The sequence below is a fragment of the Novosphingobium sp. ZN18A2 genome (assembly GCF_036784765.1).
Taxonomy (GTDB): domain Bacteria; phylum Pseudomonadota; class Alphaproteobacteria; order Sphingomonadales; family Sphingomonadaceae; genus Novosphingobium.
Map to the genome: position 1 here is coordinate 162,758 of NZ_CP136651.1, position 57,163 is coordinate 219,920.

General features: G+C 65.7%; 50 protein-coding genes (1 of these 50 only partly in view). 18 read left to right on the forward strand and 32 right to left on the reverse strand.

What is annotated here, in order from left to right; all coding sequences use genetic code 11:
• Positions 1-81: 81 nt before the first annotated feature.
• Positions 82-366 (reverse strand): 50S ribosomal protein L28, encoded by a 285-nt coding sequence (gene rpmB, locus RXV95_RS00910; RefSeq protein ID WP_338467150.1) that lies wholly within the window; start codon positions 364-366, stop codon positions 82-84.
• A gap of 124 nt (positions 367-490) precedes the next feature.
• Here rpmB and RXV95_RS00915 point away from each other — a divergent pair, with 124 nt between their 5' ends.
• Positions 491-946, forward strand: a complete 456-nt coding sequence (locus RXV95_RS00915; RefSeq protein ID WP_338467151.1) for a nucleoside deaminase — start codon at positions 491-493, stop codon at positions 944-946.
• A gap of 23 nt (positions 947-969) precedes the next feature.
• Here RXV95_RS00915 and msrB read toward each other — a convergent pair whose 3' ends face one another.
• The 4 genes from msrB to RXV95_RS00935 form a co-directional block, all read right to left on the reverse strand.
• Positions 970-1,467 (reverse strand): peptide-methionine (R)-S-oxide reductase MsrB, encoded by a 498-nt coding sequence (gene msrB, locus RXV95_RS00920; protein ID WP_338467152.1) that lies wholly within the window; start codon positions 1,465-1,467, stop codon positions 970-972.
• A 97-nt stretch (positions 1,468-1,564) separates the two neighbouring features.
• The gene (locus RXV95_RS00925) at positions 1,565-2,902 is read right to left on the reverse strand and encodes a cytochrome P450 (protein WP_338467153.1); all 1,338 of its coding nucleotides are present in this window, start codon (positions 2,900-2,902) and stop codon (positions 1,565-1,567) included.
• A 91-nt stretch (positions 2,903-2,993) separates the two neighbouring features.
• Positions 2,994-4,247: an ABC transporter permease gene (locus RXV95_RS00930; protein WP_338467154.1), complete on the reverse strand. Its 1,254-nt coding sequence runs from the start codon at positions 4,245-4,247 to the stop codon at positions 2,994-2,996.
• The gene (locus RXV95_RS00935; protein ID WP_338467155.1) at positions 4,247-5,257 is read right to left on the reverse strand and encodes an ATP-binding cassette domain-containing protein; all 1,011 of its coding nucleotides are present in this window, start codon (positions 5,255-5,257) and stop codon (positions 4,247-4,249) included. The genes RXV95_RS00930 and RXV95_RS00935 overlap by 1 nt, the downstream gene beginning before the upstream one ends.
• Positions 5,258-5,303: 46 nt before the next feature.
• Between RXV95_RS00935 and queG the strand changes: the two genes are divergently transcribed.
• Positions 5,304-6,380: a tRNA epoxyqueuosine(34) reductase QueG gene (gene queG / locus RXV95_RS00940; RefSeq protein ID WP_338467156.1), complete on the forward strand. Its 1,077-nt coding sequence runs from the start codon at positions 5,304-5,306 to the stop codon at positions 6,378-6,380.
• A gap of 46 nt (positions 6,381-6,426) precedes the next feature.
• Here queG and RXV95_RS00945 read toward each other — a convergent pair whose 3' ends face one another.
• The 5 genes from RXV95_RS00945 to RXV95_RS00965 form a co-directional block, all read right to left on the reverse strand.
• Positions 6,427-7,656 carry an FAD-dependent oxidoreductase gene (locus tag RXV95_RS00945; RefSeq protein ID WP_338467157.1) on the reverse strand — a complete coding sequence of 410 codons (1,230 nt, stop codon included), beginning with the start codon at positions 7,654-7,656 and terminating at the stop codon, positions 6,427-6,429.
• 112 nt (positions 7,657-7,768) lie between these two features.
• The gene (locus tag RXV95_RS00950; protein ID WP_338467158.1) at positions 7,769-12,472 is read right to left on the reverse strand and encodes an NAD-glutamate dehydrogenase domain-containing protein; all 4,704 of its coding nucleotides are present in this window, start codon (positions 12,470-12,472) and stop codon (positions 7,769-7,771) included.
• A gap of 176 nt (positions 12,473-12,648) precedes the next feature.
• Entirely contained in the window at positions 12,649-13,632 is a 984-nt protein-coding gene (locus tag RXV95_RS00955) for an LLM class flavin-dependent oxidoreductase (RefSeq protein WP_338467159.1), read from the reverse strand.
• A complete protein-coding gene (locus RXV95_RS00960) occupies positions 13,629-14,549 on the reverse strand; it encodes a hypothetical protein (protein WP_338467160.1) in 921 nt (306 codons plus the stop codon). The genes RXV95_RS00955 and RXV95_RS00960 overlap by 4 nt, the downstream gene beginning before the upstream one ends.
• Complete coding sequence (locus tag RXV95_RS00965) at positions 14,549-15,307, reverse strand: alpha/beta hydrolase (protein ID WP_338467161.1); 759 nt, start codon at positions 15,305-15,307, stop codon at positions 14,549-14,551. The genes RXV95_RS00960 and RXV95_RS00965 overlap by 1 nt, the downstream gene beginning before the upstream one ends.
• Positions 15,308-15,493: 186 nt before the next feature.
• Between RXV95_RS00965 and RXV95_RS00970 the strand changes: the two genes are divergently transcribed.
• On the forward strand, positions 15,494-16,759 hold the full coding sequence (locus tag RXV95_RS00970) for an amidohydrolase (RefSeq protein WP_338467162.1): 1,266 nt from the start codon (positions 15,494-15,496) through the stop codon (positions 16,757-16,759).
• 7 nt (positions 16,760-16,766) lie between these two features.
• Here RXV95_RS00970 and RXV95_RS00975 read toward each other — a convergent pair whose 3' ends face one another.
• From RXV95_RS00975 to RXV95_RS00985, 3 genes are read right to left on the reverse strand one after another with little or no spacing between them, the layout of a single operon-like run.
• The gene (locus RXV95_RS00975) at positions 16,767-16,958 is read right to left on the reverse strand and encodes a helix-turn-helix transcriptional regulator (protein WP_338468600.1); all 192 of its coding nucleotides are present in this window, start codon (positions 16,956-16,958) and stop codon (positions 16,767-16,769) included.
• Positions 16,955-17,365: a hypothetical protein gene (locus RXV95_RS00980; protein WP_338468601.1), complete on the reverse strand. Its 411-nt coding sequence runs from the start codon at positions 17,363-17,365 to the stop codon at positions 16,955-16,957. The genes RXV95_RS00975 and RXV95_RS00980 overlap by 4 nt, the downstream gene beginning before the upstream one ends.
• Before the next feature lie 2 nt (positions 17,366-17,367).
• Positions 17,368-17,562 (reverse strand): hypothetical protein, encoded by a 195-nt coding sequence (locus RXV95_RS00985; RefSeq protein WP_338467163.1) that lies wholly within the window; start codon positions 17,560-17,562, stop codon positions 17,368-17,370.
• Between the two features lie 351 nt (positions 17,563-17,913).
• On the opposite strand from RXV95_RS00985, the gene thrS reads away from it, so the two are divergent.
• Genes thrS through RXV95_RS01000 form a run of 3 tightly spaced genes read left to right on the forward strand, consistent with a single transcriptional unit; the run spans position 17,914 to position 21,056 of the window.
• Positions 17,914-19,917 carry a threonine--tRNA ligase gene (thrS, locus tag RXV95_RS00990; RefSeq protein ID WP_338467164.1) on the forward strand — a complete coding sequence of 668 codons (2,004 nt, stop codon included), beginning with the start codon at positions 17,914-17,916 and terminating at the stop codon, positions 19,915-19,917.
• 13 nt (positions 19,918-19,930) lie between these two features.
• Entirely contained in the window at positions 19,931-20,293 is a 363-nt protein-coding gene (locus RXV95_RS00995; protein ID WP_338467165.1) for a hypothetical protein, read from the forward strand.
• Positions 20,294-20,306: 13 nt separating this feature from the next.
• The gene (locus tag RXV95_RS01000) at positions 20,307-21,056 is read left to right on the forward strand and encodes a sulfite exporter TauE/SafE family protein (RefSeq protein WP_338467166.1); all 750 of its coding nucleotides are present in this window, start codon (positions 20,307-20,309) and stop codon (positions 21,054-21,056) included.
• A gap of 104 nt (positions 21,057-21,160) precedes the next feature.
• Here the strand turns inward: RXV95_RS01000 and RXV95_RS01005 are convergent, their stop codons facing one another.
• The 10 genes from RXV95_RS01005 to RXV95_RS01050 form a co-directional block, all read right to left on the reverse strand.
• Positions 21,161-22,504 (reverse strand): oxygenase MpaB family protein, encoded by a 1,344-nt coding sequence (locus RXV95_RS01005; protein WP_338467167.1) that lies wholly within the window; start codon positions 22,502-22,504, stop codon positions 21,161-21,163.
• A gap of 67 nt (positions 22,505-22,571) precedes the next feature.
• Positions 22,572-22,931 (reverse strand): iron-sulfur cluster assembly accessory protein, encoded by a 360-nt coding sequence (locus RXV95_RS01010; protein WP_338467168.1) that lies wholly within the window; start codon positions 22,929-22,931, stop codon positions 22,572-22,574.
• Between the two features lie 41 nt (positions 22,932-22,972).
• Complete coding sequence (locus RXV95_RS01015; protein WP_338467169.1) at positions 22,973-23,449, reverse strand: SUF system Fe-S cluster assembly protein; 477 nt, start codon at positions 23,447-23,449, stop codon at positions 22,973-22,975.
• Positions 23,446-24,630, reverse strand: a complete 1,185-nt coding sequence (locus RXV95_RS01020) for a cysteine desulfurase (protein WP_338467170.1) — start codon at positions 24,628-24,630, stop codon at positions 23,446-23,448. Before RXV95_RS01020 ends, RXV95_RS01015 begins: the two co-directional genes overlap by 4 nt.
• Before the next feature lie 80 nt (positions 24,631-24,710).
• Complete coding sequence (locus RXV95_RS01025) at positions 24,711-25,463, reverse strand: SufD family Fe-S cluster assembly protein (protein WP_338467171.1); 753 nt, start codon at positions 25,461-25,463, stop codon at positions 24,711-24,713.
• Complete coding sequence (gene sufC, locus RXV95_RS01030) at positions 25,460-26,200, reverse strand: Fe-S cluster assembly ATPase SufC (protein ID WP_338467172.1); 741 nt, start codon at positions 26,198-26,200, stop codon at positions 25,460-25,462. Before sufC ends, RXV95_RS01025 begins: the two co-directional genes overlap by 4 nt.
• A gap of 2 nt (positions 26,201-26,202) precedes the next feature.
• Entirely contained in the window at positions 26,203-26,724 is a 522-nt protein-coding gene (locus tag RXV95_RS01035) for a DUF559 domain-containing protein (RefSeq protein ID WP_338467173.1), read from the reverse strand.
• Complete coding sequence (sufB, locus tag RXV95_RS01040) at positions 26,724-28,217, reverse strand: Fe-S cluster assembly protein SufB (RefSeq protein ID WP_338467174.1); 1,494 nt, start codon at positions 28,215-28,217, stop codon at positions 26,724-26,726. The genes RXV95_RS01035 and sufB overlap by 1 nt, the downstream gene beginning before the upstream one ends.
• A gap of 1 nt (position 28,218) precedes the next feature.
• Positions 28,219-28,662, reverse strand: coding sequence for an SUF system Fe-S cluster assembly regulator (locus tag RXV95_RS01045; protein ID WP_338467175.1), 444 nt, complete (start codon positions 28,660-28,662; stop codon positions 28,219-28,221).
• 102 nt (positions 28,663-28,764) lie between these two features.
• Positions 28,765-29,760 carry an AraC family transcriptional regulator gene (locus RXV95_RS01050; RefSeq protein ID WP_338467176.1) on the reverse strand — a complete coding sequence of 332 codons (996 nt, stop codon included), beginning with the start codon at positions 29,758-29,760 and terminating at the stop codon, positions 28,765-28,767.
• Between the two features lie 350 nt (positions 29,761-30,110).
• Here RXV95_RS01050 and ggt point away from each other — a divergent pair, with 350 nt between their 5' ends.
• Both ggt and RXV95_RS01060 read left to right on the forward strand, forming a co-directional pair.
• Positions 30,111-31,913: a gamma-glutamyltransferase gene (ggt, locus tag RXV95_RS01055; protein WP_338467177.1), complete on the forward strand. Its 1,803-nt coding sequence runs from the start codon at positions 30,111-30,113 to the stop codon at positions 31,911-31,913.
• Positions 31,914-32,084: 171 nt separating this feature from the next.
• Entirely contained in the window at positions 32,085-33,902 is a 1,818-nt protein-coding gene (locus tag RXV95_RS01060; protein ID WP_338467178.1) for an AMP-dependent synthetase/ligase, read from the forward strand.
• Between the two features lie 51 nt (positions 33,903-33,953).
• Here the strand turns inward: RXV95_RS01060 and RXV95_RS01065 are convergent, their stop codons facing one another.
• The 3 genes from RXV95_RS01065 to RXV95_RS01075 all read right to left on the reverse strand — a co-directional run bounded on the left by RXV95_RS01065 (position 33,954) and on the right by RXV95_RS01075 (position 36,925).
• On the reverse strand, positions 33,954-34,481 hold the full coding sequence (locus RXV95_RS01065; RefSeq protein ID WP_338467179.1) for a hypothetical protein: 528 nt from the start codon (positions 34,479-34,481) through the stop codon (positions 33,954-33,956).
• 124 nt (positions 34,482-34,605) lie between these two features.
• Entirely contained in the window at positions 34,606-35,340 is a 735-nt protein-coding gene (locus tag RXV95_RS01070) for a tRNA (guanine(46)-N(7))-methyltransferase TrmB (RefSeq protein ID WP_338467180.1), read from the reverse strand.
• 46 nt (positions 35,341-35,386) lie between these two features.
• Entirely contained in the window at positions 35,387-36,925 is a 1,539-nt protein-coding gene (locus tag RXV95_RS01075; RefSeq protein ID WP_338467181.1) for a glycosyltransferase family 39 protein, read from the reverse strand.
• Between the two features lie 144 nt (positions 36,926-37,069).
• On the opposite strand from RXV95_RS01075, the gene RXV95_RS01080 reads away from it, so the two are divergent.
• Positions 37,070-38,272 carry a mechanosensitive ion channel family protein gene (locus RXV95_RS01080; protein WP_338467182.1) on the forward strand — a complete coding sequence of 401 codons (1,203 nt, stop codon included), beginning with the start codon at positions 37,070-37,072 and terminating at the stop codon, positions 38,270-38,272.
• Between the two features lie 76 nt (positions 38,273-38,348).
• On the opposite strand, the gene RXV95_RS01085 is transcribed toward RXV95_RS01080, so the two are convergent.
• Together RXV95_RS01085 and RXV95_RS01090 are read right to left on the reverse strand one after the other, a co-directional pair.
• Complete coding sequence (locus tag RXV95_RS01085; protein ID WP_338467183.1) at positions 38,349-39,044, reverse strand: response regulator transcription factor; 696 nt, start codon at positions 39,042-39,044, stop codon at positions 38,349-38,351.
• 173 nt (positions 39,045-39,217) lie between these two features.
• Positions 39,218-40,216, reverse strand: coding sequence for a tetratricopeptide repeat protein (locus RXV95_RS01090; protein WP_338467184.1), 999 nt, complete (start codon positions 40,214-40,216; stop codon positions 39,218-39,220).
• Between the two features lie 242 nt (positions 40,217-40,458).
• On the opposite strand from RXV95_RS01090, the gene RXV95_RS01095 reads away from it, so the two are divergent.
• Genes RXV95_RS01095 through RXV95_RS01110 form a run of 4 tightly spaced genes read left to right on the forward strand, consistent with a single transcriptional unit; the run spans position 40,459 to position 46,814 of the window.
• Positions 40,459-43,041 carry a cyclic nucleotide-binding domain-containing protein gene (locus tag RXV95_RS01095; protein WP_338467185.1) on the forward strand — a complete coding sequence of 861 codons (2,583 nt, stop codon included), beginning with the start codon at positions 40,459-40,461 and terminating at the stop codon, positions 43,039-43,041.
• Positions 43,041-44,000, forward strand: a complete 960-nt coding sequence (locus RXV95_RS01100) for a hypothetical protein (RefSeq protein ID WP_338467186.1) — start codon at positions 43,041-43,043, stop codon at positions 43,998-44,000. Before RXV95_RS01095 ends, RXV95_RS01100 begins: the two co-directional genes overlap by 1 nt.
• 10 nt (positions 44,001-44,010) lie before the next feature.
• Positions 44,011-45,912, forward strand: a complete 1,902-nt coding sequence (locus RXV95_RS01105; RefSeq protein WP_338467187.1) for an FHA domain-containing protein — start codon at positions 44,011-44,013, stop codon at positions 45,910-45,912.
• Positions 45,913-45,932: 20 nt separating this feature from the next.
• Positions 45,933-46,814: a phosphodiesterase gene (locus tag RXV95_RS01110; protein WP_338467188.1), complete on the forward strand. Its 882-nt coding sequence runs from the start codon at positions 45,933-45,935 to the stop codon at positions 46,812-46,814.
• A gap of 36 nt (positions 46,815-46,850) precedes the next feature.
• Here the strand turns inward: RXV95_RS01110 and rpoN are convergent, their stop codons facing one another.
• Together rpoN and lptB are read right to left on the reverse strand one after the other, a co-directional pair.
• Positions 46,851-48,362, reverse strand: a complete 1,512-nt coding sequence (gene rpoN / locus RXV95_RS01115; protein WP_338467189.1) for an RNA polymerase factor sigma-54 — start codon at positions 48,360-48,362, stop codon at positions 46,851-46,853.
• A 99-nt stretch (positions 48,363-48,461) separates the two neighbouring features.
• Positions 48,462-49,259, reverse strand: a complete 798-nt coding sequence (lptB, locus tag RXV95_RS01120) for an LPS export ABC transporter ATP-binding protein (protein ID WP_338467190.1) — start codon at positions 49,257-49,259, stop codon at positions 48,462-48,464.
• Positions 49,260-49,530: 271 nt separating this feature from the next.
• Between lptB and RXV95_RS01125 the strand changes: the two genes are divergently transcribed.
• The 3 genes from RXV95_RS01125 (at position 49,531) to RXV95_RS01135 (ending at position 52,895) form a co-directional block, all read left to right on the forward strand.
• A complete protein-coding gene (locus RXV95_RS01125; RefSeq protein WP_338467191.1) occupies positions 49,531-49,938 on the forward strand; it encodes a hypothetical protein in 408 nt (135 codons plus the stop codon).
• A gap of 175 nt (positions 49,939-50,113) precedes the next feature.
• Positions 50,114-51,460 carry a TldD/PmbA family protein gene (locus RXV95_RS01130; RefSeq protein ID WP_338467192.1) on the forward strand — a complete coding sequence of 449 codons (1,347 nt, stop codon included), beginning with the start codon at positions 50,114-50,116 and terminating at the stop codon, positions 51,458-51,460.
• A 73-nt stretch (positions 51,461-51,533) separates the two neighbouring features.
• On the forward strand, positions 51,534-52,895 hold the full coding sequence (locus RXV95_RS01135) for a mechanosensitive ion channel family protein (RefSeq protein ID WP_338467193.1): 1,362 nt from the start codon (positions 51,534-51,536) through the stop codon (positions 52,893-52,895).
• A 37-nt stretch (positions 52,896-52,932) separates the two neighbouring features.
• On the opposite strand, the gene ppa is transcribed toward RXV95_RS01135, so the two are convergent.
• Together ppa and RXV95_RS01145 are read right to left on the reverse strand one after the other, a co-directional pair.
• Positions 52,933-53,472, reverse strand: coding sequence for an inorganic diphosphatase (gene ppa / locus RXV95_RS01140; protein WP_338467194.1), 540 nt, complete (start codon positions 53,470-53,472; stop codon positions 52,933-52,935).
• 117 nt (positions 53,473-53,589) lie between these two features.
• Positions 53,590-55,536, reverse strand: coding sequence for a peptidase M61 (locus tag RXV95_RS01145; RefSeq protein WP_338467195.1), 1,947 nt, complete (start codon positions 55,534-55,536; stop codon positions 53,590-53,592).
• A 98-nt stretch (positions 55,537-55,634) separates the two neighbouring features.
• Between RXV95_RS01145 and hisS the strand changes: the two genes are divergently transcribed.
• Both hisS and prfA read left to right on the forward strand, forming a co-directional pair.
• Positions 55,635-56,879: a histidine--tRNA ligase gene (hisS, locus tag RXV95_RS01150; RefSeq protein WP_338467196.1), complete on the forward strand. Its 1,245-nt coding sequence runs from the start codon at positions 55,635-55,637 to the stop codon at positions 56,877-56,879.
• 127 nt (positions 56,880-57,006) lie between these two features.
• Positions 57,007-57,163: the 5' portion of a peptide chain release factor 1 gene (gene prfA / locus RXV95_RS01155; protein ID WP_338467197.1), read on the forward strand. It continues 914 nt past the right edge of the window; 157 of the gene's 1,071 nt are visible here — the first part of the coding sequence; it begins with the start codon at positions 57,007-57,009; the stop codon falls past the right edge of the window.

Below are 57,163 nucleotides of genomic sequence, written 5' to 3' on the forward strand. Positions count from 1 at the left end.
ACACGCAAAAAGGCCGCACCCCGGCGGGATGCAGCCTTGCGCGAATCGTGCTTCGGAAGGCGTGAGCCTCCCGCAGCCGAATCAGGCGGCGTTGGCCTTCACCAGTTCGCGCTTCACTTTCAGTGCGCGCGGGGACAGCTTGGTGTCCGAGGTCTTCAGCAGCCAGTTGTCGAGGCCGCCGTTGTGCTCGACCGAGCGCAGGCCCTGCGTCGAAACGCGGAACTTGAAGCTGCGGTCCAGCTTTTCGCTCATCAGCGTGACGTTCTGCAGGTTGGGCAGGAAGACGCGCTTGGTCTTGTTGTTGGCGTGGCTCACGTTGTGGCCGATCTGGCGACCCTTGCCGGTCAGTTCGCAGATGCGCGACATGGCTTCAAACTCTCGTAACTGGTGCGATAAAACTATCGGGAAGGCGCGGCCTTTAGCCATTTGAGCGCCCAAGTCAAGGATTCGCGCGTTGCCCTGCGGCATTTGCGGGTATAGCCGGGACGCGATGAGCAGGTGGCCGCTTCCCGAACCGATGGCAATGGCGCTGGAACAGGCGCGCGAAGGCGCGGCACACGGCGAAGTGCCGATCGGCGCGGTGGTGGTGAAGGACGGCAAGGTGATCGCCGCCGCCCACAATGCGCCGCGCGAAACGCACGATCCCACCGCCCATGCCGAAGTGCTGGCGATTCGCGCGGCCGCGCAGGCACTGGGGGACGAGCGGCTGACCGGCTGCGACCTGTGGGTGACGCTGGAACCCTGCGCCATGTGCGCGGGGGCCATCGTCCACGCGCGCATATCCCGGCTCTATTACGCGGCGCCGGACGAGAAAGGCGGCGCGGTGGAACACGGATCGCGCGTGTTCGAACACCCCGGATGCCTGCACCGGCCCGAAGTCTATTCGGGCATGGGCGAGGCCGAAGCGGCGGACCTGTTGCGCACGTTTTTCAGGGAGCGGAGATAACCGGTATTGCGACGGACGAGCCGCTATCCGGCCACGAACTTCATCGCCAGCCCGTTCATGCAATAGCGTTTGTGCGTGGGCGGCGGGCCGTCGTCGAACACGTGGCCCAGATGGCCGCCGCATTTCATGCAATGCACTTCGGTGCGCGGATAGCCGAGCGAGAAATCGCGCGATGTGCCCACCGCGCCGCGGATCGGCGCCCAGAAGCTGGGCCAGCCGGTGCCGCTGTCATACTTGGTGCTCGACTTGTAGAGCGGATTGCCGTCCGCCGCGCAGACGAACGTGCCCTTGCGGTGTTCGTTGAGCAGCGGCGAGGTAAAGGGCTGCTCCGTCCCGGCCTCGCGCAGGATATGGTATTGCGCCGGCGTCAGCAGCTTGCGCCATTCCGCCTTGGTATGGTTGACCGGGAACTTGCCGCGCGCCTCCGCGCGCGAACCGCAGCCGGTGGCAAGCGCCATCGCGGATCCGGCGCCCAGAAGGCCCAGTATCCGGCGGCGCGTGGCGAGTGGCTGGTTGTTCATCGAACGTGCTCCTTCGCCCCCGCCGTCATTCGACCAGAGGGGGCGCAAGGTTGCAAGCCCGCATCAAGCGCCACGGCGCGACGGGCCGAAATGCGCGTCAGAACTTTTCCAGCGTGACTTCCAGCTTGCGGAAGCCGTGGACGAAGTTCGCGCGCACGCGCTTCGATTCGCCCGTCACACGCACGCGCATCCGGCGCTTGTGCATCTCTTCCAGCAGCACGCGAAGTTGCAGTTCGGCAAGCCGCGCGCCCACGCAGCGGTGGATGCCATAGCCGAACGAAAGGTGCCGCCGCGCGTTTTCCCGCGTGACGATCAGCTTGTCCGCGTTTTCGAACACCGTCTCGTCGCGGTTGGCCGAAATGTACCACAGGATCAGCTTGTCGCCCTTTTTGATCTGCTGCCCGAACAGCTCCGTATCCTCGGTCGCGGTGCGGCGCATATGGGCAAGCGGGGTGACATAGCGGATGCATTCCTGCACCGCGTTGGGGATCAGCGACGGATCTCTTTCCAGCAGTTCGCGCTGGTCCGGAAACTGGTCGAGCGCCTGGACGATGCCCGACATCGTGTTGCGCGTGGTATCGTTGCCGCCCACGATCAGCAGGATCAGGTTGCCCATGAATTCCTGCGGGCTCATGTGGTTCATCGCTTCGGAATGGATCATCATCGAGATGAGATCGCCGGTCGGTTCGGCATTCATCCGTTCCATCCACAGCTTCTGGAAATAGGCGGCCATCTCGCCCAGGATCTCGAACCGCAGGTCGCCCAGGTCTTGCGCCAGCGTCAGTTCCACGTCGCCCGCCCAGTCTGACCAGAAGGTGAGCATACGGCGGTCGTCCCACGGGAAGCCGAACAGGATGGCAAGCATCCCCGTGGTCAGCTCTATCGAGACCTTGTCCACCCAGTCGAACTGTTCGCCGAAGGGCAGGCTGTCGAGCACGCCTGCGGTGCGGGCGCGGATTTCCCTTTCGAAATCATCCATCTTGCCCGGCGTGAAGGCGGGCGCCACGGTGCGGCGCTGGCCGGTATGTTCGGGCCGGTCCATCGCGATGAACATCGGCAGCTGGCGTTCGGCCAGAACGGCGGGGTCCATGTCCTCGGGCGGATCGCCGATGGTGATCCCGCCATATTCCCATGACGAGGAGAACAGCTCCGGCAGGGCTTCCACGTGGGTGATCGCCTTGGCGGTCGTCACGTTCCAATAGTCGCCATAGGGTGTGCCGGTAACCTTGTTGACCGGAGCCTTGGCGCGCATTTCCGCGAAGATCGGCTGCCAGCGATCCTCTACATAGATGTCGGACCGGCTGACGTCCCACGGATCGGTATGGTGGGGCAGCGCCTGCGGATTTTCCTTCAGCCACTTCGCAAACGCCTCGCTGGCGGTGGGCGAAGTGCGGCACGTCATCCGCGACTGTTCGGGTGCAAGCTGGGTGGCCATGGGCATATCCTCCGCGGTCCCTTGCATGGGACTCGTTCGGATAGGACTATCATTTGAAACCTACACTCGTGTCAACAAGCAGCTGACAAGGTCAGGCTTCCTTTGGCTTGCCCCGCCTGAAAAGCGCGGCGAACAGAGCCGCCAGCCCGCGCCGTCGCGGCTTTCCGCGCGCCGGGCCGGACTTCATCACGGTGCGGCGGAACAGGCGCGCCCCGGCGTTGACGATCAGCATCACCCAGGCGCCCTGCCATGCCAGCGCCAGCAGGTGTGGCCAGATCTGCGGGTCCATCGCCGCCCGTGCGATCATCGCGAAGGGAGAGGACAGGGGGAAGGCGATTGCCGCCCATTCCAGCGGCCCGCCATGCTGGGTAAGCGCGAACGAGGCGAAGAAGAACACCAGCAACTGCATCATCGTGACCGGCATCGAAAGCGTCTGCACTTCGCGCACCGTCGTTGCCATGCCGCCGATGGCCAGGAACAGCGAACCAAGCAGCAAATAGGCCATCGCGAAATAGGAAAAGCCCAGCACGAAGAACGCCGGCCAGCCCACGGCGGGCACCGCGAGCGCCGCAAGGCTCTTGCCCGTCGCCAATGCGAAAGTGGTTCCGACCGCGCCCCACACCGCGATGCCGACGAAGCTGACTCCCAGCATCGCGAAAAGCTTGCCCATGAACAGCGCGTCCATGGGGATGGCGGCCGCCAGCACTTCGATGATCTTGTTGGCCTTTTCCTCCACAAGGTTGGAAAGGACCATGCCCGCCAGAAGCATCGTCAACAGGAACAGCAGCGTCTGCCCGGCCTGCGCGGTCGTTACCTGCGCGGACCGCGCCTGTGCGGTGCTGGTCCTGACGATTTCGGCTTTCACGCCGGGAAAGCCTTCGGGCGAGGCGGTGCGCGCGCGGGCTGCGATGGCCGATACCATGCCCTGCCATTCGCGCGCGCGGCTGCTGGTGGTGGTCAGCACCGGTTCGGCAAGCGTGCCGCTGACCACCGCTGCCAGGTGCCGGTCCTTGCCGGTTATCGCTTGCTGGGGGTCGAAATCGGGGCCGGCATCGGGAATTGCGCTGAATTCGGGGACATAGCCCGCCATGCGCCCCGCCAGCGCGTTGCGCGCGGCAATCATGCGTGCGGCGTCCTGCGCGGGCATGGCCACGCCGATTTCGGGCCGCTCCATATCCTGCGCGGCCTTGCCGATCCCGCCCGCCATCGCGCCGACGATCACCGGGAACAATGGGCCGATCAGGAAAAAGAAGAACGTCTTGGAAAAGATCACCGCGATGAAATCGCGGCGGGCGACGACCAGCGCCGCACGGAGTTTCCATGCTGCAATCGGCGGCATCGACATCAGCGGCGCTCCTCTTCTTCCTTGCCTTCTTCCAGCGCCTTTGCCGCCGCCTCTCCGGCGATGGCGACGAAGGCATCGTGAAGGCCGGGCCGCTCTATCGAAAGGCTCAGCACCCCCGCTTCGCCTTCCACCAGCGCGCGCAACAGTGGTTCGACGCCGGTCTGCGGCAGTTCGAAGAACCAGAAGGCGCCGCCGTCGGTCTTGCCGTCGCGGCGGGCGTCGGCGGGTATGGCTGCGCGCCACGGCCCGTCACCCGCGCGCGTTTCCAGCCGGACCTGCGGGCGCAACCGGTCGCGCGCGACGTCAACCGGTCCGGCAAACGGCACCTTGCCCCCGGCGATGATCGCCACCTGGTCGCAAAGCCGCTCCGCATGGTTGATGACATGAGTCGAGAAAATTACCGTCGTGCCCCTGTCGGCAAGGCCGCGAATCATCTTTTCCAGCTTGCCCTGGTTCAGCGCGTCGAGGCCCGAAAACGGCTCGTCGAACACCACAAGATCGGGATCGTGAACCAGCGTGCCCAGCAATTGCACCTGCTGCGCCATGCCCTTGGAAAGCTGGCGGATCTGGCGGTCGGCGGCATAGCCAAGGCCGTGTTCTTCCAGCAGCGCACGCGCGCGCGCGCGGCCTTCGGCCAGCGGCAAGCCGCGCAGCGCGCCAAGGAAGGCGATCGCTTCGGTCGCCTTCATCGCGGGGTACAGCCCGCGCTCTTCGGGCAGGTAGCCGACGCGACCCGCCACTTCGGTGGGGCGTTCGTGCCCAAGCAGGCGGCGCAGACCCGAATCGGGATCGATGATGCCCAGCAGCATCCGCAGCGTGGTGGTCTTGCCCGCGCCATTGGGGCCAAGGATGCCGTAGATCGCGCCCCTGGGCACGGCGATGTCGATCCCGTCCACAGCGGTGAAACCGTCGAAACGCTTCACCAGCCCGCGGGCCTCGATCGCCAGTTCCTGCCCTATGGGCGACTCCTCGTTGCCCCCCACGGGCCAATCCCCTAGCTCAATGCGCATGATGTCGGCGGCTATAGCTTACGCATGAACGAACCGGGCGGCAAACGTGGTTAACGCAGGCGCAACCAATCTTGTTGACCGCCTGAAGGCGGAGGCGGCCCGGCTGGGCTTTGCCGCCTGCGGGATCGCGCCCGCCGCTGACGACCCGCTGCGCGCGCGCCGCCTGCACGAATGGCTGGGCGAAGGCCGGCACGGTCAGATGGAATGGATGGAAACGCGCGCGCACCAGCGACAGGGGCCGCAATCGCTCTGGCCCGAAGCACGCAGCGTTATCGCCCTGGGCATGAGCTACACCCCCTCTGCCGATCCGATGGCGCTTGCGGCAGAACCGGAACGCGGACGCATTTCAGTCTATGCGCAGGGCGCGGACTATCACGATACGGTGAAAAAGGCGCTGAAGGCGCTGGCGCGATGGATAGTGGCCGAAGCGGCGAAGCAGGGCGCGGAAGCGGGCGTTAAGGTCTTCGTCGATACCGCGCCGGTGATGGAAAAGCCGCTGGGCGAAGCGGCCGGCATCGGCTGGCAGGGCAAGCACACCAACCTTGTCAGCCGCGCGCACGGATCGTGGCTGTTCCTTGGCGCGATCTACACCACGCTGGACCTTGAGCCCGACGCGCCGGGCCGCGACCGCTGCGGTACGTGCCGCGCCTGCCAGGATGCCTGCCCGACAGACGCGTTCCCCGCGCCCTATCGGCTCGACGCCCGGCGCTGCATTTCCTACCTGACGATAGAGCACAAGGGGCCGGTGCCCGAGGAACTGCGCGCGGCGCTGGGTAATCGCATCTATGGTTGCGACGATTGCCTTGCGGTCTGCCCGTGGAATAAGTTCGCGCAGGCGGGACAGGCCAACCGCGCTTTCCTTCCCCGCGCCGAGCTTGCCGCTCCCCGTCTTGCGGACCTGCTTTCGCTGGACGACGCGACATTCCGCAAGGTCTTCGCCGGATCGCCGATAAAGCGCATCGGGCGCGATCGCATGGTGCGGAACTGCCTCTATGCGGCGGGTAACAGCGCGGACGCGGCGCTGGCCGGACCGGTGCGCGCCCTGCTGGACGATCCCGATCCGGCGGTGGCCGACGCGGCCCGTTGGGCGCTGGCGCGGCTGGGGCTAAGCGCGGCGCGATAGGCGCTTCACCCCGCGCGCAGGGTGAAATGCGGCCGGACGGCTCAGGTCAGTCCACCAGTTCCTTCAGCGGCACGTCGGCGTCGGCCAGCCGGTCAAGGTCTGGCTTGACCCGACCTTCCACCATCTTGCGGCCCTGCACATAGTCCTTGATCATGTTCACGCAATCGAGCGCGATCACCCGCCCGTCCTTCAGGTAGACGACAGAGAAGCTGCGGCTGGCCGGATCGCCGCGCAGCACCGTGCGGTCGTGGCCGATCGAAAGGCCCGCCGTTTGCAGCTTGATGTCGTACTGGTTCGACCAGAACCACGGAATCGCATTGTAGGGCTGGGCCTCTCCGCAGATCGACAGCGCGACCGTCTTGGCCATGTCGTTGGCGTTCTGCACCGATTCGAGCCGGACGACCGCGCCATCGGCAAAGGCGTTGGCGTGCGCCGCGCAATCGCCGATCGCATAGACGCCGGGCAAGGAGGTGCGGCAATATTCGTCCACGTCCACCCCGTTCGCCCCGGCGGCACCCGCGGCGATCAGCGGCCCGATGGCGGGGACGATGCCGATGCCCACGATCACGATCTCTGCCGGGATCACTTCGCCATCGGCCAGCTTCACACCCGTTGCCTTGCCGTCGCTGCCTTCGATGCTGTCCACCATCACCCCGGTGCGCAGGTCAACGCCGTGGGCGCGGTGCTCGGCCTCGAAGAAGGTGGAGATATCCTCGCCCGCAACGCGCGCCAGAACGCGCGGCAAGGCTTCCAGCAATGTCACGTCGCAGCCCAGCTTGCGCAGCACGGCCGCCGCTTCAAGACCGATATAGCCGCCACCGATCACCGCCACCTTGCGCGCGCCGCCGTCCAGCTCGGCCATCAGCCGGTCGACATCGGCGCGCGTGCGCACCGCGTGGACCCCGGCATAGTCCGCGCCTTCGCATGAAAGACGGCGCGGGTCGCCGCCCGCGGCCCAGACCAGCGTGCCGTATCCGATGGTTTCGCCGGACGATAGGGTGACGGTCTTGGCTTTCGCGTCGACCGCCGTCGCCTCTGTGCCCAGCACAAGGCGCACGTCCTTTTCGTCCCAGAATTTGGGCGGCCGGATGTAGAGCCGCTCGAACGTCTTGTCGCGCGCCAGGTATTCCTTGGAAAGCGGCGGACGTTCGTAAGGCGGTTCGCTTTCGCGCCCGATCATCGCGATCGAACCTTCGAACCCGTGCTGGCGCAGCGCAAGCGCAAGCTGCGCCCCGCCGTGCCCGGCCCCCACGATAACAACATCCGCCTTGTCCATCCCTGCACCCTCGTCTCTTGCGAATGTGCCGGTTCAAGCAATTGATCGCCGCCGTCAAGCCGCGACCGGGCCAAATCCCGCCGGAACGGGCCGCCTGCAAGCGCGACAGATGTCAGCGTGACAGAAGACTGCGCGCCTGGCTGGCGATCTGCGCAAGCATCGCCGGCGCAACCGGACTTGCCGCCTGCGCTCGCGATACCAGCGCACGGAACTGGCGAACCGGCTGGTCGTGCGCGGCGATCCAGCCGTCGACGAATTCGCCGACGTCCTGCTTCCTGGCGCGGGCGAGGAATTCAAGCCGCATCTGCTGAAAATCGCGCGCCAGCCCGGCGACCAGCAAGCGCTCCCACGGGTCGGACGGGCTCATCCGGCTGGCCACCTGCTGCGCCCAGTCAAGTCCCAGCCGCGCGCCAAGGCCGGTGAAGGCGTGGGTCAGTTCGGCCGCATCGGACCTGGTGCTGGCGGCAAGGTGCGCAAGGCCGATGGCCCCGTCCATGTCGAACAGCGTCACCACCCGCGCCACCGCTTCGCGCGGGGCGCCCGCATCGGCAAGGTCGCCGGAAAGGCGCGCCGCCTGCGCACGGGCTTCGTCCTTCAGAAGTTCGTCCACGTGCGCGGACAACAGGCCCACGCCCTTGGACAGCGCCGCAACCAGCTTGCCTGGCCGCTGCTCCCCGCGTCCGGCGCGCAGGATATCGGCAACGTGGCTGCGCACCGCGGCCGCCGCGCGCGAGAACAACAGCAGCCGCGCGTCTTCCGGCATGGCCGCCGTTTCGATGAGCTGCCATGTCTCATCGAGGCCAAGCAGGCGCTCCGCGGCGACGAATGCCGCCGCCACCTGCGCCAGCGATGCACCTTCCTCTTCCACCAGTTCGAACGGGTGGATCACGCCTATGCGGTTGACGATGCGGTTGGCCAGCCTGGTGGCGATAATCTCGCGCCGCAGCCGGTGGCCCAGGATGTCCTTGCGATAGCGGCTGCGCATCGGCGCCGGAAAGGCATCGAGCAGTTCGTCCGCCAGTCCCGGATCGTCGGGCACTTCGCTTCCCTCAAGCTCGCGCTGGAGCACCAGTTTCGCGCTGGACAGCAGCACCGCCAGTTCGGGCCGCGTCAGCCCGCGCCCGTCGACCGCGCGGCGTGACAGCGCATCCGCTTCGGCCAGGCCTTCGGTACGCCGGTCAAGGTCTCCGCCCTCTTCCAGAAGGTCGATCAGGCGCGAGAAACTGGCCGTGCCCGGTGCGCCCTCACGCTCGGCAATAGACAGCGCGAGCGCCTGCAGCCGGTTGTCCTCCAGCACCAGCGCGGCGACCTCGTCGGTCATGTCGACCAGCAGTTTCACGCGCGCCTTTTCGGTCAGCCGCGCGTCGCGCCGGGCGGTGGCCAGCGCGATCTTGATGTTGACCTCGTTGTCGGAGCAATCGACGCCCGCCGAATTGTCGATGAAGTCTGTATTGATGCGCCCGCCGTGCAGGCCGAACTCTATCCGGCCGGCCTGCGTGATGCCCAGGTTCGCGCCTTCGCCGATCACTTTCGCGCGCATCTCGTCGGCCGAAACGCGTACCGGATCGTTCGCCGGATCGCCCACCTGGATGTTGTTTTCGCCGCTGGACTTCACATAGGTGCCGATGCCGCCGAACCAGAGGAGGTCCACCGGCGCCTTCAGGATCGCGCTGATCAGGCTTTCCGGGTCCATCGCTTCCGCATCGACGGCCAGCAATTCGCGCACTTCGGGGCTTAGCGGAATGGACTTGAGGCTGCGCGGAAACACGCCGCCGCCCTTGCTGACCAGCTTTTCGTCATAATCCGCCCAGCTCGACCGCGGCAGGCCGAACATGCGCTTGCGCTCTGTCCACGATTTCGCGGGATCGGGATCGGGATCGAGGAAGATGTGACGGTGGTCGAACGCGGCGACCAGCTTGATCGCCTTCGACAGCAGCATCCCGTTGCCGAAGACATCGCCCGACATATCGCCGCAGCCGGCAACGCGCACAGGATCTTCCTGCACGTCAACGCCCATCTCGCAGAAGTGGCGCTGCACCGAAATCCACGCGCCACGGGCGGTTATGCCCATCGCCTTGTGGTCGTATCCCTTCGATCCGCCGCTGGCGAAAGCATCGTCCAGCCAGAAATCGCGTTCCGCCGCAATGGCGTTGGCGACGTCCGAAAATGTGGCCGTGCCCTTGTCCGCCGCAACCACGAAATAGGGATCGTCGCCGTCGTGGATCACCACGCCGTCGGGGTGGACCACCTTGCCGTTCTCGATGTTGTCGGTGACGGAAAGCAGCGTGCGGATGAAGCACTGGTAACTGCCCTTGCCCTCGGCCAGCCACCCGTCGCGGTCCTTCACCGAATCGGGCAGGTGCTTGGGATAGAAGCCGCCCTTGGCGCCGGTGGGCACGATCACCGCGTTCTTCACGCGCTGCGCCTTCATCAGGCCCAGGATCTCCGTGCGGAAATCGTCGCGCCGGTCAGACCAGCGCAGGCCGCCGCGCGCCACCGGCCCGGCGCGCAGGTGGATGCCTTCCACGCGCGGCGAATAGACGAATATCTCGCGCCAGGGCAGCGGCTTGGGAAGGCCGGGCACTTTTGCCGATTCGAGCTTGAAGGCCAGCGCCTCTTTCCCGGCATCGGCAAAGGCATTGGTGCGCAGGATCGCGCCAACGGTGCCGTGAATCGCGCGCAGCAGCCGATCGTCGTTGATCGCCGCGACATTGGCCAGCCCCGCGCGAATGCGCTCAAGCGCCTCGGCCGTCGCCTTTTCGCGGTCCCCCTTGAACGCCGGATCGTGGCGGACCACGAATGTATCGACCAGCGCGCGGGTTACCGCCGGCGCGTTTTTCAGCGCATCGACGACGGTGGCGATGCCATAGCCGATCCCCACCTGGCGCAAGTAACGGAACCAGGCGCGCAGCCAGTTGGCTTCGCTGGCGGTAAGGCCGGTGGCGACGATCAGGCGGTTGAACGCATCGTCCTCCGCCTCGCCGTTGAGCACCGCCGCAAGCGAATGCTCAATCGCCTCGCTGCGTTCCAGCAGGTCTTCGGCTGTGCAGTCGTCGGGCAGTCCGATCAGGAAATCGTGGATATAGCCCATCGCCCCGCGATCGAGCGGGGTCGGAACCTCCTCGAGCACGCGGAAACCGAAGTTTTCTAGCACGGGCACCGCGTCCGACAGCACGATCGCGCCTTCACGCTGGTAAAGCTTGAGGCGCAGCGCATCGTCTTCGGGCCGGCGGTGAAGCCGGGCGGAGCGGCGCACGCCCTCGGTGCCCAGCGCGCGCAGGGCCAGGATGTCGGCCGCCGCCTCGGCCGGGCCGTTGGCGGCACGGTAATCGAGCGGGAAGGCATCGGCATAGCGCCCGGCAAGCGCGGCGGCGCGGGCCGCGTCCTCATGCGCGACAAGTGCGCTTTCCACGGCCTGCGGCCAGCCGCGCACCATCGCCTGGAGCCGGATATCGAGATCGGCCTCCTGCGGATCGGTATCGCCTTCGCGCGTGTCGAGCACGAAGCGCAGCAGCGCAAGGTTGCCGCCTTCCACCGAAAGGCTCCAGTCGAGCACGCTGGCGCTTGCCGCCTGCTCCAGCATTTCGATGATCTGCAGGCGAAGCGCGGTGGCGATCGCGTCGCGCGGCAGCCACACGAATGCGAACAGGTGCCGCGCCAGCGGTGCGCGCACCAGCGCAAGGCGCGGACGCGGACGATCGACCAGGCTCATCATCGTCGTCGCGATGCGTTCCAGGTCTTCATCCGAAAAACTTGCCAGCAGGTCGTGCGGCAGCGTGGTCAGCGCGTGGACCAGCGCCTTTCCGGCGTGGCCAGACGGATCGAAGCCGAACTTGTCCATCAACCCGGCGAGCTGCGCGCGCAGGCGCGGAATGCGGTCGGGCGATGCGCCAAGCGCGGCGCTGGTCCATACGCCGGCATGGACCGAAAGCGCCTCTACCTTGCCGCCCGAAAGCTGCGGCACGATGAACAGGTCGAGCGGGACGTGCCGGTGCACGTTCGAAATCCGGTTGGCCTTGATGACCAGCGGCGCACGGCCGCGATTGCCTTCGGCCGCCGGGGCATCCCCGTCGAACCACGCGAACGCGCGATCGAGCGAGGCGGGCGCCAGCACTTCGCGCGCGCTCTTGCGGCAGATGCCAAGGAGGTTCTGTTTCGATCCGTCGCGCTTCACCGTCTGGTGGCCAAGCTGGGTCAGCATGCCTTCGGCCAGCCAGCGCAGCAGCGCCGCGCCTTCCGAATCGGGCACGGCAACCGCGTCTTCCAGCATCAGGCCCTGCATCTTCGGCCAGTCCGCCACCGCCGCGCGCACATCGCCCAGCGTGGCCGACAATGCGGCGTGAAGCGTGCGGCGCAGGCGCGCATCGGCGCGGTCTGTTTCGATATAGACCACCGATTCGCGCATTTCGCCTTCGGCATCGCCTTCGGGCATGTCGGTCAGCTTGCCGTCCGCATCGCGCCGCACCGCCACAACCGGGTGCAACAGGCGGTCTATCGCAAGGCCGTGCGCGGCAATCGTCCCGGCGATGGAATCGACCAGGAAGGGCATGTCGTGATTGACGATGGCGATGCGCAGATAGCGTTCATCGCCGCCCAGCACGCTGTCTATGCCGATCGCGGCTTCGCCCGTCTCGCGCCGGAGCGCGGCGCGGACCACGAATTCGGCCGCTTCGCGCAGGCGGCCATCGGGATAATCCGCCGCTTCGCCGGGAAGCAGCGAACCCTCGAAACGCGCGGCCAGCGCGTCGACAAGGGCAGCGGGAGCACTGGCTGACCGCTTGCTGGCGGTCTTGCGGGAAGCGGTCTTGGTAGGCATCGGTGTCTTCCAGCCTTTACTTGCGGCTCGTTGGAACGACGTTCGCGCGCTTTATAATTATATTTCTTCCGCGTGAAGCAATAATTCAGATGGTAGCGGGGCTTCCGGATCGCCACAAGCGGCGATCCATCCCTATTGACGGCTACCCGCCGCCCGATCCGCTATTGCCTTGCTCCCTATAACCCGGCGGCGGCCTCCATCGCCAGTTCAAGCGAGCGGCGGCGATGCGCGGGATCGAAGGTGGAGCCGGCGAAGATCAGTTCGTCCGCCTGCGTGCGCTCCGCAAAGGCGGCGATCTGGCGGCGCGCGGTATCGACCGAGCCGACCGCGCTGGCCTGCCGCATGTGCTCCAGCATAGCCCGCTGCTGCACGGGCAGGCTTTCGCGATAACCGTCCACCGGAGGTTTCAGGCGGCCCGGATTGCCGGTCCGCAGCGCCACGAAGGCCTGGTCCATCGAAGACGCTTCGTAAACCGCCTGTTCGTCCGTTTCGGCAACGAACACGTTGATCGCGGCCATCGCGTGCGGCTTTGCCAGCGTGGCAGAGGGTTTGAATTCGTCGCGGTAACGCTTCAGCGCGGCATCCAGGTGATCGGGCGCGAAGTGCGATGCGAATGCATAGGGCAGGCCCAGCATCGCGGCCAGTTGCGCGCCGAACAGGCTGGACCCCAGCATCCACATCTCGATATCCGCACCCAGTCCGGGGGTCGCCTGCAAGGGCATTTTCGGCTCACCCGTGAAGTGCGCGCGCAGTTCCACCACGTCCTGCGGGAAATGTTCGGCCGCGCGGTTCACGTCCTTGCGCAGCGCGTTGACGATGCGCTGGTCCGCCCCCGGCGCGCGGCCCAGGCCCAGGTCGATGCGCCCCGGAAACAGCGCGTCCAGCGTGCCGAACTGTTCCGCGATCACCAGCGGGTTGTGGTTGGGCAGCATGATCCCGCCCGCGCCGATGCGGATGGTGGAGGTCGCATGGCCGATATGCGCCAGCGTTACCGCGGTGGCCGCGCTGGCGATCCCGGCCATGCCGTGATGTTCCGCCACCCAGAAACGGTGATAGCCCGCGGCCTCTGCCGTCCGGGCCAGTTGCGCCGCGTTGTCCAGCGCCGCGCCGATGGTGCCGCCTTCGACGACGGGGACGAGATCGAGAACTGCCAGCTTCACTTGGGCGCCTTCTCCTGTGACGTGTCCGTTTGCTTCGGGCCGTCCGCCTGTTTCGGCGGCGCGGTATCGGCCGCCAGCTGGTCAAGATAGCCCTGCGCGGTCTTTGCCTCGGCGCTTCCGGGTGCAACCTTCAGCACCGATTGCCAGCTTGACCGTGCCGCCTCGTCATGCCCGGAAAGGACGGCGATCACCCCCGCTTCCAGTCCGATCCGCGGATCGCGCGGGTTCAGCACGTTTGCCTTCTGGATATAGCCTTGCGCTTCGGCCAGCTTGTCTTCCCGCCGCGCCAGCGTGGCGGAAAGCAGCCAGACCTCTGCATTCATCGGCGCCAGCAACCGCGCCTGTGCCAGCGCGCCCGACGCTTCCGGCCCGCGGTTGAGCGCAACCAGCGCGCGGGCGCGATCGGCCTGGATGCCGCCGATAACCTGCTTGTCGGGATAATCCACCACGGCCACAGCCTTGTCGAACCAGCCCAGCGCCTGCTGCGCCTGCCCGGCGGCCAGTGCGGCATTGCCGGCCATCGCCATAAGCGGCACGGCGGACACCGCCTGCTCTGCCGGGATGCCTTTCACGGCGGATGCGAACGCCTTCTGCGCATCGGTGAAGTTGCCAAGCGCGGTCAGCGCCATGCCCAGGCACTGGTTCGCGCGCACTTGCGCCATCGGCCCGCCGCCTTCGGCCAGCCAAGAATGCGCTTCGGCCAGCCCCAGGGCGGGATCGCGCCGCGTCTTGGCAAGGCACAGTGTCAGGCGGTCCATGTCGGGGGAGGAACGCCGCGCCTCGGGCGGCGGGGCAGACTTCACCACGGTGCTGCGGCGGGGAATGGGCAAGGGCGCAAGGTCGACCGGCGCCGCGCTGCCCATCGACGGCTGGGCGCCGATCTGGGCAAGCAGGACAAGGGGAAGAAGCATGGACATCAGGCGGGCTTTCCGTGGGCCTGCCTGCCGGGCAGCGCGTCGATCGTGCGCAGCAGCACGGCGATATCGCCGTCGCGCGACAGGCGGTGATCGCCGTCCTTGATAAGGTGCACCTGCACATCGGCTGAACGCAGCGCCTCCGCCGTCTTCAGCGAAAGCGCCCAGGGCACGTCGGAATCGGCCTGCCCGTGGACAAGGCGCACCGGCCCGTCGAACGCGATCCCGCCGTCCAGCAGGCGCTGCGCCTGCCCGTCCGCCCAGAAGCGGGCGTGCATCGGCGTGGGTTCGGGGCCATAGGGATTTTCGTCGAACACGGTTTCGCCCGCGGCCAGCTTCGCCTTGTCCGCCGCGCTTCGCCCCCAGTCGGTGAAGTCCGGCGCGGCGGCGATGCCGACAAGCGCGCAAACGCGGTCCGGCATGGCGAGCGCGCCCAGCAGCATCAGCCAGCCACCCATCGACGATCCGATCAGCACCACGCGGTCCAGCCCCTTCGCGCCGACCAGCGCGGCCAGTTCCTCGCGCCAGCGCGAAAGCGTGCCGTCGGCAAAATCGCCGGGGCTCTGTCCGCAGCCAGAATAGTCGAACAGCAGGCAGGCGCGGCCCTTCGCGCGCGCCCATTCGAACACGGCCGTGGCCTTGCCGCCTTCCATGTCCGACATATAACCGGGCAGGAAAACCAGCGCCGGTCCCTCTCCGGGCGTGAAGCGATGGGCGATCCGGCGCCCGTCTGGCATCTGGTGGAAGGCGATGTCGGTCATGGTTACCGTCATGCCCCGGCGCGGCGGGGGCAGGCAAGCATCGTGTGGCCTTGCCCGACAGAAAGCGACGGCTTAGCTTCTGCACAATTCTTCAAGGGGGACAGGCACATGCGACTGGCGAACGGCGTGGCTTTGGTATCGATTCTAGGCGCGGTTTTCGCGGCACAACCCATAGCGGCCCAGACAATGAGCGCGCAAGAGGTGACAACCGCCAAAGCCGGGATAAGCCGCTCGCTCGACGCCAGCTACCCGCACCTGTTCGACCTTTACCGCGACATCCATTCGCACCCCGAACTGGGCTTTCAGGAAACCCGCACCGCCGCCCTGCTCGCCGGCGAAATGCGCAAGCTGGGCTTCACCGTAACCGAACATGTCGGCGGCACCGGGATCGTGGCGATGTATCGCAACGGCGAAGGGCCGACCGTTATGGTGCGCACAGAGCTTGACGCGCTGCCGATGCAGGAAAAGACCGGGCTGCCATACGCCTCTACCGTGCAGACCGAATGGAACGGCCGCCAGACCTATGTCGCGCACAGTTGCGGGCACGATGCACACATGGCGATCTGGGTGGGCACCGCAACCGCGCTGCTGGCGATGAAAGACCGCTGGCACGGCACGCTGATGTTCATCGCGCAGCCCGCCGAAGAGGAAGTGGGCGGCGCCGAAGCGATGCTGAAAGACGGGCTCTACACCCGCTTCGCCAGGCCGGACTATGCCTTCGCGCTGCACACCAGCCCCTATGCCTATGGCACGGTGCACGTCCATCCCGGCGCGGCAACCGCCAACGCGGACGACATAGCCATAACCTTCAAGGGGCGCGGCGGCCACGGGTCGGGCCCCAGCAAGACGATCGATCCGGTGCTGATGGCGGCGCGCTTCGTGGTTGACGTGCAATCGCTGGTCAGCCGCGAAAAAGACCCGCAGAAGCCCGGCGTCGTCACCATCGGCGCGATCCAGGCGGGCAGCGCGGGCAACATCATCCCCGACGAGGCGACCGTGCGCGGCACGATCCGCAACTACGATGCGCAGACCCGCGCGCTGCTGAAGGCAGGCGTAGCGCGCGTCGCCAAGGCCGAGGCGGAGATGGCCGGCGCGCCGCCGCCCGATATCTCCATCGGCAGCGAAAGCGCGCTGGCGGTCATCAACGATCCGGCGCTGACCGCGCGCATCGGCGCGGTGTTCCGGTCCGCGTTCGGCGACAAGGCGGTGGAAGACCCGCTGCCGATCACCGCCAGCGAGGACTTTTCGCAATTCGTCGATGCGGGCGTATCGAAATCGCTCGACTTCTGGATCGGCGTCTATCCGCCCGACAAGGTCGCCGCCGCGCAAAACGGCGGTGCGCCGCTGGCGGCCAACCATTCGCCCTATTACGCCCCCGTGCCGGAGCCCACGATCCGAACCGGCGTGGAAGCGATGGCGCTGGCAGTGCTGGATGTGGCGGAAACAAGCTGATCGACGCTCAGCCCGGCTGAAAAATCTGCTCTATCGGCAGGCCGAACACGTCGGCGATGCGAAAGGCGAGCGGGAGCGAGGGATCGTATTTCCCCGTCTCTATCGCGTTGACCGACTGGCGGCTGACCTCCAGCCGCGCGGCCAGATCGGCCTGGCTCCAGTCCCGCTCGGCGCGCAGCACTTTCAGCCGGTTCTTCACGCGCACCCCGCATCGCCAAGCGTCAGCTTGTTCCAGACCGCACCCAGTGCGATGCCCCCGCTCCAGATCGGGAACATCCACACGACCGGCAGCGGCGCCACGTCGGTAAACATCTCCAGCATGCCCCATATGGCCGCGATCGAAAGCGCCACGCCCGTGCCGAAGATCATCTTGCGCACTTCGAGCATGCGCAGATACTCGTCCTTCAGTTCCAGCAGCAGGCGGCCCATCGCGCCGATCATGCCCACCACGGCAATGCCCGGCAGGACCGCGACGGCCACCGACAATGCCGAGACGGGCGCCTTGTCCTTCAACGTGACCGCCGCAAGCATGGTCGCCCCCAGATAGAGCGCGGCGGAAATGCCCATGCGGACCAGATAGCGCCGGTAGGCGGGGCTGCGCGGCATCTTCACCGGGCACCGCCCTGGCACGATTCGCCCTTGCGCCGCCGCTGCCCGATAGCGCCCAACCGGATCGCCGCGATCACGGCAAGTCCCAGGACAAGCGACTGCGCGCTGCCCCTGCCGATCACGCCCATGCGCGACGCGAGGGCAACCAGAAGAATCGCGGCCGCCCAGAGCAGCCCGCTGGCAATGGCTTTCATGACAAGTCTCCTTGATTCGATGTAAAGGCACATTGACATTTTCACGCGGCCTGTCAAGCACCGTTTACACCTTGTCGTGTACCCTTGTCGTTTCGAGAGGGTGACAAGCTGTCGCCAAGGCCCTATCTGCAATGGCGATGACGCATTTGCGCGCCTTGATCCCGACTACCACCACCCCGGGCGACCGGGGGCGGAGCGTCGTGCGCGGCTGAAGCGGCCTGCGCATCCCGCCCGTCGCCCGGTGCCGGGCGGATGGCGTCACCTCCCGGACATGCCCCACGAAGCAGCACGCCGCCCCTTCCGGCACGCGCCGGCTTGTGCCAAAGCGCGCCGAAAGCAAGAGAGTGACCGATGTCCGAGATGTTGAAGATCAGCCTGCCCGACGGGTCCGTGCGCGAAATGCCTGCAGGCAGCACCCCGGCGGACGTTGCCGCGGCAATCGGCCCCGGTCTGGCCAAGGCCGCGCTGGCCGCGCGCGTGGATGGCGAGTTGCGCGACCTTGCGCGCCCGTTTGAAGGCGATGCCGAGCTTGCGCTTGTCACCGCGCGTGACGAGGCGGATGCGCTGGAGCTTGCCCGGCACGATTATGCCCACGTTCTGGCCGAAGCGGTGCAGGCGCTGTGGCCCGGCACGCAGATCACCTTTGGCCCGGCGACCGACGACGGGTTCTATTACGACGTGCTGGCCCCCGCCAGCCGCGAACCGTTCAGCATGGACGACCTGCCCGCCATCGAAGAGAAGATGCGCGAGATCATCAAGGCCGACAAACCGCTGCGCCGCGAAGTGTGGAGCCGCGAAGACCTGATCGCGCGCTGGGCGGGGCAGGGCGAAAGCTTCAAGGCCGAATGGGCCGCCGAACTGCCCGAGGGCGAAGACCTGACGGTTTACTGGTCGGGAACCGACTGGCTGGATATGTGCCGGGGGCCGCACCTGCCCAGCACGGGCAAGCTGGACCCGCAGGCGTTCAAGCTGCTGCGCGTGGCGGGCGCATACTGGCGCGGCGACCAGAAGAACGCACAGCTTACGCGCATCTACGGCACCGGCTGGCTCAACAAGAAGCAGCTCGACGCGCATCTGCACCGGCTGGAGGAGGCCGCCAAGCGCGACCACCGCAAGCTGGGCGCTGAGATGGACCTGTTCCATCTTCAGCAGGAAGCGCACGGCAGCGTGTTCTGGCACCCCAAGGGCTATATGATCTGGCGCGAGCTGGAAGCCTATATGCGCCGCGCGATAGACGGCGCGGGCTATCGCGAGGTGAAGACCCCGCAGGTTATGGACGCGCGCCAGTGGGAGCAGTCCGGCCACTGGGGCAAATATCGCGAGAACATGTTCGTCATCCCCGACGAAGTGCCCAACGTGGAAGACGAAGGCCCGCTGGTTTCCGACGATGCGGACTGGATGGCGCTGAAGCCGATGAACTGCCCGGCGCACGTCCTCATTTTCCGGCAGGGCATCAAGTCCTATCGCGAACTGCCGCTGCGGCTTTACGAAAACGGCTGCTGCCACCGCAACGAACCGCATGGAGCGCTGCACGGGCTGATGCGCGTGCGCCAGTTCACGCAGGACGACGCGCACATCTTCTGCCGCGAAGATCAGATCGTGGACGAGGTGCAGGCGTTCTGCGAACTGGCCGACCGCATCTATCGCGATTTCGGCTTCACTTACTCCATCAAGCTGGCGCTGCGCCCCGAAAAGCGTTTCGGCAGCGACGAGATGTGGGACAAGGCCGAACAGGAACTGCGCGATGCGGTGGTGCGCGCCGGGCTGGCAAGCGAGGAATACGGCTGGGAGGAACTGCCCGGCGAAGGCGCGTTCTATGCACCCAAGCTGGAATGGCACCTGACAGACGCGATTGGCCGCACCTGGCAGGTGGGCACGATCCAGTCCGACCGCGTTCTGCCCGAACGGCTGGACGCGACATATATTGCCGAGGACGGCGAACGCCACCGCCCGGTGATGCTCCACCGCGCGATCTTCGGATCATACGAACGCTTCATCGGCATCCTTGTCGAACACTTCGCGGGCAAGCTGCCGGTGTGGCTTGCCCCGGTGCAGGCGGTGGTGGCCACCATCGTCAACGATGCGGACGGCTATGCCGCCGAGGTCGAGGCGAAGCTGAAAGCAGCGGGCATTCGGGTAGAGAGCGACCTTCGCAACGAGAAGATCAATTACAAGGTGCGCGAACATTCGCTGAAGAAGGTTCCGCACCTGCTGGTGGTCGGCAAGCGCGAGGCCGAGGAAGGCACCGTCGCGATCCGCACGCTGGGCGAAAAAGAGCAGAAGGTCGTGCCGTTTGACGAAGCCATCGCCATGCTGAAGGCCGCGGCCACCCCGCCCGACCTCAAGCCGGCTTGAGGTTGCGCGGGCGGTGTCGGTCTTCGTCGTCGCGGTGCTGATGGCGGGCCTCGGGTATTACTGGGGGCTGCAACATCGCGAACCCGGCGCCGCCCGGCCCGGCCCGATGGGCCTGGTGTTGCCGCTGGCGATCTATGTTGCGGTGGTTGCCTTGCTGTTCGTGCCCGTTGCCGGGACCGAATGCGCACGGCCCGGCACATACACGTTCAACGTCTGCGAAATGGTCAAGCGCGCGCACGTGGCGATCTACATGATCGTCGCGGCGGGCGGGCTGACCGGCGCGGCGGGCGCTTATTTCGGCGGATACCGGCGCGCGCGGTGGTGGCTTCTGGCAATATGGCCGCTTCCCGCGGTGCTCGGCTGGCTGCTCACCTGAACGGGACGGCGCCGTGACCCTCGACCAGATCCCGCTGCTGACGCTTGCCCTGGCGATGTGCGCCGCGCTGGTCGCGGCGTTCGTGCGCGGGCTGGCGGGGTTCGGCATGGCCATCCTGCTGGTGCCGCTGCTCGGACTGATCGTATCCCCGACCGAGGCGGTGGTGATTTCGAACATGCTGGGCCTGCTGATCGGCATCGCCAGCGTGAAGGACATCCGCCGCGCGGGAGAGTTTTCCAGCGCCGTGCCCATCGGTCTGCTGGCGATGGTGCTGACGCCCGCCGGGCTGCTGCTGCTGGCGGCCACGCCGCCCGGCATCGCGCGCGTGCTGATCGCGCTGGTGGCGATCGGCGCCTTCGGCATTGTCCTGTTACCGATGAAGCAGGACCACGTTCCGGGGACAATCGAAACGGGCCTTACCGGCGCGGCCGCCGGGCTGCTTACCGGCTTTGCGGGAATGCCCGGCCCACCGGTCGTGCCCTATTACATGCGCCGGCCGATCGACCGCGCGGTGGCGCGCGCATCGATGATGAGCGTGTTTCTGATGACATCGGTCGCCAGCACCGCCGCCGCGCTGCTGCTGCGCCTTGGCGGCAGGCGCGAAGCCCTGATCGCGCTGGCGCTGTTTCCCGCCGTGCTGCTGGGCAATTGGCTGGGCGGAAAGGCATTCGGGCGCGTCAGCAATGCCGCATGGCGGGGATTCGTGGGCGTCATGCTTGCGCTCGCCGGGCTGATGGCGCTTTCCCGAATGCTGCTGCAATAAGGCATTTCCAGAATAAGCGGATTCCGGATTTTCGGTACAACATTGCTTGCAAAACAAGCAGATACGACATCGTCTCTGATTCGATCTGTAATACCAACCTGCACTCAGGCCGGGGCTTCGGCCTCTTTCCCGCTTGCCGCCGGCTTGTATTTCGCACCGTCGCTGGTGAATTCTGCGTGGCCCAGCGTGCCGAGATAACGCTGCAACCTGCCGGTCAGCCGCATCGCCGCGATCTCACGCAGGACGGGCACCTTGCCCGCCGCTTCATAGGCGCGCATCCGGCCAACCACGTGCAGACCCACCGCGGCGGCGCGGGCACGGTCAATCCCCGAAATCCGCACGCCGAAATCGCGCGCGCGACGTTCGTCCCCGCCGCAGAAGTTCTGCAGGAAATAGACTTTCGAAAAGCTCTTTTCGAAGCGTTCGCGCATCGCGCCCTTCGGCGTGGAGGTATCGCCCAACTGCGCCTCCATCGTCGCGCGCAGCAGCGCGCCGCAGGTCGCATCGTCAAACCCGCTGCGCAGCGTCACCATGCGCGCGTTCCATGCATCGACGATCTCTGCCGGGGTATCGGCCAGCAGGTCCTGCGGCAGGCCCAGCAGGAAGCAGCGATAGCGTGACAGTTCGATCTGCGCGCGTTCGTCCGCCGTAAACCCGCGCTTTTCGCGCAGCGCCTTGCTGGAGATGAAAAAGTCACTGATAAGGCCGGCGGGCATCTGGTCGACTTGCGGGATCGGGATACCGAACACCCTCTGGTCCCACCGCCCTTTCGACAGCACGTTGAAGCGCACCATCGAATGCATCAGCCGCACCATCGCCGCCGCCTTGAAGCCGGGGCCGAACCGCCTCAGCGCGCCGGGCAGTGTGGATGTGCCGAAGAATGTGGCGGTTTCCTTGATCCGGCGCGCGGCCGTCTTGTTGGAAAGCGTGCCGGTCAACGCCATCGGCAGCGCCGCGTACTTGTTCATGAAGGTGGCGATGAATCCGCCCCGGATCGCCCAGGGCGCGAAGTTCGCCATCGCGTTGCGCTGAAGCCGCGCGCCCTTTTCCACCAGCTTCATGTCCACCCATGCGGGCGTGTCTTCCATAGCGGCGATGAAGCGCGAAAGTTCCGGCGGCGCATCGGGCACCGCGTCCACACCCTTGTCGCAGGCGGCCACCAGCATTTCGACCAGCGGGCGGAACCCGTATTGCGGCATCAGCGCGGCGTAGGGATCGGCCACCGTGTCGCCCAGCATGGTATAGGCTTCCATGCGGCCGATCAGGTCGCGGTCTGCCAGCAGGCGCTCTGCCATGCCGGGTGAAACATTGCGCAAATCGGAAAGTTCGGGCTGGCCGTCCAGCAGTCGTTCCGGTCGCAGGCCGAAATCGATGCCCCCGTACATCGCGGGATTATCGCTCTTCTGGCTCTCGATCTTCTGCCGCAGGTCTTCGCCGGTCAGCGCCATGATCCTCTCCGCGCATTTAACCGCGCGATTGAATACCATCGCAGGCGCCGTGGCAAGGCGCAGCGCATCAGACGGTGAAGCTCTCCCCGCAGCCGCACGATCCGGTGGCATTCGGGTTGTTGAACACGAAGCCGGCGGTGAAATCGTCCTCGCGCCAGTCCATCGTCGACCCGATCAGGTAGAGCACGCTCGCTCCGTCGATGAAGAAGGTGCCGCCGCTGGTTTCGATGCGTTCGTCCATCGGATCGGCCTCTGTGACGAAGTCGACCGAGTAGGCGAGGCCCGAACAGCCGCGTCGCGGGGTGGAAAGTTTCACGCCGATTGCATCGTCCGGCGCCTTTTCCATCAACGCGCCGATCCGCGCTTCGGCGGCGGGCGTCAGCGTAACGGCGGCTGGGCGCGGGCGTATCCTGGTTTCGGTCGTCATCTCATATCTCTCCCCCCTCCCACCAACGGGAAGGGATCAAATTACAGCATACCCAGTTCCAACCGGGCCTCGTCGCTCATCTTCGCGGGGTCCCACGGCGGGTCCCACACGATCTCTACCTGCGCGTCGCGAACGCCGGGCACCGCGCCGATGCGCAGTTCCACTTCGCCCGGCATCGATTCGGCCACCGGGCAGTGCGGCGTCGTCAGCGTCATGGTGACGGCAACGTCGCCTTCGTTCGTTACGTCCACGCCATATATAAGGCCCAGGTCGTAGATATTCACGGGTATCTCGGGATCGTAGATGTCCTTGAGCGCGGTAATCACCGCCTCATAGGTGTCGCCGCCCGGCTGGTTGGGATCGGCCCCCACGGGCTTTTCCGACAGGAACCCGTCAAGATAGTCGCGCTTGCGCTCCAGCTTTTCGGCAGGCGATTCGGTCGCGTCTTCAACCTTCGCGCGCGGTGCGGTTTCCACCTTGTCCACTTCCTCGACGGCAAATTTGGGATCGTCGCTCATCCGAATATCCTCCTCGTGCGATCGATGCCTCGGATGAGAGCCTCGATGTCGCTTTCGTCCGAATAGATGCCGAAACTGGCGCGCGCGGTGGCCGGGACGCCAAGGTGGTCCATCAGCGGCTGCGCGCAGTGGTGCCCCGCGCGGATCGCCACGCCTTCCTCGTCCAGGATCGTGCCAAGGTCGTGCGGATGCACGCTGTCCAGCGCAAAGCTGACGATGCCCGCGGCCTCGTCCGGCCCGAACAGCGTAACCGCGTTGGTCGCGCGCAGCGCATCGCGCGCTTTAGCCACCAACGCGCGTTCGTGCGCGTCGATGGCTTCCAGCCCGATGTCCGACACGAAATCCACCGCCGCGCCAAAGGCGATCGCCTCCACAATGGCGGGCGTGCCCGCCTCGAAACGCTGCGGGGGCGGCGCATATGTGGTCTTTTCGAAGGTCACGCGGTCGATCATCGCGCCGCCGCCCTGCCACGGCGGCATGGCGGCGAGGATCTCCTCTTTCGCCCAAAGCGCGCCGATGCCGGTCGGCCCGTAAAGCTTGTGCGCCGAAAAGGCATAGAAATCGCAGCCCAACGCCGCCACGTTCACCGGCAGGCGCGGAACGGCCTGGCAGCCGTCGATCAGGATCTTCGCGCCCACGCCGTGCGCAAGGCGCACCGCGCGCTCCACGTCGAGCACAGAGCCGAGCACGTTGGAAACGTGCGCCAGCGCAACCAGCTTGTGCGCCGGGGTAAGCATCGCTTCCGCCGCGTCGAGATCGATCCGCCCGTCCGCCGTCAGCGGGCAGACGTCGATTTCTATGCCGGTGCGATCGCGCAGCATCTGCCACGGAACGATGTTGGCGTGATGTTCAAGCGTTGAAAGCAGCACGCGGTCGCCCGCCTTCAGGTTCGCCGTGCCCCACGTGTTGGCGACAAGGTTGATCGCCTCGGTCGCGCCGCGCGTGAACACCACTTCGCTTTCCGCGCCGCCGATGAAGGCCGCAACCTTCCTGCGCGCCGCCTCGTAAGCCAGCGTCATTTCGGCCGAGCGGGCATAGACCCCGCGATGCACGGTCGCATAGTCGCGCCCCATCGCGGCCGCCGCCGCGTCGATCACCGCTTGTGGCTTCTGGGCGGTGGCGGCGGTGTCTAGGTAGTGCCAGCGGTTGCCATCCGGGGTCAGCAGGCCGGGCCATGTCATGCTGTTTCCGCTCGTGTCGAGCGCAGTCGGGACGCGCTTCTCGACTGCGCTTGACGCGAACCGAGGGGTGGAGGCTTCCGTCATCCCGCATCCCCCAGAGCTTCCAGCGCCTTGTCGAGCAACGCGGCGGCTTCGCCCTCGTCGCTCATCGCCTCGAATGCGTCGGCCACGAAAGCGCGGATCAGCAGCTTGCGCGCCGCTTCGGGCGGAAGCCCGCGCGCCGCCATGTAGAACGCGGCCGCATCGTCCAGCGCGCCGATCGCGGCGCCGTGCGCGCACTTCACGTCGTCGGCGAAGATTTCCAGTTCCGGCTTGGCGTTGGCGGTGGCGCCCGCTTCCAGCAGCATCGCCTTGAAATTCTGCGCCGCGTCGGTTTTCTGCGCATCGGGCGAAACCTCGATGCGGCCGAGGAAGTTGCCGGTGGAGCGCCCCCACTGGACCGAGCGCACGACCTGGTTCGATGTCGCGTCCGGCTCCGCATGGAGCACGCGCGTCACGAATTCCTGCGTTCCGGTGCCGCCCAGCGTCACCCCGCCGAATTCGAAATGCGCACCTTTGGCAAGCCGCACCTCCACTTCCAGCCGCAGGTAATCGGTGCCGGTGTTGATCGCGAAAATCTCTGCCCGCGCGCCTTCGCCCACGGTCAGGTGAACGCGGTGGAGTTCCGGCCCGGTGCCGTCCAGCACCAGCGTCTTCGCGCGCGTCTCGCCCGGCGCGAGCGTTACCTCTTTCCAGACGTCGAACGCTTGCGGAGCGAAGGCCGCCAGCGCATCGCCATCGGCATAACGCCAGTCCTCGTCACGCGTGGTGGGAAGGGTTGCCGCCTCTCTCACGCCACCGCCTCATAGCCTTCGCGCTCAAGCTCGTGCGCCAGTTCGGGGCCGCCGGACTTCACGATGCGGCCATCCGCAAGCACGTGCACGAAATCGGGCTTCACGTAGTCGAGCAGCCGCTGGTAGTGCGTGATCAGCAGCACCGCCTTGTCGGGCTTGCGCATGATCGAATTGATCCCTTCGCCCACCACGCGCAGCGCATCGATGTCGAGGCCGGAGTCGGTCTCGTCCAGAACGGCGAGCTTCGGATCGAGGATGCCCATCTGCACCATCTCGGCGCGCTTCTTCTCGCCGCCCGAAAAGCCCACGTTCACCGGGCGCTTCAGCATGTCCATGTCAAGCTTGAGCAGCCCCGCCTTCTCGCGCGCGAGCTTCAGGAACTCGCCGCCCGAAAGCGCCTCTTCCCCGCGCGTCTTGCGCTGGGCGTTCAGGCTTTCGCGCAGGAACTGCACGAACGAGACGCCGGGGATCTCGACCGGGTACTGGAAGCCCAGGAACAACCCGGCAGCGGCGCGTTCGTGCGGTTCCATCCCGAACAGGTCCGCACCTTCGAACGTGGCCGAACCGCCGGTCACTTCGTAGCCGGGCCGCCCGCCGAGCGTATAGCCCAGCGTGGACTTGCCAGCGCCGTTCGGCCCCATGATCGCGTGGACCTCGCCCGCGTTGATGGTGAGCGAAAGCCCCTTGAGGATCGGCTTGTCGGCAACGTTCGCGGAAAGATTGGTGATTTCTAGCATGTTCAGTCCTGATGCGTGCGGGCCGGGCGGGCGTCGCGCGGGTTGTGCGCGCGGCCACGGGACGGCCTGGTGTTCTGTCGGGCGCGGCGTTCGTGCCAGCGCGCTTCCATCGCGTCGCGGATATGCGCGGCCGCGCCTTCGGGATCGGCGAGCACCTCGGCAGCGGGCAGGCGGAGCACCTGATAGCCCACTTCGGCAAGGCTCTTGTCGCGGGTGGGGGCGTAGGCCGCGTCCTCGTCGCCATCGAGTTCGACCACCAGCATCAGCGGCTTGCAGGCGAAGTCGACGATGGCCGAACCGATCACGTCCTGGCGGCGGAAGGTGTAGCCACCGGTATCGACCTCGCCCAGCGCCTTGTTGAGCGCGGCCTGCGCCTCGGTGGGATGGCGGCGCATCTCGCGCGCACGGTCGTGCAGCACGTCGAGCCGCTTCTCGTCGATCTGCCAGCCACGCCCCTTCTTCTTGAGGCCGGAGGGCGCATCGTCACTGGGCGCGCGGGTGGAAAGGGTCTTGCGTTCGGTCATCACCCCACGCTCCCTTCCAGAGAGATCGCGAGCAGCTTCTGCGCTTCCACGGCAAATTCCATCGGCAGTTCCTTGAGCACTTCCTTGGCGAAGCCGTTGACGATCAGCGCCACCGCCGCTTCCTGGTCCAGCCCGCGCTGCATCGCGTAGAACAACTGGTCGTCGCTGATCTTGCTGGTGGTCGCTTCGTGCTCGATCTGCGCAGAGGGGTTCTTCACTTCGATATAGGGCACGGTGTGCGCACCGCACCTGTCGCCCAGCAGCAGCGAATCGCACTGGGTGAAGTTGCGCACGCCCTCTGCATTGGGGCCGACGCGCACCAGCCCGCGATAGGTGTTGTTCGACTTGCCCGCGCTGATGCCCTTGGAAACGATGGTGGAACGGCTGCGCTTGCCGTTGTGGATCATCTTCGTGCCGGTATCGGCCTGCTGGCGGTTGTTGGTGACCGCGACGGAATAGAACTCGCCCACCGAATCCTCGCCATTCAGCACGCAGCTGGGATACTTCCACGTAATCGCGCTGCCGGTTTCAACCTGCGTCCAGCTGACCTTGCTGCGCTTGCCCTGGCACAGCGCCCGCTTGGTGACGAAGTTGTAGATGCCGCCCTTGCCCTCGGCATCGCCGGGATACCAGTTCTGCACCGTGGAATACTTGATCTCCGCATCGTCGAGCGCGACCAGTTCCACCACGGCGGCGTGAAGCTGGTTTTCATCACGCTGCGGGGCGGTGCAGCCTTCGAGGTAGGAAACGTAGGCGCCCTTGTCCGCCACGATCAGCGTGCGTTCGAACTGGCCGGTATTCTCCGCATTGATGCGGAAATAGGTGGAGAGCTCCATCGGGCAGCGCACGCCTTCGGGCACGTAAACGAAGGTGCCGTCGGAAAAGACCGCGCAATTCAACGCCGCGAAATAGTTGTCGTGCTGCGGCACGACGCGGCCCAGCCACTTTTTCACAAGATCGGGATATTCGCGGATCGCTTCGCTGATCGAACGGAAGATCACGCCCGCGCTTTCCAGCTCCTTGCGGAATGTGGTGGCGACCGAAACGCTGTCAAACACCGCGTCCACCGCCACCTTACGCGCGCCTTCCACGCCCGCCAGCACTTCCTGCTCTGCAATCGGGATGCCCAGCTTGTCGTAAACCGCCTTGATATCGGGATCGAGTTCGTCGAGCGATTCGAGCTTCTTCTTCGGCTTGGGCGCGGCGTAGTAATAGGCGTCCTGATAATCGATCGGCGGCACGTCCAGCTTCGCCCAGTCGGGCGGCGTCATCGTCAGCCAGTGACGATAGGCCTTCAGGCGCCATTCCAGCATCCATTCGGGCTCACCCTTCTTGGCGCTGATGAATCGCACGGTGTCTTCGCTCAACCCCTTGGGCGCGAATTCCTGGTCGATCTCGGCCGACCAGCCGTGCTCGTACGTCTCAAGCTTCTGCGCGGCTTCGCGCGCGGCGCGGTCGGTAATGCCGTCGGTCAGTTCCACATCTTCACTCATGTCAGATCCCGCTCGTTTCGAGCATTCCGGTTTGTCCCGGAGTTGGCGGCGCGGCGAGGTCGCTCAGCGCGATGCCGGCGAGCGCGGCGCGCAGCGCGTTGTTCACTTGCGGCCAGTGCGGACGAACAGTGCAGCAATCTTCCACCGAACAATCGTGCCCGCCTTCTGTGCAGGCGGAAAGCGCGATCGGCCCTTCCACCGCTTCCACGATATCGGCGAGGCTGATTGCCGCCGCCGGGCGCGCCAGCTTCAGTCCGCCGCGCGCACCGCGCGTGGAATTGAGCAGGCCGGCGGTGGCAAGCTTGCTGACCAGCTTCTGCACGGTCGGCGCGGGCAGGCCGGTTTCGTCGGCCAGCTGCGCGGCATTGACGCGCACCCCGCCACAATGCCGGGCGGCGGCGCTCATCGTCACCACTGCATAGTCTGCCATGCTTGAAAGCCGCATCGCGCGAACCCGCCTTCGGTTTGCTCCGGTAAAAACCGGCAGGCCCGTTAATCGGACCATTCCATTCCGATTATCTATTCATGAAGGCGCATAAACGCAAGGTCAGTCCGGCACTTTCCGTTCGAAATCCGGGGGCAGGCCCGCGTAGCGCGGCCTGGTTTCGCGGTAATGACGCAAGGCCAGAAGCTCTGTAAGAAGCGGCGTATCGCTTTCACCCAGCCGCGAAGGCGTGCGGCCCACGAACAGGCGGATTTCGCGAATCATGTGCGGCTGGTCGTAAAACGCGTTTTCGATGCGCACGATCTCTTCCGGCCCGGTTTCCGGGTCCGCCAGCAGCGCGGCGGCGCGAAAGGCGCGATACTTGCGGGCAAGCTGCTTTGGCGGAAGGCCGAAATACTGGTGGATCAGGCGCTGCAGCTGGCGCCGCGAATAGAGCGCACGGTCGGCAAGATCCTCAACCTTGGGCGAAAGCGATTCGCTCATCCATTGCGTCGTCAGATCGATCAGCCGCACGTGCGGCTCCGGCACGGGCCTGATCGCCGCGGCCAATGTTTCGCTGGCGATCTCCGCCAGGTCGGCGGCAGAGGCGTCGCCGCGGTCATATCGGCGCACCAGATCCTCTCCCAGCCGGGCGAACGCCTCTCCCATCACCGCGCCGGCATCGTACATCCGGTTGCCGTGGTCCGCCGCGGAGAGGCCGGAAAGCGCTGCCCAGCCAAGCGGGGTCAGTGTGGCCGCAAAGGCGTGCCACGGCCCGTCTATCAGCAGGGGCGATGCTTCGGTCTGCGGCGTCAGCAGGTTGATTCGGCTGCTTTTCGCGATCTCTCCGCCGGGCAGGTGGATTTCCCCCGTGCCGCGCAGGAATGCGATGACCAGCCCCATGCCCGCCGCCTGGATATCGGCGATATGCGGCTCGTCGCAGCGCAGCAGCACATACCTGAGGACAAAGGGTTCGAGCGCGGCGGGCGGAGCGACATATTGGAAATCGATAAGCGAACGGCGGACCAACGCATGATTGACCGCGCCATGCGCGGCTTGCGTCTTTCCATCCGATTTGGCGAACGTCCCCGACCCGTCCGCTTCGCTTCCCGAATCCATCTTTATCCGTTCATTTGCCCCGCACGCCCGTCCACCAACGTGAATCCTGTGTTATCCGCGCAAATATCGCAAGTCGCGCATATAAAAAAAGGGCGGCCTGTCGCGTTTGGGACAGGCCGCCTTGAAGTGGAGAACTCGACACATCGCTGCACCGAGCCCTTCGGGTCGCAACACTGTCCTTAAAGGTCGATCCGATTCGGGAATTGTATGGATTCGACAAAATGACCGTTTCGCACACAACTTTGCGTCCGCGCCTGTGACGAAACCGATTAGATTTGTTTAACTTTTGCTACAATCGTGTGCCATTCCGGGATTGCCGCGGCGCAGCATTCTCCCTAGCTTCGGCGCCCATGAACATCCGTCCGCTCGCGCTCTCTGCGCTTCTCCTCGCCTCTGCCTGCGCGCAGGTTCCCGCATCGCAAACCGCACCGGCAACGGCCCCGCCGGTTGCCACCCAGGCAGCCGCCAACGAAAACCCGCAAGCCGGTGCCGCCATGGTTTCCGCGGCCGACCCGCGCGCTGCGGCGGCGGGCGTGGAAATGTTGCGGCTGGGCGGCAACGCCACCGACGCGGCAATCGCAACGATGCTGGCGCTGAACGTGGTGGAACCGCAGAATTCGGGCATCGGCGGCGGCGGTTTCTGGGTGCGCCACGACGGGAAGTCCGGCGCGCTTTCCACTATCGACGGCCGCGAGAGCGCACCGGCCGCCGCCACGCCCGACTGGTTCTTCGGCGCGGACGGCAAGCCCATGCCGTTCCGGCAACTGGCCATCGGCGGCCGCAGCGCGGGCGTTCCCGGCGCGGTGGCGATGATGGCAAAGGCCCACGCCGAGCACGGCAAGCTTCCGTGGGCGACGCTGTTCGGCCCGGCAATCGCGCTGGCGCGTAACGGCTTTGCCGTCAGCGCGCGGATGCACAACGGCCTCAACCTCTATGGCCGCCACGTCGTCGGCTGGGCGAAACAGGTCTATTTCGAGCCCGATGGCGACGCTGTGGCCGAGGGCAAGATGCTGAAACTGCCCGCGTTGGCCGATACGCTGGAACGGCTGGCGAAGGGCGGGCCGGACGTGTTCTACAAGGGAGAAAACCCGCAGAAGATCGCCACCGCGCTCGATACCGCGGCGACCAATCCGTCGAAGATGACCGCCGCCGATATCGAAGGCTACAAGGCGATTGACCGCGCGCCGGTTTGCGAAACCTATCGCAAATACAAGGTGTGCGGCATGGGGCCGCCGTCATCGGGCGGGATCACCGTGCTGATGATCCTGAAGCAGCTGGAACGCTTCGACCTGCACGCGCTGGGGAGCAAATCCCCGGTTGCCTGGCACCTGATCGCCGATTCGGAACGGCTCGCCTATGCCGACCGCAACATGTACATCGGCGATCCCGGCTATGTCAGCGTGCCGGTGAAGGGTCTTCTGGACCCGACCTATCTCGCCAGCCGGTCTGCCCTGATCTCTCCCGATCACATGCTCGCCTCGATCGAGGCCGGCCATCCCGCCGGGGCGCCGAAGCGGGCCAAGGTTCCGTACAAGGACGATCCGGGCACAACCGACCTTGCCGTGGCCGACGCCGCCGGGGACGTGGTTTCCGTGACGACCACGATCAACGGCTATTTCGGATCGGGCATCGCGGTCGACGGCTATATGCTCAACAACGAGCTTCCCGATTTCGACGCCAACCCGTCGCCGGACGGATACCTTGCCGCCAACGCCGTGGCTGGCGGCAAGCGCCCGCGCAGCTCGATGGCGCCCACCATCGTCTATGGCCCTGACGGCAAGGTGCGCCTTGCCATCGGCGCGGCGGGCGGGGCGACGATCATCTGCCAGGTCGCCAAGGCGATCATCGGCGTGATAGACTGGGACATGACCGCGCAGCAGGCGATCGCCACGGGGCTGATCTTCGCGCCGTCGACCAAATTCGCCGTTGTAGAGCAGGGCAGCGACCTTGAACCGCTGGTTCCCGCGCTCAGGGCGATGGGCGAGGATATCAAGGTCGCGCCGCTGGGACTGAAGGCCAACGCGGTGGAACGGGTGAACGGCAAATGGGTCGGCGCGGCCGATCCGCGCAGCGAAGGCGTGGCGATGGACACCGCCGGCAACGTGACGCAGATCGTGCGCCGGTCCAACAGCCTGAACGGCGCGCACGAATGACGCGCTGACCAGCCCCTCCCCATGACCACGCGCGGCACCGGCCCGGTCGGGTCGGGCCGCGCGGCGTCTCTTCCCACAACATAGCGCACGCGCGGTTGCCGTCGCGTCTGGCGGCGATTACACCCGCTGACACATCCGTTCCGGCAGAGAACGGCGTAGAGAGGGCAACGCGTGCAGCTTTCAGACTTTTCCGCCTACCCGAACCTTGTCGCCATGTTCCTCGACCGCGCACGCGAACGGGGGGACAGCCCCTTCCTGTGGGCGAAGCGCGGCGGCCAATGGCAATCGATATCGTGGCGCGAAGCGGTGGACCGCGTGTGCCTTCTGGCCGAAGGGCTGCGCCGCCTGGGCCTGCAGGACGGCCAGCGCGTGATGCTGGTAAGCGAAAACCGGCCCGAATGGTGCCTGACGGACCTTGCGATCATGGCCGCCGGGCTGGTTTCGGTGCCAACCTACATCACCAATACCGAACGCGATCACCTGCACATCCTGGAAAACTCCGGCGCGCGCGCGGTGATCGTATCCAGCGCAAAGCTGGCCGCGCCTCTGCTTCCCGCCGCGCTGCGCGCGCCCTGTGCCGAACACGTGATCGGCATCGAACCGTTGAAGCAGGCGCAATCGGGCACGCTCAACTTTCACGACTGGGAAGGCCTGATGGAAGGCGACGCCGCGCTGGCGCGCGCGGCGGTGCACCGGCGCATCGAATCGATCGGGCGAAAGGATACCGCCTGCATCATCTACACCAGCGGCACCGGAGGCGCGCCGCGCGGGGTTATGCAGCACCACGGATCGATCCTGTGCAACGTGGAAGGCGCGGCCGAGATCCTGGCCAACGATTTCGGCTGGGAGGATGAGGTGTTCCTGTCCTTCCTGCCGCTCAGCCACGCCTATGAACACACCGGCGGCCAGTTCCTGCCGATCGGCATGGGATCGCAGATCTATTATTCCGAAGGGCTGGAAAAGCTTGCCAGCAATATAGAGGACGTGCGCCCCACGATCATGGTCGTGGTGCCGCGCCTGTTCGAAGTGCTGCGCGCGCGCATCATGAAGCAGGTGGAAAAGCAGGGGAAGGTCGCGGGCTTCCTGATGGACAAGGCCCTGGCGATTGGCGACCGCGCGGCGCAAGGCAACCGCAAGCTGGCCGATTACCCGATGAGCTTCCTGCTGGAACACACGCTGCGGCCCAAGATCCGCCAGCGTTTCGGCGGCCGGATCAAGGCCATGGTTTCGGGCGGCGCGCCGTTGAACCCCGATGTCGGCGTGTTCTTCGATGCGATGGGCCTCACCATGCTGCAAGGCTATGGCCAGACAGAGGCCGGGCCGGTGATCAGCTGCAACCGCCCCGCCGCCGGGCTGAAGATGGATACCGTCGGCCCGCCGATGAAGGGCGTGGAGGTGAAGATCGCCGACGATGGGGAAATCCTGGTGCGCGGCGAACTGGTGATGCACGGATACTGGCAGAACCAGGCGGAGACGGAGCGCGCGATTCCCACTTCCGGGCAGGACGCGGGCTGGCTGCACACCGGCGACATCGGCCATATCGACGAAAACGGCCGCATCTGCATCACCGACCGCAAGAAGGACATGATCGTCAACGACAAGGGCGACAATGTCTCGCCCCAGAAGATAGAAGGGATGCTGACGCTCCAGCCCGAAATCGCGCAGGCGATGGTGAGCGGGGACAAGCGGCCCTATATCGTCGGCCTGATCGTGCCCGATGCGGAATGGACGGTGGAATGGTGCCGGGCAGAGGACGAGAAGTTCGACATACCCACGTTGCAGGATCTGCCCGCCTTCAGGAATGCGATCCGCACGGCGATAGACCGGGTGAACAAGGACTTGTCCGTTACCGAAAAGGTGCGCCAGTTCACCTTCGCGGACGAGGCCTTTTCCATCGAGAACGAGGAAATGACGCCAAGCCTGAAAATCCGCCGCCACAAGATCCGCGACCGCTATGGCGAGCGGGTGGATGCGCTTTACAAGGCCTGAGCAACATAAGGACCGGCCTCGTTCGGCCGGGCGTCAGCCCCAGTCAGCCCCTCAAGCCGCTTCCTTCTCCACGTAGTCGGGAAAGAAGCTGGGTGCGCGGGTGGACCAGCCGGGCGCGGTCGCCGCGGCTTCGCTGATCGACTGCAGCAGTCCCTTGCGGCGTTCAGGCCGAATCTGCGGCAAGGCGGCGGCACCGCAGAACGCGGCCGGAAGCCACGGGCGCGCATCGGCGCCCAGCAGGCGTTCGTAAAGAAAGCGATAGGCCGAAAAGCAGGAAAGCCGTTCCTGCGCCAGGTCGAAGGCCGAAACGCGCACCAGCTTGCCGATGAAATCGTCCACGCCATCGAACCCGCCGCTGCGCGGCATTGCGCGGCGCAGCGTCTTCAATTCCTGGTAGGCGACATACTGGCCGCGGATCGACGCGGCCTCCTCACTATCGCGCGCCCACAGGCGGAATGCGTCCTGCCGGCCCAGCCCGACATCCAGGCTGCGCTTGATGTAACGCTGCTCGGCAGCAGAGAAGCTGGCGAATTCACGCAGTTCGGCAATGGCCAGCGATGCGAAGTCGGTATTCGACATGCCCCGTCTCCTGATGCCGCAAATCCCCTGTCGGCGGCAGGGAGAAGGAGACCACATGATGGTTAACAAGCAGCTAACCCGGTGTGCGTGCCGGGGCGGAAAAGCGCCTTAATGCCCTATTCGATCACCCCCGGCGGCGATAGCGAAAGTACCACACTTCATGGCCATAGACGCTCCGCGCCTTGGCCTCGTAACGCGTTTCGGGCCAGCCCGACGGGCGCACCATGAAATCCTTCGGGCGCTTTGCCAGCCATTCGAAGGCATCGGTATGCCGCTGCATCACCATCAGCGCATGGCGCAGGTAAACCGCGTGATCGGTGCCGAAGCGGAACTCTCCCCCCGGTTTCAGCTTGCGCGCGAAAAGCTCCACCGGCCCGTCGTTCATCATCCGCCGCTTGGCATGGCGCGCCTTGGGCCAGGGATCGGGGTGGAGCAGGTAGAGCATCGTCAGCGCACCGTCGGGAACGCGATTGAGCACTTCCAGCGCGTCGCCGTGATGGATGCGCACGTTGGCCAGCGGCGGGTGCGCGGGGGTGCCATCGGAATTGCGATCGCCATCGACGTGCATCAGCGCCTGCGCCACGCCGTTGAGGAACGGTTCCGCGCCGATGAAGCCGTGGCTGGGCAGCATGTCGGCACGCTCCGCCATGTGCTCCCCGCCGCCGAAGCCGATCTCGAAATGCAGCGGGCAATCGTGGCCGAACAGCCGCTCTGCCGTCACCGGCCCGTCGGCGGGCACGGCGATCTGCGGCAAGAGGTTGTCCACCAGCGCCTGCTGGCCCTTGCGCAGGGGCTTGCCCTTGGCGCGGCCATAGAGACGGTTGAGCGTAGTGGGATCGCCGGGCTTGTTCGCGGTCATGCGCGGGCGATTGGCAGCGCGGACGCGCCAATGCAAGCCGCGCGCGTCACATGTACATCTTGAGCTTCGGCCACAGCTTGCCGATCGGCGGGGTCACGCCCTTGCAGAAGGCAATCACCTTGCCGTTTTCATGCGCCATCGCCCATTTCGAATAGGTCTTGCCCAGCACGGTCATCTGCCGGCAATAGGGCTTCAGGTCTTCCGGATTGTGCTGGACCACCAGCAGGTTGACCGGGTGCTGCCCCTGCAAACCCCAGAGATAGAACTGGTTATGCCCCGAAAGCGCGGGCGGCAGGCCGTGGCCGTAAAGGTCCAGCGCCGAAGCTTCGCCGTAATTGTCCACCTTGATGCCCGTCGCCGCGCGGTCTGCGGGCGGAATGCGGTTCCACGCCGCCTCCACCTGGTGCGTGAAATCGTGCCAGCCCACCTGGTCGGCAAAGACCTGCGGCAACACGGTGCCCCTGAAGCTGCGCTCCTGCTGCTGCGGCGCGATGCCGGTGCGCTGCATATAGGCGGCAAGCGCGGACGGTGAGAGGACCGGCAGGGCAACCGGCGCGGCAAGCGCCGAAACGGCGACGCCCGCCGTAACCAGCAGGCCCGCAACCGCCTTTCCGATGGCGCCGCGCACCATGGGCGCAAGCGCGACCGCGCCGATCGCGAACAGCGTGGGATACAGCGGGGCAAGGTAATAATCCTTGCCGTGCCCCGCCCGCACGATAACGAACACCACCGCACAGGCGATGACAAGGAAACGCAGGTCTTTCAGCCGCTTGACGAAAAACGGCGCGACCAGCCCGGCGATCCACAGCGGCGCAAGGGCCGGGTTCATCACCAGCACCTGGTTGCCCAGGAACGGCAACAGGGGAACGTCCACGTTCTTGCCGTCCGCCGCGGCCCCCAGTTCAAGGAACGGGAAGCCGTGCGCCCATTGCCAGACGAACGACGGCAGCGCGACCAGCGCCGCGATCGCCGCGCCGGTCCAGAAGGCCGGACGCGCGAACACCCGGCGTTCGGGCGTCAGCAGCAGGCCGATCGAAACGCCGGCCATCCAGAACACCATCGAATACTTTATCTGCAACGCCGCGCCCGCGACCAGCCCGGCCCAGATCAGGGCGTGGCCGTCTTCATCGCGCAGCCCGCGCACGACAAGCCAGGCCACCAGCGTCCAGGCCAGCGGATCGAAGGCCGATGTGTTGAGCGTGGCGGTAATGCCCATCAGCATGGGCGCAATCGCGGATGCCAGCGCGGCAAGACCCACGGCGAGGCCGTTGCCACCCAGCAGTCGCGCGAACCGCACCGCCAGCCACACCAGCGCGCCCGCCGCCAGCGCGGCGGGAAGGCGCACACCCCACGCGCCCAGCCCCAGCTTGTAGAGCGCGGCGGCCAGCAAGGGCACGCCGGGAGGCTGGTCGACATAACCGAACGCGGGATGCTGGCCGCAGACGATGAAATAGAGCTCGTCGCGAAACAGGTCGTACCGTCCCGCCAGGGCGGCGTGGAACGCGAATACGGCCAGCCCGCAAGCCAGCGCCGCGATGTCCCCGCGCGCGGGGACGGGCACAGTTTGCGCGCGTGTCCGGTCCATCTTGTTCCTCCCTGCGCCCTGAGCGACAACTGTATTACAAATACAACACACCCTGTCCACCCGTGCCTGTTGCAAGCATTGAAGCGCCACAGGGGTTGAGGTTGGCCGCCCGTTCCGGCTAGCGCCGCGCGCATGCAACACCTGATGTCCCTTATTGCCGAACAGCCGGCCTGGGCGCAGACCGTGATCGGCCTTGTGCTCCTTGCTGTCGCCGCGCTGGCGCTCAATTTCCTGCTCAAGCACGTGCTGCTGCGCGCCGCCGCGCCGTTCCTCGACGAACGCAGCCTGACGGCGGACAAGGCGGCGACACGGCTTGCCACCGCGGTTCCGCTGCTGGTCATCTCGCGCGGGATCGCCTTCGTCCCCAACCTGCCGGACGAGGCGGTGACGCTGATCGCCAACGTCGCGCGCGCCACGATCATCCTGTCCGTCGCCATGGCGGTGAGCCAGGGGCTGAATTACGTGGACGAGCTTTACCGCCGTCGCCCGGAAGCGCGCAGCCGGCCGATCAAGGGCTATCTCCAGGTCGTCAAGATCGTGATCTATTGCGCGGCGGCGATCATGATGATCTCCGCCCTGATCGACCAGTCGCCGCTGCTGCTGCTATCCGGGCTGGGTGCGATGGCCGCCGTGCTGATGCTGGTGTTCAAGGACACGATCCTCTCGCTTGTCGCCAGCGTGCAACTGGGCAGCAATGACATGCTGCGCGTGGGCGACTGGATCACGATGCCCGACATGAACGCCGACGGCGACGTGATCGACATCGCGCTGCACACGGTGAAGGTGCAGAACTTCGACAAGACGATCGTCACCATCCCGACCTACAAGCTGATCGCGGAAAGTTTCCAGAACTGGCGTGGGATGAGCGACACGGGCGCGCGGCGGATCAAGCGGGCATTGTTGATAGACCAGAACGCGATCCGCTTCCTGACCGGCGACGAGGTATCGGGCCTGCGCAAGTTCCGCCTGCTGGACGAATACCTGGCGGGCAAGGACGCGGAAATCCGCGCGTGGAACGAAAGCGAACTGCCGGCCGATACCGATTCGGTGAACGCGCGGCGAATCACCAACATCGGCACGCTGCGCGCCTATATTACCGCCTATCTGCGGGCGAATGCGCGAATCAGCGACGGGATGACGCTGATGGTGCGCCAGTTGCCGCCCGGGCCGCAGGGCCTGCCGCTGGAAATCTATTGCTTCGCCACGACAACCGAATGGGCGAAATACGAAGCCATCCAGGCGGACATATTCGATCACCTTCTGGCGATCCTGCCCGAATTCGGCCTGCGGCTTTACCAGCAGCCCAGCGGCATGGACCTGGCCGCACTTCGCGCGAAGGCGGCCTGACACCCGCTTCGCGCACAACAGAACGGCCCGCCATCGCTGACGGGCCGTTCCGGGATTGTCACTTCAGGAGCGAATATCAGGCGGCTTCGGCCGCATCCTCCGGATCGCGCAGCACATAGCCGCGGCCCCAGACGGTTTCGATATAGTTTTCACCGCCGCAGGCATGGGCAAGCTTCTTGCGCAGCTTGCAGATGAACACGTCGATGATCTTCAGTTCCGGCTCGTCCATCCCGCCATAAAGGTGGTTGAGGAACATTTCCTTGGTCAGCGTGGTGCCCTTGCGCAGCGAGAGCAGTTCCAGCATCGCGTATTCCTTGCCGGTCAGGTGAACGCGCGCGCTATCGACTTCCACGGTCTTCGCGTCGAGGTTCACGGCCAGCTTGCCGGTGCGGATGACCGACTGCGAATGGCCCTTCGAACGGCGCACGACCGCGTGGATACGCGCGACAAGTTCTTCGCGGTGGAAGGGCTTGGTCACGTAATCGTCGGCACCGAAGCCGAAGCTGCGGACCTTCGAATCCATCTCGGCAATGCCCGACAGGATCAGCACCGGCGTCTGCACCTTGGCGACGCGCAGCTTCTTCAGCACGTCATACCCGTGCATGTCGGGCAGATTGAGATCCAGAAGGATAATGTCGTAATCATAGAGCTTGCCGAGATCGAGGCCTTCTTCCCCGAGATCGGTCGAATAGACGTTGAAGCCTTCGGCGGTGAGCATAAGCTCGATTGCCCGCGCAGTGGTCGGCTCGTCCTCGATCAGTAGAACCCGCATCGAATTGACCCCCTGTTTACCTGTCCCCGTGGCTTAACCCCAACGCAATGGGTCTTGCCCGTCATTAACCATATGACCAATGAAGAAGAAAGGTTAATTCTTCGTAAATCCTTGAATTGCGGCGAGTCGTTGTTTGAGGATCACACCCGGCCGGGGAAACCGCTGGCCTGAACCTATGCCCCCGGCACACCCAGGCTCTGGCCCGCTTCCTTGATGCGGCGCGTCTGGGCGGTGTCGTTCCGGAACGCGGCGAGCGCGTCTTTCAGCGCCTGTGCGGCCTTGCCCGTCTCGCCCAGTTGCATGCGGCTGCGCATCAGCATGATCCAGCCGTCGGCGTTATCGGGGTTGGCCTTCAGCTTGGCTTCCAGCCCGTCGACCATACCGTGCACCATCGCGTCCTGCTGGCCCTTGGGCAACTGCGCGGCGGCCTGCATTTCGTCGCGGCTCGGACCGGGGATCGCCGCCGATGCCTTTTCGGCGCCGTCCGTCACCATGCCGCCCTTCGGCGCGGCGAACTGCGTTTCGGCCAGCCGTTTGGAAACGTCGATATCGTTCTTCTTCGCGACCGTTTCGATCACGTCGCGGATATCCTGCGCATAGGGCGCATCCTCTGGCGTATCCTTCAACAGCGCGAACCACGCGTCGATCGCCTTGCGGTGCTGCCCCTTCAGGTCCATCGCCACCGCCTTGAAATATCGCGCGCGCGCATCCTTGGGGTCCAGCTTCAGCGCGCGATTGAAAGCGCGCATCGCATCGGCGGGAATCTTGCCCTCTTCCTTGCTGGCCAGAACCAGCGACTCTCCCAGGAAAGAAAACGTCTGCGCGTTATCGGGGTCCAGCGTGGTCGAACGCTTCAGCGCGGTCGCCGCTTCGGCATATTGTTCGGTCTGGAAATAGGACCAGCCCAGCATCCGCCAGCCTTCGGCATCGTCGGGGTTGTCCTTCAGCTTGGCTTCCAGCTTCGCGATCACCTCGTCCACCGAGGGCTGCGCCGATGCGCTGGCCGTGTCGGCGGGCGGCGGGGGAGGCGGCGCTTCCGACGAACTGCCGCGATTGATGGCAATGCCCGCGGCAACGACCGCCACGACTGCCGCCAGGCCCAGCAGGATGCGCCCCGCCAAGGACCCTCCGCCCGCACCCGATGCCGCCGGTGTGGGGGTCGGTTCGCTCATCTCGTGCTCCTTGCGCCTGTCGCGGCCGCGCTTCCGGCCCCTCGCAGCGCGGGCATATCCCGCTGCAAGCGCAAGTTGCAAGGCGCACGGCGAAGGCAAGCGAATGCAATCGCTGCAAAATGCGGGGTGGCAATCGCGGGCGCATTCGCTAATGTCTCGCAAAGACAGGGGTCGCTTAACAAAAATTCGGGCAGGCGCGCGCAGATGCGCCGCCCTTCGACGTTGCGGGGGGACGCGCGCCGGTGAGCGAAATCTACAAGGTAGCGATCATCGGGTCTGGGCCGGCGGGCATGAGCGCCGCCAGCCAGGCCGCGGTACGGGGCATGAGCCACGTGCTGCTGGAAAAGACCGACCACCTTTCGGACACGATCTTCAAATACCAGAAGGGCAAGCACGTCATGGCGACGCCCAACCAGCTCATCCTGCGGGCTGGCGGCGAACAGGCCTTCGATGCGGGCAAGCGCGAGGAGATCCTCGACAAGTGGAATTCGCGCACCAGCGAGCTTGGCGTGAACGTCAAATACAATGCAGAGGTAAAGGCGATCCGCGGCACCGGCCCCGAAATTGCGGGCAGCGTGCAGAAGATCGTGATCCGCCGGCGCGGCAAGCCGGACGAGGTGAAGGAAGTCCAGCGGCACGAACCGCCTTACGAACTGACGCTGACCAACGGCGAGACGATCGTTGCCGAAAACGTGATCCTGGCGATCGGCACGCAGGGCAACCCCAACCTTGTGCGCGCGCCCGGCGGCGACCTTGCGCACGTCACCTACCAGCTGGACGATCCCTACGCGATCGTGGACGAACACATCATCGTCGTGGGCGTGGGCGACGCGGGGATAGAGAACGCGCGCGGCCTGGTGGAAGACCCGGCGCAGGGCAATGTCGTCACCATCCTCAACCGCAAGCCCAAGTCGGCCAACGTGCGCGAAAGCTTCGCCACCGCGAAAGAACCCAACGCCAAGGCGCTGGTCGAGGACGACGAGGCGGGCAAGCTTACGATCCGGTACGAAACCGAAGTGAAGCAGGTTGAGCCCGAATGGGTGACGCTGGACACGCGCGACGGCGAAGAGAGGATACGTTGCGACCGGATCATCGCGCGCATCGGGTCGGCCCCGCCGCGCGCCTTCGTGGAAGGCTGCGGCATAGAATTCGCCAGCGACGACCGGCTGGCATTCCCCACGCTTTCCCCGCAGTTCGAATCCACCGCGCCCGGCGTGTTCGTAATCGGCGCGCTCGCCGGTTATCCGCTGATCAAGCACTGCATGAACCAGGGCTATGACGTCATAGAGTTCATCGCCGGCAATACGGACCTGAAACCGGCGGACGAGCCGCTGCTGGCCGAGAAGTTCGCGGACCTGCCGGGCAACCGTTCCGTCGACGAATGGCTTGAGCTGCTGCGCACCAACATCACCATCCTCGAAGGGATGACGAGCCTGCAGATGCGCGAGTTCATGCTCGATTCGGACGCGCGCGCCTATCGCAAGGGCGATGCGATCTTCGAAAAGAACGATCCCGGATCGTCGCTTTTCGCGATCGCCGAAGGGTCGGTCCACGTGCGTATCGATCCGAACGACCCGAGCAAGGTGGTGCCGATCGGCAAGGGGTCCATCTTCGGCGAGGTGGGCCTGATCTCTGGCCGCCGCCGCGGCGCGACCATCGTGGCCGCCGAAGATGCGATCTGCGTGGAAATCAGCCGCAATGCCGCGCTGAAACTGCAAAGCCAGGTGCCCAGCGCCAAGCGCGCGATAGAGCGCATTTCCACCGAGCGTCAGTTGTTGCAGATGTTCGGCTCCGGCCTGACGACGGACGACATCCGCGAAGTGGTGGATACCGCGAAGATCGAACAGGTGCCCGCCGGCAAGGCGATCATAAACGAAGGCGACGACGGCAAGGACATCTTCGTGATCCGCGTCGGGTCGATGATCGTGGAAAAGGAAGTGGGCGGAAAGCCCGTGTTCCTCTCATACCTGCCGGCCGGCTCATACGTGGGCGAAATGGCGCTGATCGACGGCGGCCAGCGCACCGCCACGGTGCGCGCGGCGATCAAGTCCGAAGTGATCCACGTGGACGGCGACGCGTTCCAGCGCGTGCTCGATTCAAAACCCGCGCTGGTGGCCAAGGCGCGCGAGGACATGGAACTGCGCCGCCGAACCAACGCGCTGATCGAATCGCGCAAGGGTTCGATGTCGAGCGTGGTCGATCTCTATTCCGAACAGGCCAACTTCCTTGTCAGCCAGGGGCTGGGCGAAGCAACCGACGTGCTGCTGATCGACGAGCGGCTGTGCGTGGGCTGCGACAACTGCGAAAAGGCCTGCGCCGACAGCCACGACGGCCTTTCGCGGCTCGACCGCGAGGCGGGCAAGAGCTTTGCGCACCTCCACGTGCCGACGTCCTGCCGCCACTGCGAACACCCGCACTGCATGGCCGATTGCCCGCCCAACGCGATCCATCGCGGGCCGGACGGCGAAGTGTTCATCGACGATACCTGCATCGGTTGCGGCAATTGCCAGCGCAACTGCCCCTATGGCGTGATCCGCATGGACAAGGTGCCGCCGAAGAAGCCGTCGCTGCTTTCGTGGCTGTTCTTCGGGCGCGGGCCGGGACCGGGCGAACCGCCATACAAGTGGTCCAGGAAGAACACGCATTACACCGGCGATCCCGCTGTCGACGAAGCGATTGACCGCAAGAAGGCGATCAAGTGCGACATGTGCGCGGGGATAGACGGCGGCCCTTCGTGCGTGCGCGCCTGCCCCACCGGCGCGGCGATCCGCGTAAGCCCGGACGAGTTCCTCACCGTATCGCGGCTTGAGCGGGAGAGCATGTGATGGCGACGACCGCGCATGGCCCCGACCAGGGCGATTTCGAAACCGCGGCAACCGCGGAGGACACCACCACCACCCGCGAACCCCGGCGCGGCCGCACCCGCCGCGTGCGCCAATCGGGGCACGAAGGGTTCCTGACATATGCCGGCGGGCGCTGGTGGAAGGTTTCCGCGCTGCTCGCGATTGCGCTGATCGCGCTCTACATCTTCGTGCCGCTGCCCCGGCAGCACTTTGGCGGAACCTGGCTGGGCTATACGCTGGGCACAGCAGGCGCGCTGCTGATCCTGTGGCTTACGATGCTGGGCGTGCGCAAGCGCGCGATCACGCCCGGCCGGTGGAGCCTGAAAGCGTGGACCAGCGCGCACGTCTGGCTGGGGCTGTGCCTGATCGTGATCGGCACGCTGCACACCGGCTTCGACCTAGGCTGGAACGTCCACACGCTGGCCTGGGCGCTGATGATGATCGTGATCCTGTCCGGCCTGTTCGGTGTGTGGCTTTATGCCACGGTGCCGCAGGCGCTTTCGGCGAACCGCTTCGACGAGGAAGGCGCGATCACCGAAAAGCAGATGATAGAGGCTTTGCGCTCGCTGGACCGGCAGCTGCACGAAGCGGCCCAGCCGCTTGACCGCGAAAGCGCCGCGCTGGTGGAGGGCAGCCTTGAGGAAGATCCCTTCGCGGGCAACGTGTGGAACCGGCTGACCGGCAATTATCCGCGCTGCGCCACGCGCGATGCCACCGTGCGGCTGCGCGAAGGGCGCGCCTATCGCCCGCGAACGGCGGACGACCCGCTGGACAAGGTCGATGCCTTGCTTGCGCGCAAGCAGGGCATGCTCGACCGGATGCGCCGGCACCTGAAGCTGAAATCATGGCTGCAGGCGTGGCTCTATATCCACGTTCCGGTCACCTTCGCGCTGATCGCCGCGCTTTCCGCCCATATCGTTTCCGTCTTCTTCTATTGGTGAGGCAAGAGAGATGACCTTCCTTGTCCGCCAGATCGCCCTCAAGTCCGATGGTACGGAGATCGTCCGCGCATCGCAGGTAGAGGGTGACGAGCTTGCCATCGGGCGCGATTCGTCATGCGGCATCCACTTGCCCGACCTTGCCGTGGACCCGCGCCATGCGATGATCCGGCGCGCGGGTGACGACGCGCTGACCATCGAATCGATCGGCGAACAGCCGTTCGAACTCAACGGACGCAGCACCACGCGCGGCGAGATCGACCTTGCCGAAGGCGCTGAACTTGCCTTCGGCGGGCACCGCATCCAGGTTTCGCGCGACGGCGAAACGGGATTTCCCGATTTCGCGGTGCGCCGCGTGTCCGCGCTTTCGGAAAGCGCCGAGGACCGCGACCTGGGATCGGTCTATACGCTGAAGGGCCTGCTGCCCGGAAAGCGTATGTCGGCATGGACGTTCGCGATCCTGGTGCTGGTCGCCTTCCTCGCCTTCCCGGTCTGGAGCTATCTTACCTACCAGCCGCTGGCGCTGCACAAGGACGCCCGCCGCCCAGCCGGATGGCATGCGGACATGGTGTGGTCGTCGGGCCATCTTTCGGATGCGCACAAGAAGCTGAAGGGCGATTGCCAGGCCTGCCACGTCGATGCCTTCGTGGCCGTGCGCGACAATGCCTGCCTCACCTGCCACACAGACGATGCGCACCAGCACATTGCCGACCGGCCGGGGCAGAGCGCCGTCGAACGGCTTACGCTGGCACGTGGCACGCCGACCGGACTTGCCGGATTGCAGCGGTCGGTCGCGCTGATGTTCAACCGTCCGCCGGGCAGGTGTGTCGAATGTCACACCGAACACACCGGCGCCGGTGCTATGCCCGCAACCCGCCAGAAGTTCTGCACGGATTGCCACGCCGGGATGAAGAAACGCCTGCCAGATACGACCATCGGCGACGCCGCCGATTTCGGGACGGACCACCCGCAATTCCGCCCCGCCATCGTGGTTGACCCGGCACCCGAACAGCCGCTGCTCAAGCGCGTGGCGTGGACGCCGGACCTGCGTGAGAACGACGGGCTGAAGTTCACCCACAAGCAGCACCTGTCGAAAACCAACGCGGTCGCCCAGATGGTGATTCGCCGCCCCGCACTCTACAAGGGCGAAAAGGCACTGGATTGCCAGGATTGCCACAAGGTCGACGCCACGGGCGTCCGGTACCAGCCGGTGAAGATGGAGCAGGCCTGCGAAACCTGCCACACGCTCAACTTCGACCGGGTGGACGGCACCTTCCGCAGCCTTCAGCACGGCAAGCCCGCGCAAGTGGTGGCAGACCTGCGCGCGTTCTATCGCGGCACCGGGCCGGTGCGTCCGCCGAACCTTTCGGGTCTTTCGCGCCGCCAGCCGGGCGAAGCCGCGCGGCAATCGAACGCGGCGGACTATGCGCGCGCGGTGCGCTTCTATCCGACGCGCGCGAGCCAGGCGATCGCGGCGGTCTTTACCAAGGGCGGGATGTGCTATGACTGCCACGTGGTAACGCGCACCGGCACGGCGGCGACCGGCGGCTTCGCGGTCGAAAACGTCGCGCAGAACACGCGTTATTACCACACCGGCTGGTTCAGCCACAAAGACCACACCAAGTCCGACTGCCAGACCTGCCACACAAAGGCGGAAACATCGAACGACGCAAACGACCTGCTGGTGCCGGGGCTTGACGGGCCGGGCGGTTGCCGCACGTGTCACGTGGGTGAGGCGGGCACGCACCTTGCCTCGATCAAGGTGAAAGACCCGGTCGATTCAAGCTGTGCGATGTGCCATTCCTATCACATGGACAACGGCCCCCCGTGGGAACCGAAGGACAAGCGCAAGCAGCAGATGCACACCGCGGATGCCGCCACGCCAACCCGGCTGAGCCAGGCGGCGGCGCGCTGATCGATGGCCGGGGGCACGCCATGCTGATCGCACAGATCACCGACATCCACCTGGGGTTCGAACCGGATACGCCGGGCGAATTCAACCGCCAGCGGCTGGATCGCACGGTCGCCGCGCTGAAAGCGCTCGACCCGCAGCCAGACATGCTGCTGGCCACCGGAGACCTGATCGACCGCGGCGACACCGAAAGCTACGAACGCCTGAAGGAGGCGCTGACCGGCCTGCCTTTCCCGGTGCACATGGCGCTGGGCAACCATGACGACCGTGCGAATTTCAACGCGGCCTTCCCAGAGTACGACTATGCCGACGGCTTCCTGCAATACGAGGTCGACACGCCGGACCTGCGCATCCTGGTGCTCGATACGCTGGAAGAAGGCCGCCACGGCGGCGCTTTCTGCCCAACGCGCGCAAAATGGCTCTCGGCCCGGCTTGACGAGCAGCCGGACAGACGGACGCTGATCGTCCAGCACCACCCGCCGGTCGAAGTCGGGATTCCCTGGATGAACACCGATCCGGCAGAACCCTGGGTCGAGCAGCTCGCATCATGCCTGCGCGGCCGCGAAAACGTGATCGGGCTGGTCTGCGGGCACATCCACCGCGCGATCACGACCCACTGGGAAGGCCTTGTGGTGGCGACTTGCCCGTCCACCGCACCGCAAGTGGCGCTGGACCTTCGGCCCATTGATCCCGGCACGCCCGACCAGCGCGAACTGATCATTGCCGATCCACCCGGTTATGCGCTGCACTGGTGGAACGGGCGCGAGCTTATCACGCACTGGAACACGGCAGAGGACCATGCCGTGCTCGCCCGCTATGACGCGAACCTGCAAGGGATGATCCAGCACATGCTGGCCGAACGCCCCGACGGCGGCGCGAGCAGTGGCGCGCTGGCGCCCGAATAGGGCGGAAACCGCCGCTGCCTGCGCAAGCATCGGAAATCAGCGCACGGCAGCCAGCTTCTTCTGCCGCCGCCGCTGCACCGAGCTGCCAATGCCGATCGCTTCGCGGTACTTGGCGACGGTGCGCCGCGCGAGATCGAAGCCTTTTTCCTTCAGCAGATCGACCAGCGTATCGTCCGACAGGATCTTCTTGGGGTCTTCGGCATCGATCAACTGGCGGATCGCGGCCTTCACCGCTTCGGCCGAAACCGCCCCGTCACCATCGGCCGACGCCACGCCCGAGGTGAAGAAATATTTCAGCTCGAACGTGCCGCGTTCGCAATGCAGGTACTTGTTCGACGTTACGCGGCTGACGGTCGATTCGTGCATTTCGATCGCCTCGGCCACCGCGCGCAGCGTCAGCGGCTTGAGGTGCGAAACGCCGTGGCGGAAGAACCCGTCCTGCTGCTTCACGATCTCCGCCGCGACTTTCAGGATCGTCTTCTGCCGCTGGTCGAGCGCCTTTACCAGCCAGTTGGCATCGGCCAGCTTCTCGCCCAGCCACGCCTTTGCGTCTTTCGCCACGCAGGCCCCGCGCATCTCGACATAATAGCTGCGGTTCACGATCAGGCGCGGCAACGTTTCCTGGTTCAGTGCGATGTCCCAGCCGCCTTCTTCCCCCGGCGATATCAGCACGTCGGGCACAACCGCGCCCGCCGGCCCGTCACCGAAACGCAGGCCGGGCCTTGGATCGTATCCGCGCAGTTCGGCCAGCATGTCGGCGAAATCCTCGTCGTCCACGCGGCACATCCGCTTCAACCGCGCCAGGTCGCCGCGCCCGATCAGGTCAAGATTGTCGAGCAATGTCGCCATGCAGGGATCGTAGCGGTCGGCCTCGCGCGCCTGCAGGGCCAGGCATTCGCCCAGATCGCGCGCGCCCACGCCGGTGGGATCGAGCGACTGGACCAGCACCAGCGCCTCTTCCACCTCTACCAGCGCAACGCCAAGGTTATCGGCCACTTCGCGCAAGGGCACGGTTATGTATCCGGCCTCGTCAAGCTGGTCGATCAGCCAGCGCGCGAGGAACAGCGCGCGATCATCCTTCGCGACTATGCCGATCTGCGCATGAAGGTGTTCGGCCAGCGTCTCTGCAAAGTCGCCACGCTCGTCGATATCGGGCGCTTCGCCGCCGCCCGTGCCCGCGCTGCTCCAGTCGCTGCCGCTTCCTTCCGCCCGCGCGCCGTCACCGGTATCGCGGTCGGCGTCGATCGCACCGGCATCGATATCGAGCGGGCGATCGTCCGCCGCACGGCCTTCTCCCACCAACTGGTCAACCGGCGACGTTTCAAGATGTGTGCGGCGCGGGTCTTCGGGGGCACCCTCACCCGCATCGGCCGGCCGATCGGGTTCTTGCGGCGATATTTCCAGCAGCGGATTGGCTTCAAGCGCTTCGCCGATGAAGGTTTCGACTTCCAGGTTCGACAGCGCCAGCAGCTTGATCGCCTGCTGCAGCTGCGGCGTCATGACCAGCGACTGGGTCTGACGAATGTCGAGGCGGGGCGCGAGAGACATGATCGCTAGTGGCAGTCTTGCTGACGTGTCATCCGGTGCCGATCCGGCAGCGCAACCGCCGGGCACGGTGACGCCTGTCCAGACTGCCGGAAAAGACAATCACAACGTAAATCCCTCGCCCAGATAGAGCCGTCGCACGTTGGGATCGGCCACCAGCGCGTCCGGGCTGCCCGCGAACAGCACCTGTCCGCCATAGATGATGCAGGCCCGGTCCACGATATCCAGCGTCTCGCGCACGTTGTGGTCGGTAATCAGCACGCCGATCCCGCGCTGCTTCAGGTCGCGCACCAGTTCACGGATGTCGCTGATCGAAAGCGGGTCGATGCCGGCGAAGGGTTCATCAAGGAGGATGATCGACGGTTTCGCCGCCAGCGCGCGGGCGATTTCGCAGCGGCGCCGTTCACCGCCCGAAAGCGCCATCGCCGCGCTGGTGCGCAGGCGGGTAAGCCCGAACTCGTCAAGCAACCGGTCAAGCTCCGCCTCGCGCGTTGCCTTGTCGGGCTCTACCAGTTCGAGCACGGTCATGATGTTCTGTTCGACCGTCATGCCACGGAATATCGACGTTTCCTGCGGAAGATAGCCGATCCCCAGGATAGAGCGGCGATACATCGGCAGGTTGGTGATATCGGTGCCGTCAAGCAGGATGCGGCCCGAATCCGGCCGCACCAGCCCCATGATCGAATAGAAGCAGGTGGTCTTGCCCGCACCGTTCGGCCCCAGCAGGCCCAGCACCTCTCCCTTGGCGACGGTCAGCGAGATGTCGGTCAGCACCGCGCGCTTGTCATAGCTTTTCGCGATCGAGACGACTTCCAGCCCGCGCCCTTCCAGCGGCGGGGCGGCCTGTTCGGGCGCCGTATCTTCAGGCGCATCCTGTTCGGTATCGGCTAAGGCGTTCATCCTGGTCCTGCGGCTTGGCTTCATCTCAATGGCTCGCAATCGCCCAATAGCGGTGCGCAAAGCCGTGCGAAAGCCCGTATTGGCCGCATTTGGCAGGATTTGTGCATAGCTTGCGCGGCCGATAGCCCGAAAGCCCGGCCCGCTACCTCCCGACACTCCCCAAAACCCCCGCTGCAACGCACGTCGGGCAGGCGCGCAATGTCCTTGCTTGTGCACCGCAACCTGTGTTCTATTCGGTCAGGGATTGGAACAAAAGGGCCAGCAACAGACGATGAAGGCCATCAACAACAGCCACGCCGAAGCCGACCGGCGACACGCGCGACTTCTGCACGTAGAGCCATCGGATGCGCATCCGCTCGACTGGCGCAAGCGGATGAGCGACAACATCGCCTACGCGCTGCTGGTCTATACCGCGTTGCAGATTTTCGTGACGATGCGCGCGATAGAGGGGACAAGCGGTTCGGCGCTTCCGCTTCTCGCGCTTGTCGTTCTGGTCGCCGCCATCATCCCGCTGTGCCGCCGCTTCGAAAACCGCTGGGACCGGATGCCCGAAGCGGCCCTCCACGATCCGGCCATGCGAACCACATACCGTCGCGACCAGTTCGCGCTATGGGCGCTGGCGATCGGCCTGCCGTTCATCCTGACGGGGCTGTACCAGGGCGTGGCCGCGCTGGTCTGACGCGCCCGGCCCTTGCGGCCTCCTCCCCCTTATGGCGCCTCCTCTGGCCGATAGCTGCCTTCTGCCCGATAGCTGTCTGTGCATTGCCGCAACGCGCGCCACCGGCTAGAGCCCGGTTCTTCGCGGACGCGATCCCGGTTGCGTCCCTGAACCCGATGCGAAAGGCCGTTTTTCCATGCTTTCTGCCGACGAAGCCCAGGAGCGTTGCCAGGCGCTGATCGCCCGAGCGCGCGCCGCCGGAGCGGACGCGGGCGACGCGGTATACCTCGCCAATTCGTCCGAAAGCGTGCAGGTGCGTCTCGGCCAGCTTGAAGATGTCGAGCGGTCGGAAGGCGAACATATCGGGCTGCGCGTCTTCACCGGCAACAGCTCCGCCTCCATCGGGTCGAGCGACCTCAGCGACGAGGCGCTGGACGAACTGGCCCAGCGCGCGGTGGCCATGGCGCGGCTGGCGCCGGCCGACAAGTATGCCGGGCTTGCCCCAGAAGATCGCCTGTTCAAGGGGCCGATGCCGCAGCTCGACCTTGTCGACGCGCACGAGCCGACGCCAGAGGAACTGCGCGAAGCCGCGCTTGCGGCGGAAGATGCGGCGCGCGCCGTTGCCGGCGTGACCAATTCCGAAGGCGCGGGCGCGGGTTCCGGGCGCGGCGTGGTCGCGCTGGCCACCAGTCACGGTTTTTCGGGCAGCTATGCCGCCACCAACCATTCGGTCTCGGCCAGCGTCGTCGCGGGCGAAGGTTCGGGAATGCAGCGCGATTACTGCTGGCGCACGGCGCGCCACGCGACAGACCTTCTTGCCGCCGCGGAAATCGGCAGGCGCGCGGGCGATCGCGCGGTTGCCCGGTTGCATCCGGGCCGCGTGAAAAGCGCAAAGTTGCCGGTGGTGTTCGATCCGCGCGTCGGCGGGTCACTGGTCGGGCACCTGCTGGGGGCGATTTCCGGCTCCGCCATCGCCCGCCGCTCCAGCTTCCTGCTGGAAAAGCGGGGAGAGCGGATTTTCGATCCCGCGATAACGATCACCGACGATCCGCTGCGCCATCGCGGGTTGCGTTCGCGCCCGTTCGACGGCGAAGGCCTGCCGACCGCGCCGCGCACCATCATCGAAAAGGGCGTGCTTACCGGCTGGCTGATGGATTCGGCCTCTGCCCGACAGCTGGGCGAACAGCCCACCGGCCACGCCGCGCGCGGCGCATCGGGCGCGCCGGGCGTCAGCGCGTCCAACGTGGTGCTGGAAGCCGGGGCCGTCAGCCGCGAAGACATGATCGCCGACATTGCCGACGGCATCCTGGTGACCGAACTGATCGGCCAGGGCGTGAACGGCGTGACCGGCGATTACAGTCGCGGCGCATCGGGCTTTCGCATCGTGAACGGCGAAATCGCCGGGCCGGTTGCCGAATTTACGGTTGCCGGAAACCTGATCGACATGTTCGCCGCGATGACCGCCGCGAACGACCTCGACATCCATCGCGGGATCGACGTGCCGACCCTGCGCATCGACGGTATGAGCGTTGCGGGCGACTGAACCCGGCGGGAACCCGGCGCATGGCGCGCGGGTTTATCCTGTGGTTGATCGTATCACGGGGAAACATGGCTTCATGCGTGTGTTGTGTGCCGTTCTGTGCGCGCTTGGTGCCGCTTGCCTGACGCTCGCCCCGCCCGCGTTGGCGCAAGCAAGCCTGATCCCCGCGCCCTCGCCCGCGGCGACCGAAACACCCGCGCCCGCACCCGCGATCTCGGCCACGTCGGCCGCGGAAGACGATGCGCAGATCGCCGCGCGGCTGCGTGGCATCTATGCGGCGATATCGGACCTGTCGGACGTGAAGGTTTCCGTCTCGTCGGGCGTCGTCACCTTGACCGGAGAGGTGCCCAGCGCAGAAGCGATCGGGCAGGCGGGCTCCATCGCGCAGCGGCTTGCCGGGGTTGTGACGGTGCAGAACCGGCTGACCCGCAACCTTGCGGTAGAACGCAACCTCGACCCGGCGCTCAGCGGGGTATCGTCACGCGCGCAGCAAGTTGTGCAGGCGCTGCCGCTGATCGGCGTCGCGGCGCTGGTTGCGCTGATCGTGGGCGCGCTGGGCTATTTCATTGCCGCGCGCGACGGATTGTGGCGGCGGCTTGCGCCCAACCCTTTCCTGGCGGAACTGGTGGCCAGCGCGATCCGCTTCGTCTTCGTCGTCGGCGGCATCGTGCTCGCGCTCGATATCCTGGGCGCAAGCGCGCTGATCGGCGCGGTCCTTGGCGGCGCGGGCGTTGTGGGCATCGCCATAGGCTTCGCGGTCAAGGACACGATCGACAATTACGTATCGTCGCTGATGTTGTCGCTGCGCCAGCCGTTCCGCGCGAACGACCACGTGCTGATCGACACCTATGAAGGCCGCGTGATCCGCCTGACCAGCCGCGCCACCGTGCTGATGACGCTTGACGGGAACCACCTGCGCATCCCCAATTCCACGGTGTTCAAGGCAGTGATCCTGAACTTCACCACCAATCCGCAGCGCCGCTTCGACTTTTCCTATCCAATCGACCACGGGGTGGAGCCGCAAGCCGCGCGGGCGCTGGCCCTGCAGGCGATAAAGTCGCTCGATTTCGTGCTCGACGATCCCGAACCGCTGGTCCTGGTCGATTCGATGACCGGGCCCACGATGGTGCTGGAAGCGTTCGGCTGGATCGACCAGACCGCGACCGATTTCTACAAGGCGCGAACCCGCGCATTGCAGGCGGTGCGCGCCGCGCTGCGCGATGCGGGAATCGTTTTTCCCGATACCAGCTATCGCGTCGTACTCGATCGCGAGGCGCAGGCGCCGCAACCGGTGGCGGAACCCGCCGCGCCCGCGCGCGAAGAGGCCGAAGCGCAGGATGTTGCGCCCGAAGACCATATCGCCGGACTGGTCGAGCGCGAACGCGCCGGCCAGGAAGGCGGGCGCGACCTGCTCGATCCGTCGCGCCCCGTGGAATAGCCGTCGGTCTAGAATAGCCGTCAGTGTAGAATAGCCGTCAGCCGGCCTTCGCGGCCTTGGCGCGCTCTATCGCTTCGATCACGATCTGCCGCGCTTCCGCCGCATCTCCCCAGTTGCCGATACGCACCCACTTTTCGGCTTCCAGGTCCTTGTAGTGGGTAAAGAAGTGCTCGATCTGCTTGAAGATGATCGAGGGCAGATCCTTGGTTTCGCCCACGTCCGAATAATACGGGAACGTGGTGTCCACCGGCACGCAGATCAGCTTTTCGTCGCCGCCGTGTTCGTCTTCGAGGTTGAGGACGCCGATCGGCCGGGCGCGCACCACGCATCCGGGGATGAAGGGCGAACGCGCGATCACCAGCGCGTCCAGCGGGTCGCCGTCGGGCGAAAGGGTGTGCGGCACAAAGCCATAGTTCGCCGGATAGCGCATCGGCGTGTGCAGGATGCGGTCGACGAACAGCGCGCCCGATGCCTTGTCGAATTCATACTTCACCGGCTCTCCGCCGGTCGGAACCTCGATAATGACATTCAGGCTTTCGGGCGGATTGTCGCCGGTCGAAATCTTGTCGATGCGCATGGGGTATGGCCCTGTGATCTATGGATGGTGAGCTGTGGATTTGCGCGTGCCTCTAGCCCGCACCGTGCTGCACCGCAATAAGGCGATGCAGCGGGCGGGCCGAAAGTAGCAGACGCCCTATCGGCGGGGCGCCATCAGGCGGTCGAGCGGGGCGGTGCCTTTCACCGCCTTTTCCAGCCACGGATAGCGCAGCCCCCCGTGCCAATCGACCGGCACGGTAAGGAAGCGGTCCCCGCGCTGGACCAGCAGGTCGATCTGCGTCTTGCCGCCCTTCGCCGCGGTGATCGCGCGCGTCATGCGATCCTTCGAATATTTTTCACCGTTCACCGCGACAATCCTTGCCCCGTTGACGAGCCCGGCATTGAACGCCGGCCCGTCCCAGCGCGTCGAAACGACGGTGCCGTTTCCGTTCAGGTCCACGCCCAGCGAATAGAACAGGTTCAGGTTGCCGCTATGCCCCATGCGGCCCTTCTCATAGCTGTTGGGCGTTTCCTTCCACACCAGCTTGTAACCCGCCATTTCGATGCCCTTCAGCGGCGCGGGCTGGCCCGGCGCATAGAGCCGGGTTTTCAGGAACGTGGCCCAGTCATAGGCCGGATATACGCCTTTCAGCGCCTTCACCACGTCATCGAAGGTATAGGTCAGCTCGCCCCAGTCGCCGTCGCGCATGCCGAAGAAGGCTTTCGCGAAATCGTCCAGCCCCTTCCTGCCCTTCGTGCCTTCGCGAATGATCTGGTCGGCTTCGAGCCAGACCAGCGCTCCTTCGGAGTAATAGTCCTCGTTGCGCGACAATGAGCCGTATGGTTGCGGGCGGCGTCCGTCGATGATCGGGTCGAACGTGGTATCCTCGACAGAGCGCCACGCGCGGCCCGGCTGACCTTCGGAATATTTCGCGGCGGTGACGGCGAAGGCATCGAGCACGGTCTGCGGCGTCTGGATGCCCGAGCGCGCGGCCAGCACATAGCCCCAGAACTGCGTCTGCCCTTCATAGACCCACAAAAGGTTATCCTGCATCGGCACGCTGTAGGCGGGCGTCCACAACCCGGCGGGGCGGCGGAACTTGCCGTTCCAGCTATGTACGAATTCGTGGGCGATCACGTTGCGGTCCCAGTCCATCCTGTCCCAGTCGATGAACGTGCCGGGTTCGTACTGGTTTTCGCTCGACCGGTGATGTTCCAGCCCGATGCCGCCCATCCGGTCGGTCAGCGCCAGCAGGAAATCGTAGTGATCGAAGTGCCGCGCGCCGAACAGCCTGACGGCCTGGTCGGTCAGGTTCCGATAGACTTTCAGATGGTCCGGCGCGATCGCCAGCAACCGCGCCTCGTCGGCCACCGCGTCAAGATGCACGCCGTTGCCGATGTCCCACCGCCGGGCATACTTGCCCGCGAAGATCGGCGAATCGACCAGTGTTTCATAATCGGTCGCGGCCCACGTCACGCGGTTGCCGCTCTGCGCCTTCCCGTCGAGCGCGGTGAACACCGTCCAGTCGTTCGGGAAGGCGACGGTCGGCTTGAACGTGATGAGGCGGGTGTAGTGCCCGGCGGGATAGAGGCTCATCTTCTCCCACTGCAGGTTCAGCATCTCGCGCGTCATGGTGATGCGCCCCTCGCGCCCGGTCAGCGGGGACGTGTGGACGAACCGCGCGACAAGGCTGGTCGTGCCCTTGGGCAGCGAAACGTGGAACGCACGCACGTCTATCGGGTCGCGCTCCCAAACCACCGGCTTCCCGTCGACAAAGAAGCGCACGTCGGCCAGCAGGTTGATCGGCCCGCGCGCCGCGTGGTTGCCCGGAAGCCAGGCCGGCAGAAGCAGGGTGATCGCATCGGTGCCGGCCGCGACGGGGATCGTTTCGGTCACGCGATAGACGCCGCGCGTCACGTCCGTGGCATCGATGTCGAGCGCGATCGTGCCGGCATAGGGCACGTTCTGCGGATCGGGCACGCGATATTGGATCGGCGTTGCCACGGGCATCGAACGCGCTGCCGCGTCCTGGGCCTGGGCGAGAGCGGGAGTGGAAACGGAAAGCGCGAGAAAGAGCGGGGCGACCGCAAGGATTTTTGGCATACGCGCGCTCATGGCGGGCGAAAGTAACAATGGCAACCGCCCGCCTGCACCAAACGGCGGCTTTCCCGATGCGCGCAATCGGGCTATCGGCGCGACGCATGAGCAAGATCGAAACGCCAAAGGCCATTCGCGGCACGCAGGATATCTTCGGGGCCGACGCAGAAGCCTTCGCCTTCGTGGTCGAAACCTTCGAACGTGTGCGCAAGCTCTATCGCTTTCGCCGCGTGGAAATGCCGGTGTTTGAAAAGACCGCGGTGTTCAGCCGTTCGCTGGGCGAAACCACCGATGTCGTTTCCAAGGAAATGTATTCGTTCGACGATCGCGGCGGCGAATCGCTGACCCTGCGGCCGGAATTCACCGCCGGGATCGCGCGGGCCTACCTCACCGACGGCTGGCAGCAATATGCGCCGCTGAAAGTGGCCACGCACGGGCCGCTGTTTCGTTACGAACGCCCGCAAAAGGGCCGCTATCGCCAGTTTCACCAGCTTGACGCCGAAATCCTTGGCGCTGCCGAACCGCAGGCGGACGTGGAACTGCTGGTGATGGCCGACCAGTTGCTGAAAGAACTGGGCATCGCGGACGGCGTGACGCTGCAACTCAATACGCTGGGCGATGCCGACAGCCGCGAGGCATGGCGCGCCGCGCTGGTGGAATACTTCCGCGCGCACAAGGATTCGCTGAGCGAGGATTCGCAAGACCGGCTGGAGCGCAACCCGCTGCGTATCCTCGATTCGAAAGACCCGCGCGACAAGCCCTTCACCGTCGACGCGCCGAAGATCGACGATTTCCTGAACGGCGAAGCGCAGGACTTTTTTGGCAAGGTCACAAGCGGGCTGGATGCGGCAGGCGTGGCATGGACCCGCGCGCCATCGCTGGTGCGCGGCCTCGACTATTATCGCCACACCGCGTTTGAATTTGTAACAGACCAGCTGGGCGCGCAAGGCACCGTGCTGGGCGGCGGGCGCTATGACGGGCTGATGGAAGCCCTGGGTGGACCGCACACGCCCGCGGTGGGCTGGGCCGCGGGGATCGAGCGGCTGGCGATGCTGGTGGGGGATGCACAATCCGCCGGGCTTGAGGTCGCCATTGCGGCCGAGAACGCTGAGCGCGAAGCCGAAGCCTTGGCCCTTGTCGCCGCCTTCCGGCGTTCCGGGTTCAGCGCGGAGGCGTTTACTACCGGCAGCGTTCGCAAACGCTATGACCGCGCACGAAAGGCCGATCCTGCGGTGCTGATTTCGCTGGACGTTCGCGACAGCGTGCCCTCGAACGGCCTCAACCTTCTCGACAACGGCTATGCCCGTGCTGCGGATGCTTCCGCCGTATTTGACCAGTTCGGACTGTAGCTCCGCTATTCCCGATAATCTCGTCACCCCGGACTTGATCCGGGGTCCAGCTTTCTTTCCCGCGACTGTCCGATAAGAAGCGGGATCCCGGCTCAGGGCCGGGATGACGAACGTAGAGTGTAACGCATTGACCGTCTCCGACGACCGCCTTTCCCAGATCGCGCACCGCTTTGCAGAGCTTGAAGCGCGGCTTGCCAGCGGCACGCTGGAAGGCGGCGATTTCGTTGCCGCCAGCCGCGATTATGCCGAACTGGAACCCGTCGCCCGCGCCGCCGAAGCGGTGC

Coding starts and splice junctions, on each gene's coding strand:
- rpmB (WP_338467150.1), bottom strand. CDS start 366: ATGTCGCGCATCTGCGAACTGACCGGCAAGGGTCGCCAGATCGGCCAC.
- RXV95_RS00915 (WP_338467151.1), top strand. CDS start 491: ATGAGCAGGTGGCCGCTTCCCGAACCGATGGCAATGGCGCTGGAACAG.
- msrB (WP_338467152.1), bottom strand. CDS start 1,467: ATGAACAACCAGCCACTCGCCACGCGCCGCCGGATACTGGGCCTTCTG.
- RXV95_RS00925 (WP_338467153.1), bottom strand. CDS start 2,902: ATGGCCACCCAGCTTGCACCCGAACAGTCGCGGATGACGTGCCGCACT.
- RXV95_RS00930 (WP_338467154.1), bottom strand. CDS start 4,247: ATGTCGATGCCGCCGATTGCAGCATGGAAACTCCGTGCGGCGCTGGTC.
- RXV95_RS00935 (WP_338467155.1), bottom strand. CDS start 5,257: ATGCGCATTGAGCTAGGGGATTGGCCCGTGGGGGGCAACGAGGAGTCG.
- RXV95_RS00945 (WP_338467157.1), bottom strand. CDS start 7,656: ATGGACAAGGCGGATGTTGTTATCGTGGGGGCCGGGCACGGCGGGGCG.
- RXV95_RS00950 (WP_338467158.1), bottom strand. CDS start 12,472: ATGCCTACCAAGACCGCTTCCCGCAAGACCGCCAGCAAGCGGTCAGCC.
- RXV95_RS00960 (WP_338467160.1), bottom strand. CDS start 14,549: ATGTCCATGCTTCTTCCCCTTGTCCTGCTTGCCCAGATCGGCGCCCAG.
- RXV95_RS00965 (WP_338467161.1), bottom strand. CDS start 15,307: ATGACCGACATCGCCTTCCACCAGATGCCAGACGGGCGCCGGATCGCC.
- RXV95_RS00970 (WP_338467162.1), top strand. CDS start 15,494: ATGAGCGCGCAAGAGGTGACAACCGCCAAAGCCGGGATAAGCCGCTCG.
- RXV95_RS00980 (WP_338468601.1), bottom strand. CDS start 17,365: ATGCCGCGCAGCCCCGCCTACCGGCGCTATCTGGTCCGCATGGGCATT.
- RXV95_RS00985 (WP_338467163.1), bottom strand. CDS start 17,562: ATGAAAGCCATTGCCAGCGGGCTGCTCTGGGCGGCCGCGATTCTTCTG.
- thrS (WP_338467164.1), top strand. CDS start 17,914: ATGTCCGAGATGTTGAAGATCAGCCTGCCCGACGGGTCCGTGCGCGAA.
- RXV95_RS01005 (WP_338467167.1), bottom strand. CDS start 22,504: ATGGCGCTGACCGGCGAAGACCTGCGGCAGAAGATCGAGAGCCAGAAG.
- RXV95_RS01010 (WP_338467168.1), bottom strand. CDS start 22,931: ATGACGACCGAAACCAGGATACGCCCGCGCCCAGCCGCCGTTACGCTG.
- RXV95_RS01015 (WP_338467169.1), bottom strand. CDS start 23,449: ATGAGCGACGATCCCAAATTTGCCGTCGAGGAAGTGGACAAGGTGGAA.
- RXV95_RS01020 (WP_338467170.1), bottom strand. CDS start 24,630: ATGACATGGCCCGGCCTGCTGACCCCGGATGGCAACCGCTGGCACTAC.
- sufC (WP_338467172.1), bottom strand. CDS start 26,200: ATGCTAGAAATCACCAATCTTTCCGCGAACGTTGCCGACAAGCCGATC.
- RXV95_RS01035 (WP_338467173.1), bottom strand. CDS start 26,724: ATGACCGAACGCAAGACCCTTTCCACCCGCGCGCCCAGTGACGATGCG.
- sufB (WP_338467174.1), bottom strand. CDS start 28,217: ATGAGTGAAGATGTGGAACTGACCGACGGCATTACCGACCGCGCCGCG.
- RXV95_RS01045 (WP_338467175.1), bottom strand. CDS start 28,662: ATGCGGCTTTCAAGCATGGCAGACTATGCAGTGGTGACGATGAGCGCC.
- RXV95_RS01050 (WP_338467176.1), bottom strand. CDS start 29,760: ATGGATTCGGGAAGCGAAGCGGACGGGTCGGGGACGTTCGCCAAATCG.
- ggt (WP_338467177.1), top strand. CDS start 30,111: ATGAACATCCGTCCGCTCGCGCTCTCTGCGCTTCTCCTCGCCTCTGCC.
- RXV95_RS01065 (WP_338467179.1), bottom strand. CDS start 34,481: ATGTCGAATACCGACTTCGCATCGCTGGCCATTGCCGAACTGCGTGAA.
- RXV95_RS01070 (WP_338467180.1), bottom strand. CDS start 35,340: ATGACCGCGAACAAGCCCGGCGATCCCACTACGCTCAACCGTCTCTAT.
- RXV95_RS01075 (WP_338467181.1), bottom strand. CDS start 36,925: ATGGACCGGACACGCGCGCAAACTGTGCCCGTCCCCGCGCGCGGGGAC.
- RXV95_RS01080 (WP_338467182.1), top strand. CDS start 37,070: ATGTCCCTTATTGCCGAACAGCCGGCCTGGGCGCAGACCGTGATCGGC.
- RXV95_RS01085 (WP_338467183.1), bottom strand. CDS start 39,044: ATGCGGGTTCTACTGATCGAGGACGAGCCGACCACTGCGCGGGCAATC.
- RXV95_RS01090 (WP_338467184.1), bottom strand. CDS start 40,216: ATGAGCGAACCGACCCCCACACCGGCGGCATCGGGTGCGGGCGGAGGG.
- RXV95_RS01100 (WP_338467186.1), top strand. CDS start 43,041: ATGGCGACGACCGCGCATGGCCCCGACCAGGGCGATTTCGAAACCGCG.
- RXV95_RS01105 (WP_338467187.1), top strand. CDS start 44,011: ATGACCTTCCTTGTCCGCCAGATCGCCCTCAAGTCCGATGGTACGGAG.
- RXV95_RS01110 (WP_338467188.1), top strand. CDS start 45,933: ATGCTGATCGCACAGATCACCGACATCCACCTGGGGTTCGAACCGGAT.
- rpoN (WP_338467189.1), bottom strand. CDS start 48,362: ATGTCTCTCGCGCCCCGCCTCGACATTCGTCAGACCCAGTCGCTGGTC.
- lptB (WP_338467190.1), bottom strand. CDS start 49,259: ATGAACGCCTTAGCCGATACCGAACAGGATGCGCCTGAAGATACGGCG.
- RXV95_RS01125 (WP_338467191.1), top strand. CDS start 49,531: ATGAAGGCCATCAACAACAGCCACGCCGAAGCCGACCGGCGACACGCG.
- RXV95_RS01130 (WP_338467192.1), top strand. CDS start 50,114: ATGCTTTCTGCCGACGAAGCCCAGGAGCGTTGCCAGGCGCTGATCGCC.
- RXV95_RS01135 (WP_338467193.1), top strand. CDS start 51,534: ATGCGTGTGTTGTGTGCCGTTCTGTGCGCGCTTGGTGCCGCTTGCCTG.
- ppa (WP_338467194.1), bottom strand. CDS start 53,472: ATGCGCATCGACAAGATTTCGACCGGCGACAATCCGCCCGAAAGCCTG.
- RXV95_RS01145 (WP_338467195.1), bottom strand. CDS start 55,536: ATGCCAAAAATCCTTGCGGTCGCCCCGCTCTTTCTCGCGCTTTCCGTT.
- hisS (WP_338467196.1), top strand. CDS start 55,635: ATGAGCAAGATCGAAACGCCAAAGGCCATTCGCGGCACGCAGGATATC.